The following is a 41,182-nucleotide window of genomic DNA, read 5'->3' on the forward strand; positions in this document are numbered from 1 at the left end:
TCAAGATGCGGTGGCTGTGCGCAATGCCGCATCAAGCTGTGCGTCGGGCAGTGTCATCAGCGTCGTATCGGCGGTCCAGAGCACGGAAACCTCGACCGCGCGGTCAGGGTAGATCTGCATCAAAGCCGCGCGATAGGCCGCCATCTGCCGCAGGATGCCCAGCGGTACATCCCGCACATCGGCGGGGACAACGGCGTTGGATTTGTAGTCCAGCACCCGGACGCGGTCGGGGGTGACCAGAAGCCGGTCGATCACCGCGTGCAGACGGCGCCCGCCAAGGGCTTTGGGCGCGGCGGTGATCTCAACCTCGGTCAGCGCCCCGGGCGCCAGGAATTCGCGCATGCAGGGCGCCTGCAAAACCCGCCGCGCCTCGGCCAGAACCGTGTCTGTTTCGTCGGAATTCGCCGCATCGGGGCCAGATTGCAGCAGCGCCCCGGCCAGATCCGGCCAGCCGGCTTGCGGATGCTGTGGCAGATGTTCCAGCAGCAGGTGCAACTGGCGCCCCCGCCGCTTGGCCGCCTCTTCGTCCAGCAGGGCGCTTTCGCCGGGCAGCGCCTTGGCGCCGCCCAGATCCGATGGCGACAGGGCCGCTTCGGGGCGCTGCGCCTCGGGCGGGCGATGCAGGCACCAATCGGGCAGGGCCGTCGCGGGGCCGGTTGTCGCGGGCCGGGGCGCGGGCTGCGGATCGGGCCAACGCCCAAGACCAAGCCTGCGTACAGACCCGCCCGCGGCCTGATCTGTGGCCGCGTCAACCCCGGTGACGGCGCCGGCCTTGTCCATGCCTTCGGCCACCAGCGTATACCAGCTGTCTTCGCCGGTGCCGACATCGCCTGCGGCGGTGACGATCAGCCATTTCTCGGCCCGTGTCATGGCGACATACAAAAGGCGCATCCGTTCCTCGCGCAGGCGCTGTTCGGCCTCGTCGCGTTCGGCCAGCAGTTCGGGCGGTGCATCGGCGGCATTGGCACGCCAGACCGCGCTGCGCCCGTTCAGCCGGAAGATTTCGTCGCGCGGGGTGTCACGGCGCCTGGCGGTATCGGGCAGGATCACGATTGGTGCCTCCAGCCCCTTGGCGCCATGCACGGTCATCACCCGGATCGCCCGGCCCGCACCTTCCAGCTGGCGTTTGATTTCCACCTCGCCCGCCGACAGCCAGACCAGAAAGCCGGTCAGGCTTGGCACCTCGGCGCGTTCGAAGGCCAGCGCCTGGGACAGCAGTTCATCGATCCCGTCCTCGGCTTCGGGGCCCAGTCGCGCGATCAGCCGGTCGCGCCCGCCGTGGCGGGTCAGCAGGCGTTCAATCAGGTCGTAAGGCCGCAGGAAATCCGCGCGGTCGCGCAGATCCTGCAGGATGGCGACGGTGTCGGCATGGGTGGTGCTGTCGCGCAGGGCTTCCCACAGATAGCCCTTGCGCGGCTGGGCCAGCTGAAACAGATCGCGTTCGGCCCAGCCAAACAGCGGGGATCGCAGCGCCTCGGCCAGCGCCAGATCGTCTTCGGGCAGCGACAGGAAGGCCAGAACAGAACGGATGTCGCGCACGGCAAGTTCCCGGCCAAGGCGCAGCCGGTCGGCCCCCGCGATGGCCAGACCGGCGGCTTTGCATTCGCGGATGATCTCGGTAAAGAGCGCGTTGCGCCGCTGCACCAGGATCAGGAAGTCGCCTTCGTGGATGGCGCGTGAAGGGCTGGTCTCATCCCGGTCGGGCAGTTGGGTGCCAGTGTCGATCAGGCGGCGGATCTCGGCTGCGATCCGCCGGGCAAGGACCACGGTTTCATGGTTTTCGCCGCGCAGGTCCAGTGCCTGATCCCAGGGTGCATCCTGGGGTTTTTCGGCCTTTGGCACGGGGGGCCACAGATCCACGCGCCCGGGCATGTTGGCATTGAAGGCGATGTGGCGCGTGCGCCCGCCCAGACCTTCGGTGCCGGGCCGGTCGAATGTCAGGTCCACCAGTTGCAGGATCGCCCCCGAGGAGCGGAAGGAATATTCCAGTTCCATTTCCTGCAAGGGGCGCCCGGCGGCGGCGAATTTCGTGCCGAAATGGCCGCGCATCGCCTCAAACCGGCGCAGATCGGCGCCCTGGAAGGAATAGATCGATTGCTTGCGGTCACCCACCACAAAGATCGTGCGGGTTACATCGCGCGCGCCTTCGCCGGCGGTGAATTCATCGGCCAGCCGTTCGATCACCGCCCATTGGCCGGGGCTGGTATCCTGCGCCTCATCGACAAGGATGTGGTCGATCCCGCCATCCAGCCGGAACAGAACCCATTGCGCGACCGAACTGTCCGACAAAAGCGCCCCGGCGCGGTCGATCAGATCATCGAAATCCAGCCAGCCCCGCGCGGCCTTGCGCGCGATATAATGCGGCAGGAAGGCCGCGGCGAAAGTATGCAGGGCAAAGCTGCGTTCGGCCGCGGCAAGGGCGATCCGGCGGCCCCGCGCGGCCTGCACCCGCACCATCAGGTCTTCCAGTTCGGGCATGAAGGCGGCGGCCTTGCCCTCACGCAGGGCCTTTTTCGGGAAATCGCCGATCTTTGCGGTGAACGGTTCGCTGGTCTTGGCGCCGGACCCATAAAGCAGGACGCCTTCCAGAATGGCCAGCGCGGCCAGGGTGGGCGCCTGCACCGCCGACAGCTTTTCCGCCGCCTTCGCGTCATTGCCGCCGCTGTCACGCAACAGGCCCAGCAGGTCGCGGATCAGCCGGATATCATCGGGGTGCAGCGCCTCGGCCAGCAGGTCCTGCGCTGAAAAACCGGGTGGCAGCCCGAACCCGGCCAGGGCCGCATCGCGGTCGGGGCGGGCGGGAAAGCCGTCTCTGTTCCGGCTGATTTCGGACAGAAGACCATCCAGCCCCTCGCCCGCGGCATGGCGCGCCAAGGCGTCCATTGCGGGACGATCCGCCCCCGCGGCCAGTTCTTCCAGGATTTCGGCGCGCAGCAGCGCCCCGGCACGATCATCCATTTCCACAAAGCCATGCGGCACGCCGGCTTCCAGCGGAAAGCGGCGCAACAGGGCCGCGCAGAAGGAATGAATCGTCTGGATCTTCAGCCCGCCGGGGGTCTCGATCGCCTTGGCAAACAGCCGCCGCGCCTGCGCCAGCCGGTCCGGCGCGATCGGGCCATCATCGCCCAGTTCACGCAGCTGGTCGCGCAGCCGGGTATCGGGCAGCATCGCCCATTCGCCCAGCCGTCGCAGCAGGCGGTTCTGCATTTCGGCGGCGGCGGCCTTGGTATAGGTCAGGCACAAAACCTTCTGCGGCTCTGTCCCGTCCAGAAGCAGGCGCGCCACGCGGTCGGTCAGCACCCGCGTCTTGCCCGATCCGGCATTGGCCGACAGCCAGGTGGAATTGCCCGGATGGGCGGCCTGAACCTGACGTTCGGTGGCGGCATCGCGTTGCATCAGGCCAGATCCTCGGGTTCGGGGTCGTCGGTCATTTCCCATTCGCCATAGCGCGACAGGTGGTCGTAATCGCCCGTGATCGCGGTGGTTTCCAGCGCGCGGCGGGCGGTAAAGCCCTTGTCGGGGCGCAGATAGGCCGCGATCAGCCGGGTGAACCCGGCCCAGGTTTCGCGGATATCTTCGGGCGATACATCGACCTCTCGGGTGGCGCCTTCGCCCCCCAGCTGAACATAGCTGAGCCTGGCGACATCACGCGGGCCGATATCGCCAAAAGCGCCGCGTTCGATCATCCCCGCTTCCAGCAACAGTTGCTTGTCAAAGGCCTTTACCTGCGCGTCGCTGGGCGGTTTGCCCGACTTGTAATCCAGCACATGCGCCCGCCCGTCCTGCAAGATGTCAATCCGGTCGGGGGTTGCGGTCAGGGTAAAGACCGGCGCGGCCAGCGTGATCGATCCTTTCTTTTCGATCACCGCGGGCGTGCCTTCATGCGCGCGCGCCGCTTCATCCGCGGCAAAGCGGGTTGCGATCCGGGCGATCCGCGCAAGCCAAAGCCGCTGCGCGCTGGGCCAGGGAATTTCCTCGGCCAGAACGGTTTCCGCGATTTGCAACAGCCGCGCCACGGCGGCATCGGTCGGCTCATCCTCGGGGCGTTCGGCCACGAAGGTCTCGACGATCCGGTGCAACACCTGTCCGCGCAGGCGGGGATCGGGTTCGGGACGCAGCGGGTCAAGCGGGCGAAGCCGCAGGATGCGTTGGGCATAGATGGCATAGGGGTCGCGGATCAGGGTCTTGATCGCGGTCACCGGCAATTCGCGCGGGCGCGCCTCGGCCGGGGGCCGGGGCGAGGGGCGGCGCGCGGACGGCACCCGTTGCGCGGGCGTGTCGATCTGATCGGCGCGCCCAAGCCAGACCGCGCCGCGTGCCTGCATCGCGGCCAGCGCCTCGGGGCCGCCCGCATCGGGCAGGCCGCGCAGCAGGTTCGTCAGCCGGTTCAGCCAGCGCGAGGGGATGGTTTCGGCATCGCTGTCACGTCGCGCGCGCGTCATCACCACCTGCGGGGCACCCATGGCCTGCTGAAAGTCATGCGCCGACAGGCCGATCTGGCGTTCGGGCAGCAAAAGCCCCGCTTCTTGCCGCATCCGGCGGCTTAGCCAGGGGTCAGGCGCGGGCATTTCCGGCCAGACCCCTTCATTCAGCCCCGCCAGGATCACCAGATCCGCGCCCTGGATGCGCGCCTCCAGCGTCCCGAGGATTGAAATCCCGGGGCGTGCAGCCTCGGCCTGCCGGATCAGCCCGGTTTGCAGCAGGCTTTGTACAAGATCGGCATAATCGGCGGGTGTATAGCTGCCGCCGTGACCGGCCTCGCGCTGCAATTCGGCGAAAATGCGGGCGGCTTCCTGCCCGGCATCCTTTAGCCACAATTCGCTGGCCCGGGCGGTGCCACCGGGCCCGGCCGCCAGCGCGCCGGAAAAGGCAAGATGTGTCTCTATGCAGGCCGAAAGCGGGGCTTCACCGACCTGATCCAGCCCGCTGATCGCCTGCCCAAGCCAGCTGGCCCAGGCGATCCGATCAGGCTCGGGGCGCTTGTCGGCCCAGGCTCGCAAGGCGGCGGCATCGGGAAAGGCCGGGCCATGGCGGCGCAGGTGCAGTTCCAGTTCCCGGGCGTAGCGCAGATGCAGGCCGCGACTGGCCGAGCCCGTCGCCGTCAGCGGATGCTTGAGCAGGATCAGCAGGTTTTCCAGCGACAGCCTGCGCCCCAGCAACCCGGCGACATGGCGCAGGAATCGCCCCGGCGGGGTCAGCGGCAGGGGCTGGCCCGCACTGTCATCGGGCACGATGCCCCAGCGGTCCAGCGCCGCGGCGACGCGCCGGGTCAGCATCCGGTCCGGTGTGATCAGGGCGGCCTGGGTGCCGGTTTCGGCCGCCTCGCGCAGGATCAGGGCGATAGCCATGGCTTCCTTGCGCGGATCGCGTGCCTCCAGCAGCGATAGCCCCGCGACCGCGCCGGGCAGGTCGTGCCACTGCGCGCCCTCTTGCATCCATTGGTCGGTGACGGGCGCGGGGCGCAGGGCCAACGACAATAGCGCGTTGCGGCGCGGGGCGGTGGGTGCGGTGGCGTGCCAGGGCTGCACATCAGCAGGGCGCATCCCAAGCGCATCCAGCAGCGCCGCAAAGCGATATTGCGGATGATCCTCGGCCGGGAAGGCGCCACCGCGCAAGCTGTCCCAGACAGCCGCCGGCATGTCGAAATCGAACCCTGGCAAGACCACATGCCCGCCGGGCAGCCGCGCGACCGCCTGCATCAGCAGCGCCGTAGCCCCCCGCGATCCGGTCGAGCCCGCGATCACGATCGGATCGGCGGGTGGCCGGGTGGCCCAGCGTGTCGCCAGCGCCTCGGCCACCAGCCGTTGGCGGGCCTCGGCGTCGGGTGCGGCGTCAGTCTCAAAATAGCGGGCGACGATGCGAATGAAATCCAGGCTGCGGCGCCAGTGTTCGGCATGGGTTTCGGCGATGTCGAGCTGTTCGAGCATCGCAGGCGTCACACCCTCACTTTGCATTTCCGCAAGCAGGGCGGCAAGGCTGTCGGCCAGGCCAAACAGACCCTGTCCCGGCGCAAAATCGGGCAGGCGGTGGGTCAGCCCGGCGACCAGTTGCGCCAGTTCCAGCCGGCGGCGCAGCGGCGGAACGGCGGGCGGATGCCCGGCCAGCGGGTCGCGCCCCAGATCGGTGATCAGCCGGATGCGGGGCAGAAAGCCCATGCCGTGACGGTCGAATTCCTCGCGCACGCGGCGCTGCATCCGGCCCGAGTTGAGATAGAGTTGCACCCGCGCCATGGATTCGGGGGGACCACCGCCCAGCCGGGCGATCAACCCCGCAACCAGCGCACGGGGGAAATCGATGCCACAGGGCAGGGCATACAGACGCGGATCAGCCATCGCTGCCGTCCAGCATGGCTTCGGCCAGGGCAATGCTTTCGGGCCGCCCGACATCGCACCAGCTGCCCTGATGCACGATGCCAAAGGCGCGACCTTCGGCGATCAGCCGGTCCCAGTGCAGGTTGAGCGAGAACACGGTGTCGGGAATTGTTTCAAGCCCGTGTGGATCGACGATCTGTGCGCCCGAATAGACATATCCCCGGCCGCGGGTGATGCGCCCGTCCGGTCCAAGGGCAAAGTCGCCTTCGCCGCGGTGGCCCAGGGCACGATCCGGCGGCACCAGCGCAAGCAGCGCGCCCATACGGCCACCGTCCCACGCCGCGCGCAAGGCTGACAGAACATTCGGGCCCGACCAGACGGCATCGGTGTTCAGCGTGAAGACCGGGCCCGGGCCAAGCAGCGGCAACGCCTTGCGCAGGCCGCCGCCGGTTTCCAGGATGCAGGTGCTTTCATCCGAAATCAGCACATCCGTGCCTTCCAGGTGGGTCTTGATCTGTGCCGGCAGGTAATGGGTATTGGCGACGACACGCGCCACGCCCGCACCGGCAACAAGGTCGCGGGCATGATCGATCAGCGGGCGCCCTGCCACCTTGACCAGCGGTTTGGGGCGTGTCGCGGTCAGCGCGCCCATGCGGGTGCCGAACCCGGCGGCAAACAGCATCAGCGCATCGGGTGTTGGCCGCATTGGTCCTTGATCCTTTGAAGTCGGTCCGGGGTGGGCGGTGGCAGCGCGGCTGTGACCGCGCGCGACAGATCCACCAGATCCGGATGGGCCAGGTTACGTTCGATATAGGCCCAGGTTCGCGGCATCAGGTCCAGATAATGCGCCTTTCCCATTGCCATGCACAGCCGCGCAAAGACGCCCAGAATGCGCAGCGACCGTTGCGCGCCCAAAAGCGCATAGATGGCCGCGAAACGATCCTGCTCCAGCCCGTTTTCGTGCGCATAACGGGCACGTTCCCGGGCCTCGGCACAGGCCGGGACATCGCGGCGGGCATCTTGCAGCGCGGATACGAGATCATAGGCCGGATGGCCCGCGACCGCATCCTGAAAATCCAGCAGGCCAAGGCGGGCGGGGCCGGTGCGATCGGGAAGCCACAGAAGGTTTTCGGCGTGAAAATCGCGCAGGGCGACAACCGGCGCTTCGCGGTTCAGCCGCGCGTAGGCGGTCTCGATCAGGGGGGCAAGATCGTCTGCCGCCTGCGAATGCGGCGCATCAATGCCGGGCAGATACCATTCGGCGGTCAGGTGGACCAGACCGCCCAGGGCGGGTCCGTCCAGTGGTGCCAGAAAATCGGGGGGTGTGTGGTGGTGCAGCGCGCCAAGCGTGTCGGTAATGGCCGTGTAAAGCTGTACCTCTCGCAGGGGATCGGCGGCAACAAGCCGCGCGACCAGATCGTCCCCCAGGTCCTCTAGCAGTAACAGGCCTTGTTCGGGCGCTTCGGCCAGGATGCGCGGGGCGGAAAAACCGCGATCCAGCAGCCATCGGGCCATGCGGGAAAAGCGCGCAACATCCTCGCCCGATGCGGGCGGGGCATCCATCAGGACCGCGCGCTGGTCGCCCAGGCGCAGGCGTTCGTACCGGCGCGCCGAGGCATCGCCCGCCAGCGGCATGCGCGCCGCATCCGCCCAACCCGCCTGTGCAAGGAAGGTGGTGATGACCCCGCTGCGCCCGGTCACGGTGCGGCCCCATCCGCGCGCGCCAGCTCGGCCAGGGCATCGTTCCAGCGTGGGTCCGTGGCGGTGACGCAAAGTTCGCGCGCGGCGCCATCGGGGGTGGCTGAAAAGCGAAGCGTCAGCGCGTTGCGCGGTGTCAGATCGCCCAGCCGGTCAGGCCATTCGACAAGGCAGATGGCCTGCGCGAAAGCCTCATCCAGACCCAGTTCCAGCACCTCATCGGGGTGGCCAAGGCGATAAAGGTCGGCGTGCCAGATTTCGGGTCCATCGGGGGAATAGACCTGCACAAGCGTGAAGGTGGGTGAGGGGACATCTTCCTGCCGCCCCGCCATGGCAAGACGCGCCTGAATAACGGCACGGGCGAAATGGGTCTTGCCGGCGCCAATCGGCCCTTCCAGCAAAACCACGTCGCCGGCGCGCAAAAGCGGCGCCAGACGCGTGCCCAGACGCGTGGTCGCATCCGCGTCGGCAAGGGTCAGGGTCAGGGGTGTCCGGGTCTGCATGGGCGCAGTTTTATCCTGCCCCGGCGGCGCCGCAAGTCGAATGCGCGCAGATGCGCCGGCGGGTTACAGGGCCTCGGTCAGAAGAAAGGGCGCATTGGACGGGCCAGCGGTCGCCGGAATGACATGGAATGAGGCCATAAGCCCGCCGCCCGTCAGCGGCAGGAAACGGCAGGACAGATGCCGCCCGTCACGCAGCGCGATCCCCGCCGAAAGCGGGCGGCGATCGCCCATCCGGCTGGCATAGCCCTGCAATGAGGTCCAGACCGGGTTCGGCAGGCTGAAGGATTGCCAAACCCGGATCGTATCGTTCAGTGTGACGCAGCCCAGGGTTTCGGCCGGGTCGAATTGCCACAGCCGGGTAAAGGCTGTGTTCGACATCAGCAATTCCCCCGAGGGCTGAAACACGGCGACGGCTTCGTCAAGGGAATCGAAGACCTCGTGGCTTAGCTCGGCCGCGGCGCGGAACCGGCGGGTCAGCGAGATTTCGGAAGAAATATCCTCGAACAAAAAGGCGACGGCACCGTCGGGATGCGGCCTGCCGGTCACCCGATAGGTCTGCCCCGAGGGCAGCGACCAGGTTTCCGAATGGAACCCCGCGGCACTGGCCTGTTCCAGCTCGGTCATCTGCAGGCGCCAGCTGCGGTAATCCTTGGGTTCGGGCATCATCCGCGCCTCACGCAGGCGGTCGAGAAAGGCGTAAAGCGTCGGGCGGCCTGACAGGAATTCCGCGCCCAGTTGCGTCAGATCGATCAGCGCGGGATTGAACAGCTGAAGCTGCCGCTGCCGGTCAAAGATGGCAAGGCCGATGGGCAGATCGGCGAAGGTCTTGGTCAGTGTCTGCACGAAATCACGCAGGGCCCGTTCGGCACGAACCGTCGCATCCGCAGGCAACGCAAAGCAGATTGCCCCGTCTTCCAGCGGGCAGGCATGGCAATCGAACCACAGGGCGCGGTCATCGGCGGCCGTGATGCGCAGCCGGCGCGGTGCGGCGCTGGGCGAGGGCGCGCCAAGATCGAACAGCCGCGGCAGCGGCCAGGACAAGACTTCATCAGGATTGTCGAGCGCGTTCGAGCGCAGGATATAGGCCCGGTTCGCCCAGATCACCTTGCCCTGCGCATTTTCACGCCAGCTTAGCACCGGGGACCGGTCGGTGGCGGCGCGCAGCAGGTCGATTTCTTCCTCCAGCGCGCGGTGGGATAACGCGTCAACCAGAATGCCCTGGCCTTCGGCGCCGGGGTCGTGCAGGGTGATCCGCGCAAGCCCGCCCGCATCTTCGGCCATCAGCCGCAGCGGCGCGCCCTGCGCCACGCCGGGCGCCGAGACAAGTTCCAACCTGCCGCGATCCGCAAGCGTTGCCATCGCTTCGGCAAAACCGGCAAAGCGCGGGGCGGCAAAGGCGCACAGGCGCGCCCAGTCGCTGCCGCCGATCGGAACCGCGTCCAGCAGCATGCGCGCCGGTGTTGTCGCATCGACAAGATCCTGATCGTCGAACAGGAACACCGTTTCTTCCAGGGCGGGCTGCACGGCGGCCGCGCGGGGGCGCGCGACGAACCGGCCAAGACCAAGCCCAATCAGCAACAGCGCGATCAGGGCGGTGCCGATCGAGGTTGTCACGATGGCCAGTGCGAGCATCCACGAAGCGTCCATGCCTGATCCTTTCCGGGTTCTGACGGCACAGCTTTCGCAGGGAATGGTTAAGGCGTCGTTAAGGCTAATCCGTCGCTCAGGCCGAAATCGGAACGTTTTCACCCAGCGCCCCGGCGTCGGGGGCGATCAGGCGCTCGGCCGGCCAGCGTACCTCGACGATGGCCCCACAACGAGCGGGCCGTTCGCTATCATCCAGAAACGGGTCTTTGCCATTGGCAAAGCGCAGCCGCGCGCCGGTGCGTTCCAGCAGCGTCTTGGCGATGAACAGGCCAAGCCCCATGCCTTCATATTCGGGGCGGCGGGCGCGGTCGACCTCGCGGCGCGGGCTGAGAAAGGGATCGCCGATCCGCCCCAGCACTGAAGCCGGATAGCCAGGCCCGTCATCGGACACGCGCAGCGTCACGGTGCCCTCGGTCCATTCCGCGTCGATCCAGACGGTCGATCGCGCGAAATCCACGGCGTTCTGCACAAGGTTGCGGATGGCGTGGATCAGTTCCGGGTAGCGGTAGACCGTCGGCTGGCGCACGCTGCCGCCGGGGCCGGGTGCAAGATCGAAGTGAATTGTCTTGCCGCGGTCCAGATGCGGTTCGGCCGCTTCGCGCAGCACGGCCAGCAGGGGGGCGGCGCGCAGGTGCAGGTCATCTTTACCTGCCCGGCCCATCGATCGCAGGATGTCACGGCAGCGATCGGCCTGATCGCGGATCAGAATCGCATCATCGCGCAGTTCGGGGCGGTCATCCAGTTCATCCGCCAGTTCCGCCGAGACCAGCTTGATGGTGGCCAGCGGCGTGCCCAGTTCATGCGCCGCCGCGGCCACGACCCCGCCCAGATCGGTCAGCTTCTGTTCGCGCGCCAGGGCCATCTGCGTGGCCAGCAGCGCATCGCCCATCGAATGGATTTCTGACGCCACCCGGTGGGTATAGGCCCCCAGAAAGACCACGCCGATCACGATGGCGACCCAATAGCCGAATTCCACCACGCCCGGCACCGCGATCACCACACCGGCGCGGGTGACCAACGGCTGATGCAGTACCGCCGCGGCCGAGATCATCAGGATCGTCGCAAGGCCCAGCAACAGCGTTGGCCGGGTCTGAAGCGCGGTTGCCGCAATTGTCACCGGCGCCAGGATCAGCAGCGCGAACGGGTTGTTAAGCCCCCCGGTCAGCGACAACAGCAGCGCAAGCTGGGCGGTGTCGAACAGCAGCATGCCCATCGCCCCGGCCTGCGACAGGCGCCGGCTTTCGGGGAACAGGAAGATCGCCACAAGGTTCGCTGCAATCGCCGCGCCGACCGTCAGCAGGCACAGCGGCAGATCCAGCGCGATGTCGAACCGCCACCAGGCCACGACGATCGCGGCAAGCTGCCCGGCGATGGCGGTCCAGCGCAGAAAGATCAGCGTGCGCAGGCGGACCCAGTCCCGGTGCGTTTCGACGGGCTTTGGCGTTGACGTGGGGCGGTTGGCCATGTTGGGTCCTGTTGTCACATTCTCGCGGGTCAGCATTGATAGTAACTGCGCGATGCGCGATCAATGCGACGATCCGGATCAGTCAGGAAAAGCCAATGCCATTCAAGCCCCGCACCGCCGCCATATCCGCCGTCGCCGCTGTCGCGGCAGGTCTTGTCGCCGCGACCTGGTTCGCGACAACGGGTGGGGAAGCGGATCGTTTCGCCCAATGCCGCAAGGGGGCCGTTGCCGGCGGCGCCGCGGCGATCGGGGGGCCGTTCACGCTTGTTTCCGAAACCGGGACGACGGTTACCGACAAGGACGTCATCACCAGGCCGTCTCTGCTTTATTTCGGGTACAGCTATTGCCCGGATGTCTGTCCGCTGGACAATGCGCGCAATGCCGAAGCCGTGATGATCCTTGAAGAGCGCGGATATGAGGTGACACCGGTTTTCATTTCCGTCGACCATGAACGCGATACGCCCGAACTGCTGGCGGAGTTCACCGATGTGTTGCACCCCCGCATGATCGGGCTGACCGGAACGCCCGAACAGATCAAGGCGGCAAGCCAGGCCTACCGGACCTATTACAAGGTGCAGAACCCCGGCGACCCCTATACCCTGATCGATCATTCCACGCAGACCTATCTGGTTTTCCCGGAAAGCGGGTTCGTCGAATTCTTTAACCGCAACACCACCCCCGAAGACATGGCGCAAAGCGTTGCCTGTTTTATCGATGCCGGCGCGAATTAGGATATCAGCCAAAGGAAATTTGACCTGAGCTGGTTTCCGGCATAGGTCTAGCTAAACCCTGCAGGAGCGGTATGGACATGGCCGGAGAAGAGTTTGCGGAATTGGGCACCGATCGGTCGCTGCTTTTGGTCGATGATGATGTACCATTTCTGACACGGCTGGCGCGGGCGATGGAAAAGCGGGGCTTCATTCCGGAAACCGCGGAAACCGTTTCGGCCGCGAAGGCCATCGCGGTTTCGCGGCCGCCCGCCTATGCCGTCGTCGACCTGCGCCTTGAGGATGGCAATGGCCTTGAGGTGGTCGAGGTCTTGCGCGAACGCCGCCCCGATGCGCGGATTGTGGTTCTGACCGGCTACGGCGCCATTGCCACGGCTGTGGCGGCGGTCAAGATTGGGGCGACGGATTATCTGTCGAAACCGGCCGACGCCAATGACATCACGAATGCGCTTCTGTCGCGTGCCGACAATCACCCGCCCCCGCCTGAAAACCCCATGAGCGCGGATCGCGTCCGCTGGGAACATATCCAGCGGGTCTATGAATTGTGCGACCGCAATGTCAGCGAGACGGCGCGACGGCTGAATATGCATCGGCGCACGTTGCAGCGGATTCTTGCAAAGCGCAGCCCGAAATAAACGTGTTTCGGTGTGAAACACCTTAGGTTTCCATTGTGACTTTGTGCGAAATGATTATACGATCGCGCAATTGCACATTCATGCGGAGACTTGCCGTGAATATCGACTCCCTTTCCCTGAACGAACTCAAGACGCTGCGCGCGCAGGTCGATCGCGCGATTGCGACCTATGAAGACCGCAGAAAGAAAGAAGCCCTTGCCGAACTGGAAGATGTTGCGCGCAGGATGGGTTTTTCATTGCCGGAATTGATGGCCATGCAGGGTGGGCGCAAGCGTAAACCTGGCACGGCGAAATATGCCAATCCGGCCGATCCCGCGCAAACCTGGACCGGGCGCGGTCGCAAGCCCAACTGGGTCACCCAGGCACTGAACGCGGGCAAATCGCTGTCTGATCTGGCGATCTGAGCCGGTTCATTTCCGGGCGGCTGTTTCGGATTTCAGCCAGTCTGTAAAAATGCGTGCGGCTTCGGGCATTGGTCCGGGAAGCCGCACGACATGATAGCCAAGGCTTTCATCCCGTATCTCGTGGATTTTGACCAGCCCGCCGCTTTGCAGATCATCTTCGATCAAAGCCTCGCTTTCCAGATGCAGGCCCAGCCCTTCGCGTGCCGCGGCCAGGGCAAGTTCCTCATTCGGGAATTCGTTGAATCGAAGCGTTGCGGGATCAAGCCCGATCGATTCCAGCAACTGCATCTGTTCGGGCCAGTCGCCTTCGCGGACCCAGGGCAATTCCGCCATGTCCTGCAGCGAAAGACCTGTTCGCCCGCCCAGAAGGTCAGGCGCGCCGACAACGATCTGCGGCGCCGCGGTCAGGAATTCGGAAACGACGCCTGGCCAGTTACCATCGCCGAAACGAATGCCCAGCGTGGCACCGGCTTCGCGCAGGTCAACGATGCGATGGTCCGGCAACAGCGATAGTGGAATTTCCGGGTGGCGCCGCCAGAAGCGCGCCAGCCGCGGCATCAGCCATTCCGATGCGAAGGCAGGCGGCAGCGTCACCGTCAGCGGGCGTTCGGTGGTTGCCTGGCGCAGGCTTTCCGTTGCCGTCTGGATCAGCCCAAATCCGTCGGTCAGCGCCTTTGCCAGCCGCTCGCCATCAGGCGTCAGGCGCAGATGCTTGCCGTCGCGCCAGACCAGGGGGGTGGTCAGATGGTCTTCAAGTGCGCGGACCTGTTGCGCGATGGCGGCATGGGTCACGTTCAGCGCGCGCGCAGCGGCGCTGAAACCGCCCTCGCGGGCCGTGGCGGAAAAGGCCCGCAACGCGGTCAGTGGTGGCATGCGGCGCCAGTCAATCTCGGTCATCTGTTAGCTGATCTTTCAGGTCTTTGAAAATTCCTGACTCGTCATTCGTGTTGCGTCAAGCGTAGAAGCAGGGCGCAATGAAAAACAGGAGGGTCAATCAATGATCCGCATCTTGGCCGAAGTCATGACAATCGCCATTGGCGGCTTTGCGCCGCGCCCGCGCTTTGCGGGGGAACGTGGCAAGCACTGATCCGCGTCAGGCGGCGCGTTCCGCCATAAGCGCATGGTGGCGCGCGGTATAGGCCGCGCGCGCCTCGGCCGGGGGACGAAGCTGAATTGTCAGCCCCCGGGTCAGCAGGGGATCGGGCTTGCCGAACAGCCGATCTGCCTCGGTCGTGGAAAACCCCGCGATCTGTTCCGCCTCAAGCCGGGCTGAAACCATGTCGGCGGCCTTGATTGCCTTCTTGATCGGCCCGGGCAAGGCGGCCGGCAAGCCAAAGCGCAGATGCACTGCGGCCGTCAGGCGATCATCCAGTTCCTTGTAGGCGGGCCCGACCGCGGCCTTTACGGGGCTGATCATGTCGCCGATCACATATTCCGGCGCATCATGCAGCAGCGCGGCAAGGCGCCATTTAGCCCCGATCCCGGGGTTGGCGCGGGCAAAGATTTCCTCGACCAGAAGCGAATGTTCCGCCACCGAATAGGCCCAGTCGCCCCGCGTCTGGCCATTCCAGCGCGCAACGAAGGCAAGGCCATGGGCGATGTCTTCGACCTCGATGTCCAGAGGCGCGGGGTCAAGCAGGTCAAGCCTGCGTCCCGAAAGCATCCGTTGCCAGGCCCGTTTCGCCATGACGCCCCCATACCCAAGCCGGGCCGCTGCCCGCGGGGCCGACAGTTACGGTCGCGCAGGCGCGCTGTAAAGCCGGATCGCCCCGCGGCCCGTGGAACCGGATCAGCGCGCCATGCGTTGGCTGCGCACAGAGGATGACAAGACCGAAAGGCCGGACCGATGCGCGTCTATCTGAAAAGCGTTCTTCCCGTTGCTGCCCTTGCGGCGACCTCGGTCGCCGCGTCGCTATCGGCGGCGATCGGGGTTTCGGCGCAGGAACAGGTGGCGCAGGCGGCCCTGACCAGTGAGGGTGGTCCGGTTATGGCGGGGCGGCCGATGGATGATCTGGGCGCGCGCTATGGCGATCTGTCCGTCTTTGATGACATCGACCGGATCGGGGCGGATCAGCCCCATGACATCCCCTATTGCGACCGCCGGCCGCTGCTGCTGCGGACCCTGTCCGAGGATTTTGCCGAGGCGCCGGTTGCCCAGTCGCCGCTGGACGCGGGCCGCCGGGTCGAACTTTGGGCCTCGGATGTGATGGGCACCTGGACGGCGGTCTATACGCGTGCGGACGGGGTGTCTTGTGTCGTGTCGTCCGGCGTCGATTGGCAGCGGTCGACGGACCCGGTCGCGCTGCTGGAACAAGAGGGTCTGTTGGGATAAGAAAGACCCTGCCGAATGGCTTCGGCAGGGTCTGTGTTGTGGCTGTGGGCGTCAGCTCTTGACGAATTCGGGATAGGCTTCCATCCCAAGTTCCGCCTTGTCCAGGCCAAGGTATTCGGCCTCGGCGCTGGGGCGCAGCCCCATCACCGCCTTCAGCGCCAGCCAGACGATCCCCGAGATCACAAAGCTGAACACACCCACCGTCACGATCCCGATCAGCTGAACCGAAAGCGATGCACCGGGGTTGGTGAAGACCACCGCGATGGTCCCATAGATGCCGCAAACCAGGTGGACCGGAATGGCGCCGACCACGTCGTCAATCTTCAGCTTGTCCAGAAGCGGTACGGTCAGAACCACCAGCACACCGCCGAAGGCACCGATCAGCGTGGCCGCGCCCAGACCCGGGGTCAGCGGTTCGGCGGTGATCGAGACCAGACCCGCCAGCGCCCCGTTCAGGATCATCGTCAGGTCGGGCTTGCGATAGATGATCTGCGTCAGCGCCAGTGCGCCAAGCGCGCCGCCCGCCGCCGCGGCATTGGTATTGGCAAAGATCCGGCTGATGTCGGCCATGTCGGAAATGGTGCCCATCGCCAGCTGCGACGCGCCGTTGAACCCGAACCAGCCCAGCCACAGGATGAAGGTGCCCAGCGTCGCCAGGGTCAGGTTGGACCCGGGCATCGCCACGACCTTGCCGTCCTTGTACTTGCCCAGCCGCGGGCCAAGGATCAGCACGCCCGCCAGCGCCGCCCAGCCGCCGACCGAATGCACCACGGTGGACCCGGCAAAATCCAGAAAGCCCATCGCATCCAGAAAGCCGCCGCCCCATTTCCAGCTGGCCTGAATGGGATAGATCAGCGCCGTCAGAACAAGCGTGAAGGCCAGGAACGGCCACAGCTTGATCCGCTCGGCCAGGGTGCCGGACACGATCGAGGCGGCGGTGGCGCAGAACATCACCTGAAAGAAGAAATCCGACCCGGTGGAGGCATAGGAATAATCATCCACCGCATCCGCGCCGACGCCCACCGCTTCCAGCGCGGCAAAGGCGAAAGCGCCCAGGTAGCCACCCGTCTCATCCGAGCCGATGGACCAGTTGCCCAGCGGATACATCAGGTTATAGCCGATCAGGTAATAGGCGGTGCAGGCGATCGAGAACAGCGAGACGTTTTTCAGCAACTGCATCGTCACGTTGCGCGACCGCACCAGCCCCGCTTCCAGCATCGCAAAACCCGCGGCCATCCAGAACACCAGCATGCCGCCGATCAGGAACAGAAGCGAATTCAGGATCCAGACCACATCGGTCGGCACGGCGGCGGGGGCGGCAGCGGTGGCCGCGGGCACGGCATCCTGTGCCAGCGCGGGCAGGGCCAGAACCGCGGCTGTCGCGGCAAGGCCCACAAGTTTCGGAAGGTTCTTCATGGTTCTTTCCCCTGATCCCAGCATCTCAAAGCGCGTCATCATTGGCTTCGCCGGTGCGCACCCGCACCGCCTGCGCCACATCCAGAACAAAGATCTTGCCGTCGCCGATCTTGCCGGTCCGGGCAGAGCTGCGGATCGTGTCCACCGCAACCTCGGCCATCTGGTCCGGCACAACGATTTCCAGCTTCACCTTGGGCACGAAATTCACGGCATATTCCGCGCCCCGGTAGATTTCGGTGTGGCCGGACTGGGCGCCAAAGCCCTTGATCTCGGTCACCATCATGCCGCGCACGCCGATGGCGGTCAGCGCCTCGCGGACCTCCTCAAGCTTGAACGGCTTGATTGCTGCAATGATGAGTTTCACGTTGTCATCCCTTCCTTTGTCAGCAAGCACTTCGGTGCCATTGGTGGGCACCGCACAGCGTCAGCAGGGGCCCTTCGCAGGTGCAGCACAAGAAAACCGGCGGGGATGACGACGGTGGTTCGGGAAAAGTTGCACATTATTTGCACAAATATCGGCCCGCGCCCAAATTATGGGCGGTTTCCAAACCGAATCGTGATCCAAACCGGCTCCACAATCGGGGGCGGGGCGTGTAGGGTGGCCGCCAAAACAACGGGCATCGGATCAGGCGAATATGGCGGGATCGGGCGGGCGGCGGACGCCCTTGGTTGCAGACAGGCGCTATCCCGGTGGGCCGGCCCCCAAGGGGAACGCCCCGCGTGGCGGTTCGGGCGGAAAGCGTCCCCCCCGGCGCAAGCCCGCGCGCGCCCCGCGCAAGCGGGGCCTGATCGGGGGGCTGGCCGTCGGATTGGCAAGCCTGATCTGGCGGGTGGTCTGGGGGATCGGCTGGCGGATTGCGATGATCGTGGCGCTGATCCTTGGCGGCGCATCGGCCTATTTCTACGCCAACCTGCCCGAACTGAACGCGCTTCTGGACGGGCGCAGCCGCGGGTCCGTTACCTTTCTGGATCGTGAAGGCAAGGTCTATGCCTGGCGCGGCGAAACCTTTGGCGGGCAGATCACCGCCGAAAACGTGTCACCGCATCTGAAGAATGCCGTGATCGCAACCGAGGACAGGCGCTTTTACCGCCATTTCGGCGTAAGCCCGCGCGGCATCGCCAGTGCGATCCGCATCAACATGTCCGAGGGGCGCGGCCCTTTCGAAGGTAACGGCGGGTCGACCATCACCCAGCAGGTTGCCAAGCTTTTGTGCCTGGGCGTGGAATATGACCCCGGGATATGGAAGACCGAGGCCGCCTATGAGGATGACTGCCGGGGCGGCGGCATCAAGCGCAAGATCAAGGAAATTCCCTTCGCCCTGGCGATGGAACTGAAATACACCAAGGATGAGATCCTGACGATCTACCTTAACCGTGCCTACATGGGGGCGGGCGCGCGCGGGTTTGAGGCGGCGGCACAACGTTACTTCGGGACTTCGGCGGCCAATGTGAACCCACAACAGGCGGCAATGCTGGCAGGCTTGCTGAAGGCGCCCTCGCGCTATGCCCCCACGACGAACCTGGAACGCAGCCAGGACCGGGCGGGCATGGTGCTGGCGCTGATGCACGAACAGGGTTACCTGACCGATCCGCAATGGCAGGCGGCGCGCGCCAATCCCGCGACCCTGTCCGAGGCGGCGCAGAAACGCGCGGGCGGCTATTTTGCCGACTGGGTGATGGATACGGCACCTGATTTCCTGACCACCGAAACGACCGAGGATGTGATCATTCATTCCACCCTGGATCAGCGGCTTCAGGCCGCTGCCGAAGAGGCGCTTGCCGAGGTGTTCAAGACCAAGGTCAGGGAAGGGTCCGAGGCCGAGGCGGCCGTGGTGGTGATGTCGGCCGATGGCGCGGTGCGGGCGATGGTCGGCGGACGCAAGACCAAGGTGTCGGGCGCCTTCAACCGCGCCACCCAGGCCAAGCGGCAGACGGGGTCCACGTTCAAGCCCTTTGTCTATGCCGCGGCGCTGGACATGGGCTACACCCCCGATTCCATTATCGAGGATGCCCCCCTGACGATCAACGTCAGGGGATCGGGCCCCTGGTCGCCCAAGAATTACAGCCGTGAATTCCGCGGGCCGATCACGCTGACCGAATCCCTGGCGCATTCGATCAACACCTCGACCGTACGTCTGTCCGAGGCGGCTGGCCGCGAGGCGGTGCGCAAGGTGGCGGGCGATTTCGGTTTTGCCTCGGACCTTGCCGATGGGCCCGCGCTGGCGCTGGGTGTGTCGGAATCGACCCTGGTCGAGATGACCGGCGCCTTCGCGGGTATCCTGAACGGCGGGTCTTCGGTGCAGCCCTATGGCCTTACGGAACTGCGCATCAAGGGCGACCCGGAACCGCTGTTCGGCGCGGGCGGCGGTATTGGTGAGCGTGTGATTTCCGAACAGGCGGCGCGGCAGCTGACCTACATGATGCATCAGGTGGTTGAAAACGGCACCGGCAGGCGGGCGCGACTGCCGGATCGTCAGGTCGCGGGCAAGACCGGCACCACCCAGGCCGCCCGCGATGCCTGGTTCATCGGGTTCACCGCCGATTATGTGACCGGCGTCTGGATGGGGTATGATGACAACCGCCCCCTGACCGGCGTCACCGGCGGTGGCCTGCCGGCCGACATCTGGCGCGAGGTGATGCTGCGCGTCGAAAAGGGTCTTCCTGCGGCGGCGTTGCCTATGGCCGACCCGTCCGAATGGCACCGCAACGCCCCGGTGTACGGGGGTGAGGTCTATTCGAACGGCCCTGGTGCCCCGATCGGGCAGGCGCCGGCCCGTCAGGCCGAACCGCGGCGCGAACCCGACATGGCCGAGCGCATCTTGCTGGAAGTTCTGGGCACGATCCTGGGGAATTGAAACGGCGGGCCGTTTGGCCCGCCTGTGTCACCCGTAATCAGGCCGTCTTCAGATCCTGAATCAGCAGGTCGATGTTGCCGCGCCGCCGATCCAGCATCGCGCCGATTTCCGTGCGTTCCGAAGCGAGCATGTTCACCCCCTCGATGATGATGTTGAAGAACAGGTTTTTCCCCGACCTGTCCGATACATGCCAAAGCACCTCAAAGGGGGCCTCGCCCTTCATGTAGGCGACGGAACGCACTTCCCAGAAGGTCTTGACCTGACGCGCGCCGGTCACCTCGATCCGGCTGCCTTCGAATTCGCGGAAGCGACGGCCATATTTGCGTGAGATATAGCCGCGGAACGTAGTGGTGAAGGTTTGCATCTGCGCCGCCGAGGCGCTGCGCGCCGCCACCCCCAGTGCCGAGCGTGCGATCGTGGCCACATCGGCGTAGCGGGTGAATATCCGTTCGAAATCGGCGTAAAGCGCAGGCCCGGTCTTGCCCGATGCGATGGCGGCGTTGACCTCGCCCAGGGCGGTGTCGATCAGGGCGCGGGCCTGCGCATCGCTAAGCGCAAGGGCAGGCCGCGGTATGGCAAGCGCCGCCGCCCCGGCCCCGATCACGCCCAGCGCCGCCCGGCGCGACAGGTCATTGCGCGTAAGGGTCTTCGTAAGGGTCATAGGCATCCGCATCTGTCTCCGCTTGCATCCCAAGTTCGTAGCGGCGGTTTTGCAAATACAGCAGCCGCATCTGGGCATAGCTATCAGCACTTTCATGCAGGATCGAATCAACACTGTCGCCAAAGCGCAGCCGATCACTGACTTTTGAGGCGATGTTCACCCCTGTCGCGACCTTTGCATCATCGCCATCCAGCGCCGCGCCGACCGGGTCGATGACCGCATCGACGATGCGACCAACGGTGTCACGCGCGGTTGAGGGGCCCAGTAACGGCAGTTCGACATAGGCGCCCTCGCCAAAGCCCCAGACATGCAGCGTCTCGCCGAAATCGGTATCAACCTCGGGCAGGCCAAAGTCCGTGGTGGCCGGATCGAACAGCCCCGCCAGCCCGAAGGTCGAGTTGATCAGGAACCGAAAGGCATTCTGCCCGGCATCCTCGATCCTGCCCTGCAGCAGCGAGTTCACCACCTTGCCGGGCAGGCCAAGATGCCCGCCTGCGTTCGACGCGCTGCGCAGGACCGGCGCAGGCAGATCGCCGACGGCCCGCAACACGCCCCGGTCCCCCGAGAACAGCGCCCGGTCAACCGAACGGTTGAACGCATGTATCTGGCGGTTCGTGGCCTCATGCGGATCATTGATTCCCTGCGCGACGGGTGCAGGCGTGCAGGCGGCCAGCAGAAACAGAACCGGCAGACTACGGGCAAAATGCTGGGAAAACCGGCTGTTCATGACAATTTCACCTTCAAGGGCCGATGCGAAAGGGCAGTTCGGGAACCGGGTGTCCGACAAAACGAAAACCGGCCCGGCCTGCAGGCATACCTAGTGGCCACCTTCCGGTGTGGCAAGGCAGGGCAGCCGGAAACCGGAACTTTACGCTTCGGTGCGACACAGGCGGAATAACAGCTGAAAACCCCCATGTCGCATCCCAACGGCCCCAACGGCGCATCCGAATTGCGCAGCGCGCTGGCACAGAACCGTTCGTTGTTCCGGGTGGTCCTGGTGTTTTCCGCCTTTGTGAACCTGCTGATGCTGACCGGGCCGTTATTCATGCTGCAGGTCTATGACCGCGTCCTGACTTCCCGCTCGGTTGAGACGCTGGCCGCGCTTTTTGGCCTTGTGCTGTTTCTGTTCGTCGTGATGGGCGTCCTGGATCACGCGCGCACCCGGATCATGACGCGCATCGCATTGCGTTTTCAGGCGGCATTGGAAACACGGGTGTTTTCGGCCTCGGTCGGGCGCAGCATTACGGCCCCCACCGATGGCGCGGCCACCGCCGCCCTGCGCGATCTGGATGCCATCCACAGGCTTCTGGCGGCGCCGGCCTTCCTGGCGCTTTTCGACGCGCCCTGGGTTCCGCTTTTCCTTGTTGCAATTTTCATCTTTCACCCGTGGCTTGGCATCCTTGCGACCGCCGGGGCCCTGGGGCTTGGTGTGGTGACGCTATTGAACCAGCGCCTGACAGCCGTGCCGTTGCGCGCCGCACATGGGGCATCTTCCCGGGCAGAACGTCTGGCGGACCAGCTGCGCGATGAGGCCGAGGCCGTTCTGGCGCTGGGCATGCTGCAAAATGGGTTGCGCCGCTGGCACGCGGCCCGGATGATCGCCTTGCCCGGTGTTTTGCGGGCCGCCGATCTTGGCGGGGGTTTTGCGGCTTTCACCCGAATTTTCAGGCTTCTGCTGCAGTCGGCGATGCTGGCGCTTGGTGCCTGGCTTGTCCTGCGTGGTGAACTGACGGCGGGTGCGATGATCGCGGCCTCCATCGTTCTGGGCCGTGCCCTTATGCCGGTCGAGCAAGTGATTGCAGGTTGGCCGTTGGTTGCGCGGGCCCGTGAAGGCTGGGGCCGGCTGTCGGGGCTTCTGGATCTTGTGGTATCTGATCCGGGGCGCACCGCCTTGCCCCGCCCGCGCGCCCTGCTGGAGGTGGGCGACCTGACGGTCATTCCGCCCGGTCAGCAGGTGGCGACGCTGCGTATGGTATCCTTCCATCTTGAACCGGGGCAGGCACTTGGCGTGATCGGTCCGTCGGGGGCGGGGAAGTCGACACTTGCCCGGGCCATCTGTGCCGGCCTGCGCCCGGCGGCGGGAACGATTCGTCTGGGTGGTGCGGCGTTGGATAATTATGGCCCCGATGCCCGGGAAACCCTGATTGGCTATCTGCCACAGCGTGTCGCGCTGTTTGACGGCACGATTGCCGAAAACATTGCGCGGATGTCGCCCGCCCCCGATGCCGAAATGGTCGTGCAGGCCGCGCAGAAGGCCGCCGCGCATCAGATGATCCTGACGTTGCCGGATGGATACGATACCCGGGTAAGCCGGAACGGGTCACGGCTCTCGGGCGGGCAGATCCAGCGAATTGGCCTGGCCCGTGCGCTTTACGGCGACCCGGTCCTGCTGGTGCTGGATGAACCGAATGCCCATCTTGATCATGACGGCGGCCTGGCTTTGAACCTTGCCGTGCGTACGATGAAGGCAGGCGGGGGGGCGGTTCTGATCATGGCCCATCGTCCCGCCGCAATCACCGAATGTGACAACCTTCTGGTCCTGGAGGGCGGGATACGCCGCGCCTTCGGCCCCCGGGATGAGGTTTTGCGCGCGATGGCCAGGAACGTGACCGATATTGTCCGCAGTTCGGGTCTTGGGGGATGAGGTGATGGTGACCGGTTTGTCAACCCGCGGGCCCGTGCTGCTGGGCCTTGTCATGATCGGCGTTCTGCTGGGCGGCTTTGGGCTCTGGTCGGGACTGGCACGCATTTCCGGGGCGGTGGTCGCGGCAGGTCAGGTCGAAGTGGATCAGAAGCGCCAGGTTGTGCAGCACCCGGACGGCGGTGTCGTGGACAGCATATTCGTGCGCGATGGCGATCCCGTCCGAGCCGGTCAGCCGCTGATCCGGCTGAACGGCGATATACTGCGATCGGAGCTTGCGATCATTGAAGGGCAGTATTTTGAACTGTTGGCCCGTCGCGGCCGTCTTGAGGCAGAACGATCTGCGACCGCGGCCCCGATCTTTCCCTTGGAATTGCAGCGTATAGCGGGTCAACGGCCCGATGTGGCCACCCTGATGGACGGGCAGGCGCGGCTGTTCACGGCCCGCGCCGACACGCTTGCGCGATCGCTTGACCAGCTTGGGCTGCGTCTGGACCAGACCCGCAGCCAGATTGGCGGGATCAATGCCCAGATTGCCGCGTTGGGAAGGCAGAACCATCTGATCGCCCGGGAACTGCAGGGCCAGCGCGGACTGCTTGCCAAGGGGCTTGCGCAAACAGGCCGCGTCCTGGCGCTGGAGCGCGAAGCCGCCGCGCTGGCCGGGCGTCTGGGTGAGCTTTCCGCGCTGCGCGCGCAGGCCGAGGGGCGGTTGGCGGAAATCGAACTGGAACGGCTGCGTCTTGTCGCGGCCCGCCGCGAAGAAGCCGAGGCGGCGCTGCGCGAAGACAGCGACCGGGAACTGGAACTGGCCGAACGACGACGGCTTTTGCAGGCGCGCATCGCGGCACTGGACCTTCGCGCCCCCGTCGGTGGGGTGGTGCATGCCATGGCCGTTACGACGCCGGGCGCGGTCATTCGCGCGGCTGAACCGCTTCTGTTCCTGATCCCGCAGGACCGGCCCATGGTCATCGCCGCGCAGATCCCGACCGTGCATATTGATGAGTTGCACATCGGGCAGCAGGCCATCCTGCGCCTGTCCGCCGTCGCCGGGCACAGCGCACCGGAACTGTCTGGGCATGTCGCACGCATTTCTGCGGATGCGCTGATGGATGAGGGCACGCGTATGCCGTTCTACCGGGCCGAGATCATTCCTGTCCCCGGCGCGCTGACACGCCTTGGTGATCTTGCCCTGGTGCCGGGGATGCCGGTCGATGTGTTCATCCAGACCGGGGCACGCGCGCCGCTGTCCTACCTGCTAAGCCCGTTCACCGGTTTTTTCGTCCGCGCGTTCCGCGAAAGCTGATCTGTCCTGCCCGATGACCCGGGCAGGACAGAGGGCCCGGCGCCGGTCTCACCGCAGGCGCCAGGCCTGCAGGATGTATTGTGCGGTCATCAGGTCCAGATGCGCACCGCCACCATTCTTGCACAGGGTGATGTCCTGTCCGGTTTCGCGCCGGAACGTCCCCGCCGCAAGATCGTAGTAATCGCCGATGATGTCGGTATCGCGGATGATGCCGCGCGCGATCGGGTCGCGGAATTCGCCGATATGATGGATCGTCGTGGTGCGCGAATCACAAAACAGCCGGGCCCGTTTCAACGCGGTGTCGTCCACTTCGCGCATGTCGGGCCGATAGGCGCCGATCAGATCCAGATGCGTGCCGGGTGCCAGCCACGCCCCCTGGATTACGGGTTCGGATGACATCGTCGTGGTGGCGATGATCTCGGCCTGCCGCACCGCGGCCTCCAGGTCGGTGGTCGCGCAGGCGCCGGTGGCATCTGCCAGCCGCGCGGCGGCCTGGGCGGTGCGGTTCCAGATGGTGAAGGCGGCGCCGGGAAAGGCGGCGGAATAAGCCGCGATCATGGATCGCGCAACCGTGCCCGCCCCCACGATCAGGATGCGCCGCGCGTCGGGGCGGGCAAGTTTGCGCGCCGCAAGAAGGCTGTCGCCCGCCGTCTTCCATTTCGTCACCAGGTGGAAATCGACGATCGCTTCCAGCACGCCGGTGTGGTCGTTCAGCAGGTTCATCGCGCCGTTGACCATGCCGCGCCCCTGGTCGGGGTTGCCCGGAAAGATCGTGGCGGCCTTCACCGCAAGGCCCAGACCGTCGATCCAGGCGGACCGTGTCAGCAAGGTATCGGGGCCGCGATACAGGAAGGTATCGGCCACCTCGGCGCGGGGCAGGCGGTGGCCGGCTTCCAGCGCCTCGGTCAGGGTCAGCCAGTCCAGGTGGGTCTCGGCCTCGGGGCCGATCACTTCGATGCTCATATCGCTTCCTCGGTGGTCAGAAGGCCTGCGGCCACCAGCCGCGCGGCCCAGCCTTCGGGCCCGGTGAACAGATGCGTCTGCCAGCCACGCGCGGCGGCGGCGGCAATATTGTCGGCCCGGTCGTCGGTGAACAGCAACGCGCCGGGGGGCAGGCCGCAATCGGACTCAACCCGTTCATAGATGCGCGGGTCGGGCTTGATCACACCCAGATGACCCGACACATAGGCCCTGTCGAAGGCGCGAAGGAAAGGATAAAACCCGCTGGCATGGTCGAAGCTGCCGATACCGAAGTTGGTCAGCGCGAAGACTGGCACCCCCTTGGCCTGCAATGCCCGCATCAGGTGCAGCGACCGCGGGATCACGGGCTGCGCCATCTGAATCCAGTCGTCGTACCAGCGCCGGATATGATCGCGCCAGCGCGGGTAGCGGTCTGCCCAGGCGTAGATGGTTTCGCGAAATGGGCCCCCGGCGTCGATCACGTCGTTCATGCCGTGCAGGTCGACCTCGGCGAACATCGCCTGGCGGTCGGCGCGCGGCATGATCGTGTCATAGAAGCGTTCCGGCTGCCATTCGATCAGGACGTTGCCAATGTCGAAAACCACCGCCTCAACCATCACAGTCCCTCATTGCGGCGCGCGCGGTGCGGTCCAGCGCATCCAGAAACCGCGACCGGTCGGCCTTGGTGAACCCCTTGCCGCCACCCTGACGGAACGGATCGGCGCTGCGCAGGTCGGCCATCAGGTCGCGGGTGGCCAGCACGTTGCCGATATTGGCGGGGGTCAGTGCCTCGCCATCATGTTTCAGGACACGCGCGCCCGCCGCCACGCATTTCGCCGCCAGGGGAATATCGCCGGTCACCACAACATCGCCGCGCCCGGCGCGTTCGGCGATCCACTTGTCGGCCTCATCCGGGCCTTCGGGGACATAGACCATCTTGACCAGCGGGTTGGCCGAGGGCCGCAGCCCGCCGTTCGACACGATCAGAAGCTCAACCCCCAGCCGTGTCGCCACGCGCTCGGCCTCATCCTTCACGGGGCAGGCATCGGCATCCAGATAGATCACCGCCAAAGCGCCTCGGCATGGAAGGCGATGTGATCGGGGATGAAGCTGGCCACGAAGAAATAGCTGTGGTCATAGCCGCGCTGCATCCGGAAGGCGCCGGGCTGGCGGCGGGTGGCCATTGCGGCGGCCAGCGCCTCGGGGCGCAGAAGGGCCAGAAACTGATCCTGCGCGCCCTGATCGACCAGCACATCGCCGTCAAATCCGTATTCCGTCATCAGATGGCTGGAATCGTGGTTCATCCAAAGGCTTTCGTCGTGGCCAAGATAGGCCGAAAGCTGTTTGCGCCCCCAGTCCGACTGTGTTGGCTGCGCGATCGGCGCGAAGGCGGAAACCGACCGGAACCGCCCCGGCAGGCGCATCGCCAGCGTCAGCGCGCCATGCCCGCCCATCGAATGGCCGGTGATTGACTGACGGTCCTCATCCAGCGGGAAGGCGGCGGTGACGATGCGGGGCAGTTCCTCGGCCACATAATCCCACATGCGGAAATGCGGTGCCCAAGGGGCCTGGGTGGCGTTGACGTAAAAGCCGGCGCCTTGGCCCAGATCATAGGATTCGTCATTGGCGACGCCTTCGCCGCGCGGCGAGGTGTCAGGAAAGACCAGTGCCAACCCGTGTTCGGCGGCCCATTTCTGCGCGCCCGCCTTGACCATGGCGTTTTCATGCGTGCAGGTCAGCCCCGACAGATACCACAGCACCGGAACCGGGCCGCGGTCGGCCTCTTCGGGCAGGAACAGACCAAAGGTCATCTCGGTTCCGGTGGCCTGTGAGGGGTGGGCATAGACGCCCTGAACGCCCCCGAAACAGCGATTTTCCGATATCGTGCGCATCTGTCCTCTCCTACAGGCTTGTGACCCAGGCGATGACGGCTGGCACCGTAAGGATGCTGACAGCCGTGGAAATCAGGATCGAGGCCGAAACCCGCTGCGGTGCGACCCCATAGTGGCTGGCAAGAATATAGACATTGCCGGCCACGGGAAGGGCCGCGGCGGCGATCATCACGCCGGCGGCATAGATTTCGACGTGAAACACCCAAAGCGCCATCACCGCGACGGCCACGGGGTGCAACACCAGCTTGGCAAACGACAGCCAAAGCGCGGGGCGCACACGTTCCGCGGATCGCTCGGCCAGCGATGCGCCGATGGCGAACAGCGCCACCGGCGTTGCCGCAGCCCCCAGCAGGGTCATGAACTCGCCCAAGGGCTGCGGCATCGGCAGCCTCAGCGCGGCCCAGGCAAGCCCTGCCGCCATGGATACGATCATCGGGTTTTTCAGCAGGCCCAGCCCCAGCGCCCCGAACAGCGACCATGAAACCCTGCCGTGCCGGGCCTTGGTCACGATCAGGGTGAACAGGCTGGAAAATACAATCAGGTCGATGGCCAGAACCATAAGAACAGGCCCCGCCGCGGCCGGCCCCAGCAGCATCACCAGCATCGGTACACCAAGGAAGCCGGTATTGCCGGTCATCGCGGTATGCGCCTCCATCGCCGCTTCGGCGGCGGGCAGGCGCCGTGCCAGGGCCGCGCCCATGCCCAGGGCCCAGACCAGGACCGAGCCGCACAGATAGGCCAGCGCAAAGGCCGGGTCGAACAGTTGATCCAGCGACAGCTGCGCGCTGAAATTGAACAGCATCGCCGACAGCGCGAAGTAAAAGACGAACTTCGTCAGCGCCGCCGTTGCCGGGGCCGGGAACATGCGGATGCGCCCGGCAAACCAGCCCAGGCCGATCACCGCGAAAAAGGGAAGGGTCTTGATGAAGATCGCCAGCATGGCCAATGGCTAGCATGCGGCCTTTTGCCTTGCCAGCGCCGCTTGGAAAATTCTTTGTCCGGTCCGTCAGCCCCCGCCGATCAGCGCGCCCGCGGCAAAGACCAGCGCCCCCCCCAGCACCACCTGCATCGCCGCCCGCAGGAAGGGCGTTTCCATGAAGCGGTTCTGAATCCAGGCGATTGCCCAAAGCTCGACGAAGACGACGATGATCGCGATGGTGGTGGCGGTCCAGAAATCGGGGATCAGATAGGGCAGGGCGTGGCCCATGCCCCCCAGCGCCGTCATGATGCCCGAGGCAAATCCGCGTTTCCATGGGCTGCCGCGCCCGGACAGTTCGCCATCATCCGATGCGGCCTCGGTAAAGCCCATGGATATGCCTGCCCCGACCGAGGCAGCGGTCCCCACCAGGAAGGTGGTCCAGGTGTCCTGCGTGGCAAAGGCGGTGGCAAAGATCGGCGCCAGCGTCGAGACCGAACCATCCATCAGCCCCGCCAGACCGGGTTGCACCCAGGTCAGCACGAACTGGCGGTGGGCGGCGCGGTCCTCTTCGGATTTCGCATCCCCGGTCAGGTGGGTTTCGCCCAGTTCCTGTGCGCGCGTCTGGTGGCCCTGTTCCGCAGCGGCCAGATCGCCCAGCAGCTTTCGTGTTGCTGCGTCCGAGGTGCGCTGCGCTGCGCGGGTGTAGAACTGCCCCGCCTCACGTTCCATTGCCTCGGCCTCGGCGCGGATGGTGTCAAGGGGCATGTTCTCGGCCAGCCAGACGGGCTTGCGGGCGTAAAAGCCTGCGACATGTTCGCGCCGGATCAGCGGGATCATCTCGCCAAAGCGGTCGCGGTGGCGGTCGATCAGACGGCGGCGGTGTTCGTCCTCTTCGGCGGCCATGGCCTCAAAGATCCGCGCCGTGGCCGGATAATCGGCGCGCAGGCGTTCGGCATATTGGCGGTAGATGCGGGCGTCATCCTCTTCCGAGGAAATGGCAAGCGCCAGCACCTCTTGTTCGCTGAGGTCCGAGAAGCGGCGGCGCTGGGCAAATCCGGGGATCATCGCGGGACTCCGTTTAGAACGGTTCTAATGTAATGTGGTGGCGCAGATATGCAACCGGCAAAAATGAACTGATCGGTTCATGTTTACCTTGAAAATCTAAACTGATCGGTTCAGAAGTCGTAACCAAACAGAATCGTTCAGACAGGAGATAACCGATGAAGCGCATCATTTCCGGCCTTGTCCTTGCCGTTGCAACCGCCGTTCCGGTCTTTGCCGGGGGCATCGGGTTTGACCTTCCGCGTCTGGACTTTCCGGTGCAAGGGGAAACGGTGACGCGGGCCTGTTCCGATCTGGTTCAGTCCGCGTCCTGCGCACAGGACTGACCCCGGCCCAGGTGCCGTTCGCCGCGCCGGGCGGCAAGGCGCATCTGGCTTTCGCGTTCGCGGAAACGGGCGCGGTCGGCATCGGAATATTCCCCGATGCAATGTGGGCAGGAAACGCCCTGTTCAAAGCTGGAATGGGCCTTGTCCGCGGACGAAACCGGGCGGCGGCAGGCGTGGCAGCTGTCGTAATCGCCCTGTTTCAACCCGTGGCGCAGGCTGACGCGACCATCAAATACAAAGCAATCGCCCCGCCACAGGCTTTCTGCCTCGGGGATGTCTTCCAGATATTTCAGGATACCGCCCTTCAGGTGAAACACATCCTCAACCCCCTGACTTAGCAGGTAGTTGGTGGATTTCTCGCAGCGGATGCCGCCGGTGCAGAACATCGCCACCCGTTTGTTGTGAAAGCGGTGGGCGTTTTCCTGCCACCAGCGCGGGAAGTCGCGGAACGACCGCGTGCCAGGGTCGATTGCGCCTTCGAAGGTGCCGATGGCGATCTCATAATCGTTGCGGGTGTCGATCACCACCACATCGGGGGCGGTGATCAGGGCATTCCAGTCCTGCGGCTGCACATAATGGCCCACTGCGGCGCGGGGGTCGACCGTGGGCTGGCCCATCGTCACGATTTCGCGTTTCAGGCGGACCTTCATCCGGCCAAAGGGCATTTCCGCGGCGGTGCTCTCCTTCCATTCCAGCCCGCTACAGCCGGGCAGGGCGCGGATATGGGCGATCACCGCATCGATGCCCGCACGCGGCCCGGCAATGGTGCCGTTGATCCCCTCGGGTGCAAGCAGAAGCGATCCGCGCACGCCGTCGCGTTCGGCCAGCGCCAGCAGCGGCCTGCGCAGCGCGGCGGGGTCGGAAAAGCGGGTGAAGTGATACAGTGCGGCGACGATGAACATGGCGGTTCCCTACGCCTTGCCCCCCTGCGCTGCAAGGCTTCACGTTGACGCGGCGCGCCCCAGACCCTACCCATGGGCTGACCCGCGGCAGGAGGCCACCATGCGTGACGCAAGCGAAGCCCTGATTGTGATCGACGTTCAGAATGATTTCTGCCCCGGCGGCGCGTTGGCCGTGGCGGGCGGGAATGAGATCATCGGGCCCGTGAATGATCTGATGGGCGACTTTGCCGTGAAGGTGCTGACGCAGGATTGGCACCCGGCCGATCACGGCTCGTTCGCGGGCAACCATCCGGGGGCGGCGCCTTTTTCGGTGGTCGACATGCCCTATGGCCCCCAGGTTCTGTGGCCGACGCATTGTGTTCAGGGCACTGCGGGGGCGGCGTTCCACCCCGGCCTGCTGACCGACCCCGCGGATCTGATCCTGCGCAAGGGGTTTCGCAGCGGGATCGACAGCTATTCGGCTTTCTTCGAAAACGACCATAGCACCGCGACCGGCCTGGAAGGCTACCTGCGGTCGCGCGGGGTGCGCGATCTGACCTTCGTGGGTCTTGCGCTGGATTTCTGCGTGGCCTGGTCGGCGATTGATGCGGCGCGGCTGGGCTTTCGCGCGCGGGTGATTGAAAGCGCCTGCCGGGCGATCGATCTGAACGGGTCGCTGGCCGATGCACGGGCGGCGATGCTGGATGCCGGCGTGATCCTGGAGGCGTGAATGGTCGATATCGCAACCCGGGTCCATGACCACAAATGGAAGATCGACCCGATCGTCCGGTCGCTGATCGACACAGACTTCTACAAGCTTCTGATGTGCCAGTCGGTCTTTCGCAACAGGCCCGACACGCAGGTCACCTTCAGCCTGATCAACCGCACCAAATCGATCCGGTTGGCCGATCTTATCGACGAAGGCGAGCTGCGCGAACAGCTGGACCATGTGCGCGGCCTGCGCCTGACGCGCGGCGAAAGCACCTGGCTGCGTGGCAATACCTTCTACGGCAAGCGCCAGATGTTCCGCCCCGACTTCATGGAATGGTTCGAGTCCCTGCGCCTGCCGCCCTATCATCTTGAAAAGAAGGACGGCCAGTATGAACTGACCTTTGAGGGCAACTGGCCCGAGGTCATGCTGTGGGAAATTCCCGCGCTGGCGATTCTGATGGAATTGCGCGGCCGCGCCGTTCTGAAGGACATGGGCAAATTCGAACTTCAGGTGCTTTATGCCCGCGCGATGACGCGGCTGTGGGAAAAGATCGAGGTGCTGCGCCCGCATGACGGGCTGAAGATCGCCGATTTCGGCACGCGGCGGCGCCATTCCTTCCTGTGGCAGGATTGGTGCGTGCAGGCCATGATCGAGGGTCTTGGCGATGCCGCGCGCGGGGGGGCGTTCATCGGCACTTCGAACTGCCTGATCGCCATGCGCCGTGATATCGAGGCGATTGGCACCAATGCCCATGAATTGCCCATGGTCTATGCCGCCCTTGCCGATACCGAGGATCAACTGCGCGATGCCCCCTACAAGGTGCTTGCCGATTGGCATGAGGAACATGACGGCAACCTGCGCGTGATCCTGCCCGACACCTACGGTACGGAACAGTTTCTGCAACATGCCCCCGATTGGCTGGCGGGGTGGACCGGCGTGCGCATCGACAGCGGCGATCCGGTCGAAGGGGCGGAAACCGCGATCCGTTGGTGGCAATCGCGCGGCGAGGATCCGGCGAAGAAGCTGGTGATCTTTTCCGACGGGCTGGATGTCGACAAGATCATCGAACTGCACCGGCGCTTCGCGGGCCGGGTCAAGGATTCCTACGGCTGGGGAACGCTTCTGACCAATGATTTCCGTGGCCTGGTCAAGGGCGACGGGCTGGCGCCCTTCAGCCTGGTGTGCAAGGCGGTCGCGGCCAATGGCAGGCCGACGGTCAAGCTGTCGGATAATCCCGAAAAGGCCACCGGCCCGGCAGATGAAATTGCGCGCTACAAGCGGGTGTTCGGGATCGGGCCGCAAAAGGCCATCCCGGTTCAGGTCTGACCAATCAGCCCGCGATTCCCTGCAAGATGATGTAAAGCAGCGCCGAAAGCCCGGCAGAGGCGGGAACGGTAATCACCCAGGCAGCGGCCACCGTCACGAAATGCGACCGGCGCACCAGCTTGCGGCGCGATCGTTCCTCGGGCGGGATCGGCTTGCCCTTGCTGAGCCCCAATGCGCGCGCGCGCCGTTCGGCATGCCATTCGCGGAAGAACCCGACACCAAAGATCGCACCAACCGCGATATGGGTCGAGGAAACCGGCAGCCCCAGCCAGGACGCAACGATCACCGTCACCGCCGCGGAAAGCGCCACGCAATAGGCGCGCATCGGGTTGAGCTTGGTAATTTCCGATCCGACCAGCCGGATCAGCTTGGGCCCGAACAGCACAAGCCCGAAGGAAATGCCCAGCGCGCCCACAACCATCACCCAAAGCGGGATGCCAACCTGCCCACCGACGCCGCCATCCTGTACCGCATGTACGATGGCCGCCAGCGGCCCAACGGCATTGGCCACGTCATTGGCGCCATGTGCGAATGACAAAAGCGCCGCCGAAACCACAAGCGGCAGGGAAAACAGCTTCTTCAGCGTCTTCTTGCGGTTTTCCTGCCCTGCGGACTGCCGCCGGATCAGCGGGCGCGATGCGGCCCAGGCGGCCAGCCCCGTGGCAAAGCCGATCAGCACCGCGCCACCAAGGCTTATGTCCGCGATCCGCTTCAAGCCTTTGATCGCCAGATAGGCGGCAAACGCCCCGGCCATGATCCCGATCAGGATCGGCACCCAGCAGCGCGCGGCCGCCAGTTTATCCTCCACATAGATGATGCGGGATTTGATCAGCGCCAGAAAGGCCGCGGCAATGATGCCGCCCAGAACCGGCGAAATCACCCAGCTGGCCGCGATGGTGCCGATGGCGGGCCAGTTCACCGCGCCAAAACCCGCCGCCGCAATGCCTGCGCCGACGACCCCGCCCACGATGGAATGGGTGGTCGAAACCGGCGCGCCCAACGCCGTCGCCAGATTCAGCCAAAGAGCCGCTGCCAGCAGGGCCGACATCATTGCCCAGATGAAATGTGCCCCGTCCGACACCGCATCTGGGGCAAGAATGCCCGAAGACACAGTCTTGACCACGTCGCCCCCGGCAATCAGCGCGCCCGCGGTTTCAAACACCGCCGCGATCAAAAGCGCCCCGCCCAGCGTCAGCGCATTGGCCCCCACCGCCGGACCCATGTTGTTGGCAACGTCATTCGCCCCGATGTTCAGCGCCATATAGGCCCCGATCACCGCCGCGGCGATCACGATCAGATTGCCGGGCTGTGCCCCCATCAGTACCGCGGCCGCGATACCGGCCAGCACGATGAAGGCCAGGGCGATCCCCGGTGCGACCAACCCGCGGGAAACGAACTGCGTCGCCTCTTCCAGCCGCCCGATCCGGCCAAGGTCCTTGTCGAGCGTCTTCCACTGGTTCACGGGTGGCTTGGGCATGTCATGTTTCCGTCATGGGTCTGTCACCTTCGGAAGGCGGGTTAACGGCTTTCCGGCTGTGCGACAACCTCCGAATCGGATGCAAGATCACGCAGGATATTGCGCAGGCCCGGTTCGGCGACCTTCTCGGCGGCTTGTACGGCGGGCAGCCACATCCGTTCGCGCCGCCCGGCCTCGGGATAGTGTTCGGCCTGGGTCTCGATCTCGACCGGGAAGGCAAGCACTTCGATGCGCAGGGCCAGACCGCCTTCCTGCATCTTTTCATAGACGTAGCTGCCGATCGGCGCGGCCCCGACACGGCCTCGGATGCCCGCCTCTTCCCAGGCTTCCTGTAACGCGGCACCCGCAAGGCTGCGTCCGCGCATCGGCCAGCCCTTGGGAACGATCCAGCGCCCGGTACCCAGCGAGGAAATCAAAAGAACCTCACGCAGGCCTTTGCGTTTGCGCATGCAGATCGCCGCCACCTGAAGATGCGGCGGGCGACGGCCAAGCAGACCTGCCAGAAAATTTCCAAAACCGCGCATCACAAGCCCCCGGTGGGGGACAGCACGCCTGTTGGCGGATCGCCGGGCCGGCTTTCTGATGTCGCAGGATCAATCATCGCCATCCACCTTTCCACGCAGCACCTTCACCTCGCCGCGCACCGCCTTGGCTTTCAGCCGTCGTCGCTGGCTGCCCAGCGTGGGTTTGGTGGCCACCCGCCGTTTTGGCGCGACAAGCGCCGCGCGGATCATCTCGGCCAGTCGTTCGCGTGCAAGTTCCCGGTTGCGCGCCTGGCTGCGTGTTTCCTCGGCGCGGATCACGATGGCGCCATCCTGGGTCCAGCGCCGGCCGGCCAGCCGTTTCAGCCGGGCCTTCGCCGCCGGGGCCAGATGCGGCGATCGTTCCGCCTCAAACCGCAGCTCAACCGCTGTTTCAACCTTGTTCACGTTCTGCCCGCCCGGCCCCTGTGACCGGGTAAAGCTCTCACTCAGCTCCCATTCGGCAATCGTGATGGTGTCGTTGATCCGCAGCATGGCGCCAAGCTAACCGTATGGACGCAAAACGGAACCCCTGCCTTCGACTTTGTACAAATATCCCACGGGGGTCCGGGGGTGTGAAACCCCCGGCTTCATGCCAGAAGCCGCGCACCATCCTGCCCGGTGATGCGCGCGGTCACGATCGTGCCTTCGGGCATGTCGCGGTCAAAGGCGACCTCGGTGAAGAACTCGGTCCGGCCCAGGCGCGGGCCTTCGGTCAGGATCACGCGATCCTGCCCGACCTCGGCGGCCAGATGGCGCGCCAGCGCGGCTTCGCCCGCCGCGCGCAGCCGCGCCGCACGTTCCTTGACCGCGGCGCCCGACACCTGCGGCATCCGCGCGGCGGGCGTGCCCTTGCGCGGGCTGAAGGGAAAGACATGCAGGAAGGTCAGCCCGCAGTCTTCGACCAGCCGCAGCGAGTTTTCGAACATCGTCTCGGTCTCGGTCGGGAAGCCCGCGATGATGTCGGCGCCAAAGACGATGCCGGGGCGCAGGCGGCGTGCCTCTTCGCAGAACCGGATCGCATCATCGCGCAGGTGGCGGCGCTTCATCCGCTTCAGGATCATGTCGTCACCGGCCTGAAGGCTCAGGTGCAGATGCGGCATCAGGCGCGGCTCGGTCGCGATCGCCAGCATCAGGTTCTCATCCGCCTCGATCGAATCGATCGAGGAAATCCGCAGCCGTGGCAGGTCGGGCACCAGCCGCAGGATTCGCATCACCAGATCGCCCAGCCGCGGCTGGCCCGGCAGATCGGCCCCCCACGAGGTCAGATCGACCCCGGTCAGCACCACCTCGTTGAAACCGCGATCACGCAGGCGCTTGATCTGGTCCACCACCACCCCGGCGGGGACAGATCTGGAATTACCCCGGCCATAGGGGATGATGCAGAAGGTGCAGCGGTGATCGCAACCGTTCTGGACCTGCACATAGGCACGATGACGGCCAAAGCCGTCAATCAGATGGCCGGCGGTTTCGCGCACCGACATGATGTCATCGACCTGCACCTTTTCGGTCTGGCCGATCAGATCGGGCGCTGCGATGCCCCGCCAGGTTTCGGCCTGCATCTTTTCGTGGTTGCCCACGACCCGGGCGACCTCGGGCATGGCGGCAAAGGTCTCGGGCTCGGTCTGGGCGGCACAGCCGGTGACGATGATCGCGGCTTGCGGGTTTTCGCGCGACAGGCGGCGGATTTCCTGCTTGGCCTTGCGCACCGCCTCGGCGGTCACGGCGCAGGTGTTCACGACCACGGCGCCCTCCAGGCCCGCGGCGGCGGCAAGTTCTTTCATTGCCTCGGTTTCATAGGCGTTCAGGCGACAGCCGAGCGTGGCGAAAACCGGGGGTCTCACAGGTGTGCCAGGAACAAGGGGGTCAGCACCCCGTCAAAAACATGCGCGACCGGGCCGGTCATCCAGACCCCATCCGCGCGCCAGTCGATTTCCAGCGTGCCGCCATCGACATCGACGATCACCCGCCGCCCGGTCAGACCGCGCAGATGCGCCGCCACCGCCGTGGCACAAGTGCCTGAGCCGCAGGCCAGCGTGATGCCCGTGCCGCGTTCCCAGACCCGCATCCGCAGCCGGTCGGGGCCGGTCACGCTGGCGAATTCCACATTCGTGGCCTGCGGAAACAGGGGGTCATGTTCCACCTTCGCACCCCAGCCCGCGACATCGACGGTCTCGGCGTCAGGGACGAAAAAAACGCAATGCGGGTTGCCCATGCCCACCGCGACCGGATCGCCCGGAAGCGGCAGATGGGTCAGGTCCAGATCGCGTGCCAGCGGAACCTGCGCCCAGTCCAGCATCGGCGCGCCCATGTTCACGCTGGTCAGCCCATCGGCCCGCCGCCGCGCGGCAAGCCGCCCGCGCCGGGTGACAAGCGTCACCGAATCCTGCCCCAATTGATCCATCATCCAGGCGCTGACGCAGCGCGTGGCATTGCCACAGGCGCCGGCCTCGGTCCCATCGGCGTTCCAGAAGGTCAGGCGGAAATCGGCATCTTCGGCGGGCAGAACCACGGCCAGCTGGTCAAAGCCCACGCCCCGATGCCGATCGCCCAGCGCGCGCGCCAGCGCAGGCGTGACCGGATCGGCGCCGCTGCGGGCGTCGATCACCACGAAATCATTGCCAAGCCCATGCATCTTCATGAAGGGCAGGCCCGGGGGCATGCGTGTGTGTTCCATGGCGCGCATATACGTCCGCTGAACGGATTCTTCCAGTGGTGCGATTTTTCGCAACTTTTGCCCTTGACCCGCCCGGCGCTGGTTTATAGGAAGCGCCATGTGATGGGCCCGTAGCTCAGTTGGTAGAGCAACTGACTTTTAATCAGTGGGTCACAGGTTCGAATCCTGTCGGGCTCACCACTTTTCCAGTTGTGACTGTCGGGTGACACCCGACTTGGCCATTTGTGACAGGGTTCCTGTCCATTGGTGCAATCTCGGTCAGCAGAGTTGCTTGGTCAAGGTTGGCTAACTGAAAAATGGCTCCACTGCTGCAGTGACTGAACTCTAAGCGATATCCGTCCGAACACCATCAGGGATCGTTTCGTGGCACGTACCTAACCGTACATGCAACATGCAGGGCTCGCTTTGACCTTCCAAAACGATCAAGCGGTAATTAGCTCAGCGATCTTGGCCGCGACTTCCGCCATCGACTCTTCGGCAGTACTCAAACCTGCCCGGGACGCCAATAGAAGGCTAACTGCCTCAAGCTCCTCATAGGTTGTTCCATGAACAACCGGGACTAGTCGCTCGCGTCGTAGGAGCGCAGACAGTTCTTTGTCCGCGACTCCTTCTGCTGGTAGTCGTCGCAACATCGCGGGTGTCACCAAAACGATACCAACGCGCGAATTTACCAAGCCCCTATCAATTGCGCGCATCATTGGAACACCGAGGCCAAGATCTTTCTCACTGAACCAAACGCGCACACCTTGGGCTTCGAGCAAGTCATGCAGTTCTTTGGCAGAGCCTTGCCTGTCATCCCAAGCATGGCAGAGAAATACGTCTCGAAGATCAGGCCGGGAGGCTGCCAGGTGCTCCACATTTTCTCGAATCGGCGTGAGCGCCAGCACTTGCTCAGGCGTATACAACATAGCCGAACTAGCACCCGACCACCGCGGTTTCACGGTGCGACGGCCTGCGCCACTGCTGGCCCTACTACTGCTCCCTGAAGAGCGCGAAGGAGGAGCGCTTGAAGCGTAACTGCTATATCCGCCGCCGAACCCGCCGTAGCTTCTAGATCGACCGTAACGTCCTCCACATGCGGGACAATTGGCCGCTGCTGCCGCTGATCTGTGACCGTATACTGGTGCCGTGCATCTAGCCATGCTTTTTCCTTTATTTCACCGCGGCCCGAGTTGGCGGAAATGCGGATGCATACTTGCTGTTGTTAACCATCGTCTGAAATACTCATGGGTTATCTCTCTCGGACAGTGGTGTTCGGATTCGCCTTGCCGTGCTTCGCAGTAACGAACCGGCCACTGATAGCACTGCGATAACTCCCATTGGTTGATCCGCTCTTCCCCGGCGCCTCCTTCACTGTCGTCCGCGGATGCGACTTCCCGTACGACTTTGTCACGTAGCGGCCAGATTTTGCACTGCGGTATCCACCGCCACCATTTCCCTTACCAGCCATTGAACTGCTCCTTTCTGTTGCATTTTGAACTGAGTGGACTAATACTTCCATTGAGTCCCCATATGGACAGTCTATATGAGGACTTTTTTGACAGTCAAGTCCAAAAGAGGACGGCAGGAGGATTCATGCAATCACACATAGGCTCTGCGCCCGGACAAGGCGCGGAAGCGTTTAGGATTCCAGCCATCATGGACGCTTTTTCTAGGCTTGCGGAAGACTGGGAGCTCTCGACTGATGAACAGATTACGCTGCTTGGCTCGCCAGGGCGCTCAACTTTCTTCAAGTGGAAGAAATCGGGGGGTAATCTCCCCCACGATACTATTGAGCGTATTTCTCACTTGCTCGGCATTTACAAATCTCTGCAGATAGTCCTGCCCAACCCTGAAGCGGCCGATGAATGGGTAAAAAAGCCTAACGCTTTTTTCGATAATCGAAGCGCACTCGACGTGATGCTCGATGGAAACGTTGTCGATATCTACAAAGTGAGAGAATACCTTGATGCACAACGCGGCGGATGACTTTGGTGTTACGCAAATCGACGATGTCTTCTATGTACTTATACCTTCGCGTTTCCCACCCGTACCGCTTTATCAGCGCATAGCGGGTGGGCATGACGATGAGGTTGCAGCGGTCGCAGAACTTCACAATCCGCGTGTCAAGGAAAAGCAGCGCCTGCTCGGGCAATGGGGTGTAGCCGTAGACGATGCGTCTCCACGTTTTCAAAACTGGAACCATGCTCCGTTCGCCTATTCGAACCCGGAAGGGAGTTGGTTCTTCGATCGGTTCGTACGCTGCCTGGAAATGTCGCAAGATAAACAGACTGCTTTGGCGGTCTCTGTCGCGAAGCGAGAGCTATTTCTTAGTCGCACAGCAGAAGCTCCGACCGGACTAGACATGCGAATGTTGAGCCGAAAGGTATCTGGTCAGTTTCTGGACTTGCGGGCGGTATCCGTCGAACTTTCCCAGTCGGAGCGGCGTAAACTTGGAAAGTCACTATTGGAGCGCGCCATGGCGGAAGGTCTGTCAGGCGTGCTATTCCGTTCCACCGAGCGACCAAGCGGCATTCGCATCTGCGTAACGGACGGCGATGTCCTTGATCGAGCTATTCAAGGAGAGCACTTCAGGTATTCGTGGGACGGTGAAAAAGTTGCGTCTCTCTATGCGTTCAACAACTCTGGCGATGACGAACAAAACCTAATCGACCCCCGAACCCTAAGCCTAGATGCCGACATCCTCGCTGCATAGTACCCGTATTTACTAGCTTAAACCGCTGTGTGTGGGAGGCGAAAAGTCCCGATTCGACAAATGCAGCGCGCGGGGATCAGATTCCCATTCGTGTTGTCGTCGTTCTGTTGACCTGCCACGGGATTTTTCCTCCACCGTCGATTAGAGTCCGGCCCAACCTGCTCTGCCCCCTGAGAACTGGACCGCCTGAAGCTGGAGTTTTCCGCTATGTTTCCCTGGCTGGGAGAGGAGCGGAAACGCATGAAGGCATCGAAGTTCACGGAGGCGCAGAAGGCGTTCATCCTGAAGCAGGGCGAGGAAGGCACGCCGGTCGCAGAGATCTGCCGCAAGGCCGGGATCAGTCAGGCGACCTACTTCAACTGGAAGAAGCGATACGGCGGCTTGCTGCCGGACGAGATGCGGCGGCTGAAGCAGCTTGAGGACGAGAATGCTCGGCTGAAGAAGATCGTGGCCGACCTGACGCTCGACCGCGAGATGTTGCAGGACGTCATCCGCCGAAAGCTCTGAGGCCTGTCCGGAAGCGACAGCTGGTCGACGGGATGTTGGTCGATTGGGGCGTGTCGATCCGCCGGGCCTGCCGGGCTCTGCGGTTTGACACCTCGACCTACCATTACAAATCCCGCCGCACCGGACAGGCCGGCCTTGAACGACGGATCAAGGAGATTTGCGAGACCCGTATTCGCTACGGCTATCGACGGGTGCATGTGCTGCTGCGCCGGGAGGGTTGGCAGGTGAACATCAAGAAGACCCGCAGGATTTACAACGAGTTGGGGCTTCAGCTCCGTAAGCCTCCGGGGAGGGCCGTCTTTCTGACTTGAGGCTCACGGCGTAGGTCCGGCGCTATGTCCGACCATAGATACAGACCTGAAGTAGAGATCCTTTCTGTCACCGATACCGGGCGCCGTCGGCGCTGGACGGATGAAGAGAAGGTGCGCATCGTTGAAGAAAGCTTTGGCGGTAGAGGGCGTGTCGCCGAGACAGCCCGGCGTCATGATATTGGCCGCACCCTGCTGGTGCGCTGGCGTCGCCAATACCGCGAAGGCAGGCTGACGGGCGGCGATGCACGACCGCAGTTCACACCGTTGGCCATCGCCGCTCCTGAGGAAGCTGAGGATCAAGGCGGACCGTTTGCACC

At 64.5% G+C, this 41,182-nt stretch carries 39 protein-coding genes, 1 tRNA gene and 1 pseudogene; 15 read left to right on the forward strand and 26 right to left on the reverse strand.

What is annotated here, in order from left to right; all coding sequences use genetic code 11:
- From addA to regB, 7 genes are all read right to left on the reverse strand, one after another.
- The gene (gene addA, locus ACK8OU_RS12655; protein WP_410303778.1) at positions 1 to 3,396 is read right to left on the reverse strand and encodes a double-strand break repair helicase AddA; all 3,396 of its coding nucleotides are present in this window, start codon (positions 3,394 to 3,396) and stop codon (positions 1 to 3) included.
- On the reverse strand, positions 3,396 to 6,332 hold the full coding sequence (gene addB / locus ACK8OU_RS12660; protein ID WP_410303779.1) for a double-strand break repair protein AddB: 2,937 nt from the start codon (positions 6,330 to 6,332) through the stop codon (positions 3,396 to 3,398). Before addB ends, addA begins: the two co-directional genes overlap by 1 nt.
- Positions 6,325 to 7,017, reverse strand: coding sequence for a nucleotidyltransferase family protein (locus ACK8OU_RS12665; protein WP_410303780.1), 693 nt, complete (start codon positions 7,015 to 7,017; stop codon positions 6,325 to 6,327). The genes addB and ACK8OU_RS12665 overlap by 8 nt, the downstream gene beginning before the upstream one ends.
- Positions 6,993 to 8,012 carry an aminoglycoside phosphotransferase family protein gene (locus tag ACK8OU_RS12670; protein ID WP_410303781.1) on the reverse strand — a complete coding sequence of 340 codons (1,020 nt, stop codon included), beginning with the start codon at positions 8,010 to 8,012 and terminating at the stop codon, positions 6,993 to 6,995. The genes ACK8OU_RS12665 and ACK8OU_RS12670 overlap by 25 nt, the downstream gene beginning before the upstream one ends.
- Positions 8,009 to 8,512, reverse strand: a complete 504-nt coding sequence (tsaE, locus tag ACK8OU_RS12675; protein ID WP_410303782.1) for a tRNA (adenosine(37)-N6)-threonylcarbamoyltransferase complex ATPase subunit type 1 TsaE — start codon at positions 8,510 to 8,512, stop codon at positions 8,009 to 8,011. Before tsaE ends, ACK8OU_RS12670 begins: the two co-directional genes overlap by 4 nt.
- A gap of 63 nt (positions 8,513 to 8,575) precedes the next feature.
- Positions 8,576 to 10,159: a PAS-domain containing protein gene (locus ACK8OU_RS12680; protein ID WP_410303783.1), complete on the reverse strand. Its 1,584-nt coding sequence runs from the start codon at positions 10,157 to 10,159 to the stop codon at positions 8,576 to 8,578.
- Between the two features lie 76 nt (positions 10,160 to 10,235).
- Positions 10,236 to 11,624, reverse strand: coding sequence for a sensor histidine kinase RegB (gene regB, locus ACK8OU_RS12685; RefSeq protein WP_410303784.1), 1,389 nt, complete (start codon positions 11,622 to 11,624; stop codon positions 10,236 to 10,238).
- A 95-nt stretch (positions 11,625 to 11,719) separates the two neighbouring features.
- Between regB and ACK8OU_RS12690 the strand changes: the two genes are divergently transcribed.
- The 3 genes from ACK8OU_RS12690 to ACK8OU_RS12700 all read left to right on the forward strand — a co-directional run bounded on the left by ACK8OU_RS12690 (position 11,720) and on the right by ACK8OU_RS12700 (position 13,391).
- Positions 11,720 to 12,355, forward strand: coding sequence for an SCO family protein (locus tag ACK8OU_RS12690; RefSeq protein WP_410303785.1), 636 nt, complete (start codon positions 11,720 to 11,722; stop codon positions 12,353 to 12,355).
- Positions 12,356 to 12,432: 77 nt separating this feature from the next.
- A complete protein-coding gene (locus tag ACK8OU_RS12695; protein ID WP_410303786.1) occupies positions 12,433 to 12,987 on the forward strand; it encodes an ActR/PrrA/RegA family redox response regulator transcription factor in 555 nt (184 codons plus the stop codon).
- Positions 12,988 to 13,067: 80 nt separating this feature from the next.
- Positions 13,068 to 13,391 carry an H-NS histone family protein gene (locus ACK8OU_RS12700; protein WP_410303818.1) on the forward strand — a complete coding sequence of 108 codons (324 nt, stop codon included), beginning with the start codon at positions 13,068 to 13,070 and terminating at the stop codon, positions 13,389 to 13,391.
- Between the two features lie 6 nt (positions 13,392 to 13,397).
- Here ACK8OU_RS12700 and ACK8OU_RS12705 read toward each other — a convergent pair whose 3' ends face one another.
- Both ACK8OU_RS12705 and ACK8OU_RS12710 read right to left on the reverse strand, forming a co-directional pair.
- Positions 13,398 to 14,288, reverse strand: a complete 891-nt coding sequence (locus tag ACK8OU_RS12705) for a LysR family transcriptional regulator (RefSeq protein WP_410303787.1) — start codon at positions 14,286 to 14,288, stop codon at positions 13,398 to 13,400.
- 196 nt (positions 14,289 to 14,484) lie between these two features.
- Positions 14,485 to 15,078 carry an HD domain-containing protein gene (locus ACK8OU_RS12710; RefSeq protein ID WP_410303788.1) on the reverse strand — a complete coding sequence of 198 codons (594 nt, stop codon included), beginning with the start codon at positions 15,076 to 15,078 and terminating at the stop codon, positions 14,485 to 14,487.
- A gap of 159 nt (positions 15,079 to 15,237) precedes the next feature.
- On the opposite strand from ACK8OU_RS12710, the gene ACK8OU_RS12715 reads away from it, so the two are divergent.
- Entirely contained in the window at positions 15,238 to 15,723 is a 486-nt protein-coding gene (locus ACK8OU_RS12715; protein WP_410303789.1) for a hypothetical protein, read from the forward strand.
- A gap of 51 nt (positions 15,724 to 15,774) precedes the next feature.
- Here ACK8OU_RS12715 and ACK8OU_RS12720 read toward each other — a convergent pair whose 3' ends face one another.
- Together ACK8OU_RS12720 and ACK8OU_RS12725 are read right to left on the reverse strand one after the other, a co-directional pair.
- Positions 15,775 to 17,139, reverse strand: a complete 1,365-nt coding sequence (locus ACK8OU_RS12720; protein ID WP_410303790.1) for an ammonium transporter — start codon at positions 17,137 to 17,139, stop codon at positions 15,775 to 15,777.
- Positions 17,140 to 17,164: 25 nt separating this feature from the next.
- Complete coding sequence (locus ACK8OU_RS12725) at positions 17,165 to 17,503, reverse strand: P-II family nitrogen regulator (RefSeq protein WP_410303791.1); 339 nt, start codon at positions 17,501 to 17,503, stop codon at positions 17,165 to 17,167.
- Positions 17,504 to 17,774: 271 nt separating this feature from the next.
- Between ACK8OU_RS12725 and ACK8OU_RS12730 the strand changes: the two genes are divergently transcribed.
- Positions 17,775 to 19,994: a transglycosylase domain-containing protein gene (locus ACK8OU_RS12730; protein ID WP_410303792.1), complete on the forward strand. Its 2,220-nt coding sequence runs from the start codon at positions 17,775 to 17,777 to the stop codon at positions 19,992 to 19,994.
- 37 nt (positions 19,995 to 20,031) lie between these two features.
- Here the strand turns inward: ACK8OU_RS12730 and ACK8OU_RS12735 are convergent, their stop codons facing one another.
- Together ACK8OU_RS12735 and ACK8OU_RS12740 are read right to left on the reverse strand one after the other, a co-directional pair.
- On the reverse strand, positions 20,032 to 20,655 hold the full coding sequence (locus ACK8OU_RS12735) for an MlaC/ttg2D family ABC transporter substrate-binding protein (RefSeq protein ID WP_410303793.1): 624 nt from the start codon (positions 20,653 to 20,655) through the stop codon (positions 20,032 to 20,034).
- Positions 20,624 to 21,382, reverse strand: a complete 759-nt coding sequence (locus tag ACK8OU_RS12740) for an MlaA family lipoprotein (RefSeq protein WP_410303794.1) — start codon at positions 21,380 to 21,382, stop codon at positions 20,624 to 20,626. Before ACK8OU_RS12740 ends, ACK8OU_RS12735 begins: the two co-directional genes overlap by 32 nt.
- A gap of 186 nt (positions 21,383 to 21,568) precedes the next feature.
- Here ACK8OU_RS12740 and ACK8OU_RS12745 point away from each other — a divergent pair, with 186 nt between their 5' ends.
- Both ACK8OU_RS12745 and ACK8OU_RS12750 read left to right on the forward strand, forming a co-directional pair.
- Positions 21,569 to 23,299, forward strand: a complete 1,731-nt coding sequence (locus tag ACK8OU_RS12745) for a type I secretion system permease/ATPase (RefSeq protein WP_410303795.1) — start codon at positions 21,569 to 21,571, stop codon at positions 23,297 to 23,299.
- A 4-nt stretch (positions 23,300 to 23,303) separates the two neighbouring features.
- Positions 23,304 to 24,599: an HlyD family type I secretion periplasmic adaptor subunit gene (locus ACK8OU_RS12750; RefSeq protein ID WP_410303796.1), complete on the forward strand. Its 1,296-nt coding sequence runs from the start codon at positions 23,304 to 23,306 to the stop codon at positions 24,597 to 24,599.
- Between the two features lie 48 nt (positions 24,600 to 24,647).
- On the opposite strand, the gene ACK8OU_RS12755 is transcribed toward ACK8OU_RS12750, so the two are convergent.
- From ACK8OU_RS12755 to mbfA, 6 genes are all read right to left on the reverse strand, one after another.
- Positions 24,648 to 25,562 (reverse strand): ornithine cyclodeaminase family protein, encoded by a 915-nt coding sequence (locus ACK8OU_RS12755; protein ID WP_410303797.1) that lies wholly within the window; start codon positions 25,560 to 25,562, stop codon positions 24,648 to 24,650.
- Positions 25,559 to 26,179 (reverse strand): HAD family hydrolase, encoded by a 621-nt coding sequence (locus tag ACK8OU_RS12760; protein WP_410303798.1) that lies wholly within the window; start codon positions 26,177 to 26,179, stop codon positions 25,559 to 25,561. Before ACK8OU_RS12760 ends, ACK8OU_RS12755 begins: the two co-directional genes overlap by 4 nt.
- On the reverse strand, positions 26,169 to 26,630 hold the full coding sequence (locus ACK8OU_RS12765; protein WP_410303799.1) for a YaiI/YqxD family protein: 462 nt from the start codon (positions 26,628 to 26,630) through the stop codon (positions 26,169 to 26,171). Before ACK8OU_RS12765 ends, ACK8OU_RS12760 begins: the two co-directional genes overlap by 11 nt.
- Entirely contained in the window at positions 26,621 to 27,451 is an 831-nt protein-coding gene (gene fghA, locus ACK8OU_RS12770) for an S-formylglutathione hydrolase (RefSeq protein ID WP_410303800.1), read from the reverse strand. Before fghA ends, ACK8OU_RS12765 begins: the two co-directional genes overlap by 10 nt.
- Positions 27,452 to 27,461: 10 nt before the next feature.
- Positions 27,462 to 28,391, reverse strand: coding sequence for an AEC family transporter (locus ACK8OU_RS12775; protein ID WP_410303801.1), 930 nt, complete (start codon positions 28,389 to 28,391; stop codon positions 27,462 to 27,464).
- Positions 28,392 to 28,457: 66 nt separating this feature from the next.
- The gene (mbfA, locus tag ACK8OU_RS12780) at positions 28,458 to 29,435 is read right to left on the reverse strand and encodes an iron exporter MbfA (protein ID WP_410303802.1); all 978 of its coding nucleotides are present in this window, start codon (positions 29,433 to 29,435) and stop codon (positions 28,458 to 28,460) included.
- A 155-nt stretch (positions 29,436 to 29,590) separates the two neighbouring features.
- Here mbfA and ACK8OU_RS12785 point away from each other — a divergent pair, with 155 nt between their 5' ends.
- On the forward strand, positions 29,591 to 29,758 hold the full coding sequence (locus ACK8OU_RS12785; protein ID WP_410303803.1) for a hypothetical protein: 168 nt from the start codon (positions 29,591 to 29,593) through the stop codon (positions 29,756 to 29,758).
- Here ACK8OU_RS12785 and trhO read toward each other — a convergent pair.
- Positions 29,731 to 30,660 carry an oxygen-dependent tRNA uridine(34) hydroxylase TrhO gene (gene trhO / locus ACK8OU_RS12790; RefSeq protein ID WP_410303804.1) on the reverse strand — a complete coding sequence of 310 codons (930 nt, stop codon included), beginning with the start codon at positions 30,658 to 30,660 and terminating at the stop codon, positions 29,731 to 29,733. The two genes, ACK8OU_RS12785 and trhO, sit on opposite strands and share 28 nt — an antisense overlap.
- 100 nt (positions 30,661 to 30,760) lie before the next feature.
- Here trhO and pncA point away from each other — a divergent pair, with 100 nt between their 5' ends.
- Positions 30,761 to 31,369, forward strand: coding sequence for a bifunctional nicotinamidase/pyrazinamidase (pncA, locus tag ACK8OU_RS12795; protein WP_410303805.1), 609 nt, complete (start codon positions 30,761 to 30,763; stop codon positions 31,367 to 31,369).
- The gene (gene pncB / locus ACK8OU_RS12800; protein ID WP_410303806.1) at positions 31,370 to 32,677 is read left to right on the forward strand and encodes a nicotinate phosphoribosyltransferase; all 1,308 of its coding nucleotides are present in this window, start codon (positions 31,370 to 31,372) and stop codon (positions 32,675 to 32,677) included.
- A gap of 4 nt (positions 32,678 to 32,681) precedes the next feature.
- On the opposite strand, the gene ACK8OU_RS12805 is transcribed toward pncB, so the two are convergent.
- The 5 genes from ACK8OU_RS12805 to dapF form a co-directional block, all read right to left on the reverse strand.
- Positions 32,682 to 34,154 (reverse strand): inorganic phosphate transporter, encoded by a 1,473-nt coding sequence (locus tag ACK8OU_RS12805; RefSeq protein ID WP_410303807.1) that lies wholly within the window; start codon positions 34,152 to 34,154, stop codon positions 32,682 to 32,684.
- Between the two features lie 41 nt (positions 34,155 to 34,195).
- Positions 34,196 to 34,678, reverse strand: coding sequence for an NUDIX hydrolase (locus tag ACK8OU_RS12810; RefSeq protein ID WP_410303808.1), 483 nt, complete (start codon positions 34,676 to 34,678; stop codon positions 34,196 to 34,198).
- Between the two features lie 69 nt (positions 34,679 to 34,747).
- Positions 34,748 to 35,170 carry an alternative ribosome rescue aminoacyl-tRNA hydrolase ArfB gene (arfB, locus tag ACK8OU_RS12815; RefSeq protein ID WP_410303809.1) on the reverse strand — a complete coding sequence of 141 codons (423 nt, stop codon included), beginning with the start codon at positions 35,168 to 35,170 and terminating at the stop codon, positions 34,748 to 34,750.
- A 95-nt stretch (positions 35,171 to 35,265) separates the two neighbouring features.
- Positions 35,266 to 36,519 (reverse strand): tRNA (N(6)-L-threonylcarbamoyladenosine(37)-C(2))-methylthiotransferase MtaB, encoded by a 1,254-nt coding sequence (mtaB, locus tag ACK8OU_RS12820; protein ID WP_410303810.1) that lies wholly within the window; start codon positions 36,517 to 36,519, stop codon positions 35,266 to 35,268.
- A complete protein-coding gene (gene dapF, locus ACK8OU_RS12825) occupies positions 36,516 to 37,352 on the reverse strand; it encodes a diaminopimelate epimerase (RefSeq protein WP_410303811.1) in 837 nt (278 codons plus the stop codon). The genes mtaB and dapF overlap by 4 nt, the downstream gene beginning before the upstream one ends.
- A 104-nt stretch (positions 37,353 to 37,456) precedes the next feature.
- Between dapF and ACK8OU_RS12830 the strand changes: the two genes are divergently transcribed.
- A tRNA-Lys gene (locus ACK8OU_RS12830) sits at positions 37,457 to 37,532 on the forward strand.
- A gap of 242 nt (positions 37,533 to 37,774) precedes the next feature.
- Here ACK8OU_RS12830 and ACK8OU_RS12835 read toward each other — a convergent pair.
- Positions 37,775 to 38,239, reverse strand: coding sequence for a toll/interleukin-1 receptor domain-containing protein (locus ACK8OU_RS12835; RefSeq protein WP_410303812.1), 465 nt, complete (start codon positions 38,237 to 38,239; stop codon positions 37,775 to 37,777).
- Positions 38,240 to 38,927: 688 nt separating this feature from the next.
- On the opposite strand from ACK8OU_RS12835, the gene ACK8OU_RS12840 reads away from it, so the two are divergent.
- The 4 genes and pseudogenes from ACK8OU_RS12840 to ACK8OU_RS12855 all read left to right on the forward strand — a co-directional run.
- Entirely contained in the window at positions 38,928 to 39,320 is a 393-nt protein-coding gene (locus ACK8OU_RS12840; protein WP_043868172.1) for an antitoxin Xre/MbcA/ParS toxin-binding domain-containing protein, read from the forward strand.
- A complete protein-coding gene (locus tag ACK8OU_RS12845; protein WP_410303813.1) occupies positions 39,301 to 40,047 on the forward strand; it encodes an RES family NAD+ phosphorylase in 747 nt (248 codons plus the stop codon). Before ACK8OU_RS12840 ends, ACK8OU_RS12845 begins: the two co-directional genes overlap by 20 nt.
- Before the next feature lie 240 nt (positions 40,048 to 40,287).
- Positions 40,288 to 40,853 (forward strand): annotated as a pseudogene (locus ACK8OU_RS12850) (transposase); the annotation flags it as partial.
- 36 nt (positions 40,854 to 40,889) lie between these two features.
- The coding region (locus ACK8OU_RS12855) for a transposase (RefSeq protein ID WP_410303814.1) at positions 40,890 to 41,182 on the forward strand (293 nt) is incomplete at its 3' end.

The sequence above is a fragment of the Pontitalea aquivivens genome (genome assembly GCF_046507575.1).
Taxonomy (GTDB): domain Bacteria; phylum Pseudomonadota; class Alphaproteobacteria; order Rhodobacterales; family Rhodobacteraceae; genus Pontitalea; species Pontitalea aquivivens.

What these genes read in the sequence shown, in the direction of transcription:
- ACK8OU_RS12695 (WP_410303786.1), top strand. Translation starts at nt 12,433, where the DNA reads ATGGCCGGAGAAGAGTTTGCGGAATTGGGCACCGATCGGTCGCTGCTT.
- pncA (WP_410303805.1), top strand. Translation starts at nt 30,761, where the DNA reads ATGCGTGACGCAAGCGAAGCCCTGATTGTGATCGACGTTCAGAATGAT.
- addA (WP_410303778.1), bottom strand. Translation starts at nt 3,396, where the DNA reads ATGCAACGCGATGCCGCCACCGAACGTCAGGTTCAGGCCGCCCATCCG.
- ACK8OU_RS12730 (WP_410303792.1), top strand. Translation starts at nt 17,775, where the DNA reads ATGGCGGGATCGGGCGGGCGGCGGACGCCCTTGGTTGCAGACAGGCGC.
- ACK8OU_RS12705 (WP_410303787.1), bottom strand. Translation starts at nt 14,288, where the DNA reads ATGACCGAGATTGACTGGCGCCGCATGCCACCACTGACCGCGTTGCGG.
- ACK8OU_RS12715 (WP_410303789.1), top strand. Translation starts at nt 15,238, where the DNA reads ATGCGCGTCTATCTGAAAAGCGTTCTTCCCGTTGCTGCCCTTGCGGCG.
- regB (WP_410303784.1), bottom strand. Translation starts at nt 11,624, where the DNA reads ATGGCCAACCGCCCCACGTCAACGCCAAAGCCCGTCGAAACGCACCGG.
- pncB (WP_410303806.1), top strand. Translation starts at nt 31,370, where the DNA reads ATGGTCGATATCGCAACCCGGGTCCATGACCACAAATGGAAGATCGAC.
- ACK8OU_RS12845 (WP_410303813.1), top strand. Translation starts at nt 39,301, where the DNA reads ATGCACAACGCGGCGGATGACTTTGGTGTTACGCAAATCGACGATGTC.
- tsaE (WP_410303782.1), bottom strand. Translation starts at nt 8,512, where the DNA reads ATGCAGACCCGGACACCCCTGACCCTGACCCTTGCCGACGCGGATGCG.
- ACK8OU_RS12710 (WP_410303788.1), bottom strand. Translation starts at nt 15,078, where the DNA reads ATGGCGAAACGGGCCTGGCAACGGATGCTTTCGGGACGCAGGCTTGAC.
- ACK8OU_RS12810 (WP_410303808.1), bottom strand. Translation starts at nt 34,678, where the DNA reads ATGCGCGGTTTTGGAAATTTTCTGGCAGGTCTGCTTGGCCGTCGCCCG.
- ACK8OU_RS12665 (WP_410303780.1), bottom strand. Translation starts at nt 7,017, where the DNA reads ATGCGGCCAACACCCGATGCGCTGATGCTGTTTGCCGCCGGGTTCGGC.
- arfB (WP_410303809.1), bottom strand. Translation starts at nt 35,170, where the DNA reads ATGCTGCGGATCAACGACACCATCACGATTGCCGAATGGGAGCTGAGT.
- ACK8OU_RS12750 (WP_410303796.1), top strand. Translation starts at nt 23,304, where the DNA reads ATGGTGACCGGTTTGTCAACCCGCGGGCCCGTGCTGCTGGGCCTTGTC.
- mbfA (WP_410303802.1), bottom strand. Translation starts at nt 29,435, where the DNA reads ATGATCCCCGGATTTGCCCAGCGCCGCCGCTTCTCGGACCTCAGCGAA.
- ACK8OU_RS12785 (WP_410303803.1), top strand. Translation starts at nt 29,591, where the DNA reads ATGAAGCGCATCATTTCCGGCCTTGTCCTTGCCGTTGCAACCGCCGTT.
- ACK8OU_RS12690 (WP_410303785.1), top strand. Translation starts at nt 11,720, where the DNA reads ATGCCATTCAAGCCCCGCACCGCCGCCATATCCGCCGTCGCCGCTGTC.
- ACK8OU_RS12740 (WP_410303794.1), bottom strand. Translation starts at nt 21,382, where the DNA reads ATGAACAGCCGGTTTTCCCAGCATTTTGCCCGTAGTCTGCCGGTTCTG.
- ACK8OU_RS12805 (WP_410303807.1), bottom strand. Translation starts at nt 34,154, where the DNA reads ATGCCCAAGCCACCCGTGAACCAGTGGAAGACGCTCGACAAGGACCTT.
- dapF (WP_410303811.1), bottom strand. Translation starts at nt 37,352, where the DNA reads ATGGAACACACACGCATGCCCCCGGGCCTGCCCTTCATGAAGATGCAT.
- ACK8OU_RS12775 (WP_410303801.1), bottom strand. Translation starts at nt 28,391, where the DNA reads ATGCTGGCGATCTTCATCAAGACCCTTCCCTTTTTCGCGGTGATCGGC.
- trhO (WP_410303804.1), bottom strand. Translation starts at nt 30,660, where the DNA reads ATGTTCATCGTCGCCGCACTGTATCACTTCACCCGCTTTTCCGACCCC.
- ACK8OU_RS12700 (WP_410303818.1), top strand. Translation starts at nt 13,068, where the DNA reads ATGCGGAGACTTGCCGTGAATATCGACTCCCTTTCCCTGAACGAACTC.
- fghA (WP_410303800.1), bottom strand. Translation starts at nt 27,451, where the DNA reads ATGCGCACGATATCGGAAAATCGCTGTTTCGGGGGCGTTCAGGGCGTC.
- ACK8OU_RS12840 (WP_043868172.1), top strand. Translation starts at nt 38,928, where the DNA reads ATGCAATCACACATAGGCTCTGCGCCCGGACAAGGCGCGGAAGCGTTT.
- ACK8OU_RS12720 (WP_410303790.1), bottom strand. Translation starts at nt 17,139, where the DNA reads ATGAAGAACCTTCCGAAACTTGTGGGCCTTGCCGCGACAGCCGCGGTT.
- ACK8OU_RS12680 (WP_410303783.1), bottom strand. Translation starts at nt 10,159, where the DNA reads ATGGACGCTTCGTGGATGCTCGCACTGGCCATCGTGACAACCTCGATC.
- addB (WP_410303779.1), bottom strand. Translation starts at nt 6,332, where the DNA reads ATGGCTGATCCGCGTCTGTATGCCCTGCCCTGTGGCATCGATTTCCCC.
- ACK8OU_RS12745 (WP_410303795.1), top strand. Translation starts at nt 21,569, where the DNA reads ATGTCGCATCCCAACGGCCCCAACGGCGCATCCGAATTGCGCAGCGCG.
- ACK8OU_RS12735 (WP_410303793.1), bottom strand. Translation starts at nt 20,655, where the DNA reads ATGACCCTTACGAAGACCCTTACGCGCAATGACCTGTCGCGCCGGGCG.
- ACK8OU_RS12755 (WP_410303797.1), bottom strand. Translation starts at nt 25,562, where the DNA reads ATGAGCATCGAAGTGATCGGCCCCGAGGCCGAGACCCACCTGGACTGG.